Here is a 48,027-nt window from a genome sequence, read left to right as displayed (position 1 = left end):
GGCGCCCAATCCCATGCCGGCCCCCGCCGCGCCGCTTTCGTTGCGGGCCGCCTCGCGCATGGCATCCAGTTGCTGCACTTTGGCGTAATCCAAGCCCACCGCTTGGGCGGCCTGCGCCTCGGCGGTCAAATCCGCGATGCGGTTGATGCGGCGCAGGGTATCATCGTCGAAATCCGTGCCTTCGATGCGAAAATCGCCGATGGTAAAACCCAGCTTGCGGAACACGATGGCCAGCTTGATGGCAATGCCGCGGGCAATTTCTTCGCGGTTGGCGTCGATATCGGCATAACTGTAGCCGCATTCGGCCAGATAATCGCTAATCGGCTGAATCACCCGAGCCGAAATGATTTTGCGGAACTCGTCTATGCCGACCTGGTTATGGCTGCCGACGATATTCACGAAAAAAGCCTGGGCGTCTTCGATTTGATAACTGTAATTGCCGTAGGCTTTTAGGCCGATGGGGAATTGGTATTTCGGGTCCTGATACTTGATCAGCGAAGTGGTGCCCCATTTCTGATCGAGGATTTTGGTCTTGCGGTAAAAATAAATCCCCACCTTATGTTCGCTGACGAAAAACTGCATGAACTTTTTAATGGTGGTCCAGAACGGCACGTTATCGGTCTGCAAATTGACCATGCATTGCTGTTCTATGACCGCCTTGACCTGGCCTTCGTAAACGAAAATACAGCCCTGGCCGGGACCGACGATCAGCTTGGAGGCGTTTTTGATCTCGTCGCCGTTTTCCGTCCATTGCATGAACAATACGTCCGGATCGGGATTTTGCCATTCGATGACCGAACGCAGTTGGCGTTTAATGCCATCCATCATTGCCATGATAACCTCATAATTTTGTGGTGAACCCAAACGCAATTGCGTAACATCTAGCGATCAATTATGGCAAATATCAGGAGTTTTTGTGGCGCTTAGAACGTTTAAAGACAAACAACCGCAGCTGGGCGACAGGGTCTACATCGACCCGACCGCCGTCGTCATCGGCGATGTCACCCTGGGCGACGACGTATCGGTCTGGCCGACGGTAGTGATCAGAGGCGATGTGGAATCCATCCGCATCGGCGCCGGCAGCAACGTGCAGGACGGCTCGGTGCTGCATGTTTCGCACGCCGGCGATTATTCGCCCAGCGGCCACCGCCTGTTGATCGGCAAGGGCGTTACCATCGGCCACCGGGCCGTGGTGCACGGCTGCACAGTCGGCAATTATTGTTTAATCGGCATCGGCGCCATCATTATGGACGGCGCGGTGCTGGAAGATTATGTAATGTTGGCGGCCGGGGCTTTGGTGTCGCCCGGCAAGACCCTGGAAAGCGGCTATCTGTACGTCGGCGCGCCGGCCAAACCGGTGCGGGCCTTGAATGACACCGAAAAAGCTTTCCTGGAATATTCTTACCAGCATTACATCCGACTGAAAGACCGCTATTTGGCCGAGGAATAATCGTCCAAGCGCTAAGCGGGTAACCGATGAGGAAAGATCAAAAGCTCAAATTGTCCAGCGGGCTGATAACGCCCTGATGCTCGCCATGGTATAAACCATGGCGGTTTTCGGATCCTTATGGCTCATGCTTGATGGTGCGAATATCCGTGCCGCGTTGTAAAAGATACGTGTCGAAACTATGCCAAAAAGTATACGCGGAAACCCGTTTGACAATTGATCATCTGGAACTAAAAAGCCCAGCCATTTCGTACAGTGTTTTTTTAGACAACAAAAGCATACCCAATATATAAAAAACAGCACCGGATAGAATCATAACCCCTATCGTAACCCAATGATTTACAATAATTACATTAGTCATATAAAACATTAATAACCCTACAAGCATAACCGATGACACAAATATAGGCGCGAACACTGCTTTAACCACATGAAAAATCTTTAAGTTTATTCTTCTAATTGAATTCACAAGGTTTATCAAAACTATAACAGGATAAACTATAGCCCAAGTTAAAGCCAACCCTAACGCACCATAATTTATTGCAAAAATAAAACTCGGCACCATTAGCAGCACACCCAAAACCACTAATTGAAGCTGAACCTTTGGTTTTCCAATCGCATTGGTCATAGGAGCACACAAGGTACTTATCCCTCGAAGCGGGAAAACCAAACCCAAGACAAAAAATAATGGAATAACATCATTCCATTTATCACCCAGTAACGCAGGGATTAAATAATGAGATATACCCACTAATCCAAATGATACTGGAAATAATATCAGACTGGTTAACCTTATGGATTTGAGAAAATATTTTGCGATTTGCAAGGGATTATCTTGCAGCTTTGCATACGCTGGAAACGCAACCTGATTAAGTACCGGCATGATTTTGTCAATTGGTAGAGAAGCCAAATGCAAAGCAACGGCATAAACACCAACATCTTTTGCGCTTAATACTCCCCCAGCAATAAAAACATCCGCTTTAGAGAATACTATCCATAAAAAAGAAGTTAAAAGCACCGTTCCACCGAACGATACAACATCGAACATTCCATGCATAGAAAAATCCGGCTTTTTAAGACATGGTTTGTAGATATTCAAAATAATTACGCTGAGCGCACTGCTTAATAACGGCCCAGCAATGAGCGACCAAACACCGTATCCCATAACGGCCATTATTAATGTACAAACACCTCCAATCACATTAGTTGTAAATGATATAGATGATACTTCTTTGTATTCCATATCACGACTGAACAGTGCAGATGGCATTATATTGAGCGGCACTAAGAGAAATCCGACGGACATCACCTGAATCAATGAAATTATTTTCGGCTCGTTATAATACTTTGCTATAGGATATGCACCGAGGAAGATGAAAACGAATAAGATTAAATTTATTATTATAAGAATACCAAAAATCTTCTTTAGCTTCTCTTCCGTGAGCTCCTTGGTTTGTATTATTGCGCTTTGCAATCCACCCGAACTAAAAATCATAACTACGGCCATAAATATATCAGCCATGGATTTTAGACCATACTCCTCCGGCTTAATATAACGTATTACAACTATGCTTATGGCCCAACTTATAACCTGCCCTAAAACTCGAATGAAAGCTTTCCATTTAAGACCAGATAAAACCTTGTGCGCAATTTCTGCTTCATTCATATTGACCAACCCAAAAACTTCGTGCCAAAATTTTATACATTATGGCATGCCCCCTTTCTACAGCCAACTTTTAAAATAGATTCAAAGTATTAGACCGATATTTACGAATCTCCATAAAAGTCTCTAAAACAGAAGATTGACTCCCCATTTAAAAGATAATCAAACGAATATTGACTTAAACACGAAAAAAAGTTTCGACTCGTTCCTTGCCAAGGTAAAAGCCAATCATCTAATTCTAACGTGATCAAGTTTGTTTTACTCACCCATTCCGTATTATTTTGAAATAAATTTTTTTGAGAGCCCTCTATATCGATTTTAACTATGAATGGATTTTTAATATCAACCTTTTCGCATATCTCATTAATAGTGTAGCAACGAATGCTATCATCAGATTCTTCATCAAGAAACTCCACCCTATAGGCTGCCGAACCAGCCTCCGGATTAACTATCTTTAAAAACCCTTTTCTATTCCATACCCCACCTTTCAAAATAACAACTCTGCCGCTAAAAGGTTCTAGGTTAAGTGTTAGTATATCTAGGTTTGCTTGATCCGGTTCAATAACGACTATTTTGGCATCTGGAAAGCGGTTGGCATACCAAAAGGATGACAACCCAATATTACCGCCACAATCAATAATTAACGGCGTTTGTCCTGAATTAACCAACTCATCATAAACAGACATTAATCGCTTGCTTTGCGGAAAACGATTAAAACTGTATTGATTTTTAACAAGACATTGCCAAAATATTGATCTATCTGCAACGCAGTGCCTTAAGTAAATATTTTTCTTATAATTCGGCAAATAATATTTCGATATTTTTTCCGATTTTAGCAAGACATTAAAACCAACTTCAACTCTAAAAAATAATTGAATACCGTAATAATAGCCAAAGACCCTTATATACCCTGGAAACCTTGAAATAACGCTATATATTTTTTTCATATCGCTCGTTATAGCCCGTAAAACTCAAAAAGCACTTGTCTTTAGCATTTCAATCTGTCTTTTAGCTAGACGCGCATATCCCCCATCGGAAAACCTTAGCGAACCAACAAAATGTAAAAAATGAAACTGCCCCCAATCAATCCCTGGTTTATAATAATGATATTTTGTTACAGGTAAAACTAATGGATTATCAGAATTAGCAATTGCAATATTAGATGCCACTTGCTCGCTCCCCCACTCCTTCCATTTATTTTCGCCTATTATGAGCTCTATAGACCGGGCTATATTTTTAATTTGTTCCCTTGATGCTTCTTTTCTAGCAAATCCGGCGAAGGCAGCACAGCCTCGAATATATTTTAAATTATCTTCTTCATCTATTTTTTCTAATGAAAGTTCAGCGAGAATTTGCACGTGCTGATTCGCAGCATTTTGATTCTTTAAAAACCTCGATGCCTCCCGAAATGAAGTAATATTTTGCCCCATATCCGTGCCAAGAGTAAAACTTTTATTTTCGGAGATACATTTAATTACTTCCTCCGGCATTGATAAAGTTATGGTATCCGCATCCAGCTGAATAGTATAATAATCCTGACAAACATCTAGGATTGTTAATAACCGCTCCCAACACCCTCCTTTCGGAAAAGAGTCCGTATCAACATCTAAAATATTAATAATTTCAAGATTAGTTATATTATTATTCAAAGTCGCTATGTCTCCCCCACTCAATCTATCGCCTACTATAATTAATTTAATAGGCGATATAAAACGAGTAAACGATTTTATTGCGACCAAATACATAATCAAGTCACGGCTACATAATTGACTTACAACAACCACGGACCCGCCATTACCACAATTAACTGCAGGTAAATTCAAAATCTCTCTTGCCGAATAATTAAATAACTTAGTATTTATTATTCGTTTTAAATTAAAAAACATTCTCATGCCCTCGCGGATTTTTTACTAAAAAATACTCTTCTGTAAGTGTTTTGCATATGTAGTTCAGTATTATTTTTCATAACCCGATTTGATTTGATCGGTTTTGCCTTCAAGGGTTGCTGCTCGGCGCAAATGCGATCAAGTATGACCACAAAGCTCACTACATGCCAAGGCAAGTCGAAATAAGATAGACTCAGAAATGCTCCGCCTACGAGATAAGCTATTAAACTTATTTGTAGCATTTTAGCCAATAAATATTGTTCTTTTAAATCTGGGTTGCGCTCTGTATTTTTTATGATTGCGGTTAGCGTTTTCCAACTCATAAAAAATATTGCGACAAACATAAACAGACCAATCCATCCATGATCCGCTAAGACACTAAAATAAATACTATGCGCAGCATGAACATCTAGCGGGTTGGGCGCATAAAGCAGAAATGTCTCCTTAGACCAACTATTAAGGCCAACCCCTAATAAATTATCATTTGCCGCGTTATAAGCATATTCCCATGCATTTAACCGCCCCAATGCCGAATCGTCTTCTTCATAATTTTCAATGGTATTCATGCGCTTATACCAAGATTCAGGCGCAAACATAAGCAATAAAACTGTAAGTGCCAGCACAACAAGCGTTGTTATTAATTTACGGTCACTTTTTAACCAATAAAGCAAACCTACTGCAGCAATAGCCAAAAAAGCACCGCGCGACTGACTGCCAATTATCGTAAACAGACTCAAGATAGCAGCACTGAATAATCCGTATTTGACCCATTTTCTTTCGGAGATTTGGTACAGATAAATCATAAAAGGAATAGCCATCAATATACCAACCGCCAAACTATTATTATCAGCTATAAAACTATCATTAGGCCCCCAAACTCTATGATGCCCAGCCGTTAATATCGTAAACACTCCACCTTTCACACTAAAATAACCAATTGATAATGATATTACCCATAGCAATTGATTCAATTTCCTCATATCGGTTATCAACATCATTGTTAAAAATACAATAAACTGTATTTTTATTACCCTTTCATAATATTTTAGCGCTATTTCAGGAAAAAACGCAAAAACCGATGTTATACCCATAAATAGCACAAATACGAACCACACAACTGTAATGCTGTTAATAGGCGGCTTTCTCGTCTCTTTTGAGAATAACATAGACCCTAATAGAACCAACGCAGTGATTTGAGCAAAAGGGGCACTATATGCGAAACCAAATGCCAAACGGTGCGGATTCATATAGCTAAGCCACGACCATAACAACACTCCAATATAGGGTCTTTTCAGAGTATAACCGCAACCTATTAAAACTATTAACGTGATTACTATGTCGCGCATGTTTATTTATTTTTAATCGCTAACACAGGCAAACCGGAAGTGCAAATATGACCAAACAGTCTCAATAATGATGAATTTCTTACAATTTTTATGGCCGCTTTCTTAAAATCAGATTTGTTATCGATGTCCATAATATCGAAACGATCAAAGGCTTTCATGCCCAGCTTGCTAAATTCTTTTCGTAACTGATAGAAGCTAAACCAATTGACGGCAGGATATTTCGCATAACCGGCTAATTGAGGATGGGTCGTCCGAGCGAGTTCCTCGCAATAATGTTTAATATAGCTCGGATACCAACTATAAAATGGCAGATTAAATTCCTGCTGTATGGGGCACAATTTATTAGCAGTGCTAATAAACAATATACCATTTGGCTTTAGAATTCTAACGAATTCTTTAAGACATGCTTCCCATTCTACAACATGCTCTAAAAGCTCTGGCGCAATACAAACATCCATAGATTGATCGGCCCAAGGTAACTGCGTTGCTGATCCTAGGCTAAACTCTATTGCCAATCCCTCCTCCATGGCACGCTGTCCCGCAATCTCCAACAATGCTTCATTTACATCCAAACCATAAACCGTATGCCCCTGTCGCGCCCACATCACACTCATAATACCTGTACCGCAACCGATATCAGCAATGTCCAGCTTTTGATTTAAACGACTTGACTCTATATTTCGAAGCACACAATTAATAATACCTTGCATACGGTTTATAGTGGAATCGCTTAAACTTTCGTTGGCGTAATATTCCACAAATTCCTGATGAGTGCTATGATCAAACGAATCAGTATTTGATGCTTTAATGTTTTCTTTCATTAACGACTACACAAAAAAATGTTAATTGAACGGAGTTAAAGATGCGTTATATTTACCCCGACGAAGAGATCAAAAGTTATTTTATCCGCATAAATATTAAGAATCGCCACATATCCATCAAAGCTTGCAAAAATAGAAAAAACATTAAAATTTATAATAGTCATGACACAGACTATTAGCTATAATATTATAAATATCATCAACTTCCTGACGGGTTAATTCTTCCTTCCATTTATTCATTGCTATTCTTGGATTTTTATAGACACTATAATAATTATAACTATCTTCGCTAATACTATTATTAATAAAAGTCTCCACCTGCGAATGCCACACTAACTCAGAAAAATCAAAAATATCCTTCAACATATCCAGCGGCTTTTCACATACATCTTCATAGCGAACAACAAATGAACGATCGGCATATTTTTTTAAACTATTTAATGCATGTTCATTATAGAGCAACCAACGATAAGCTAGCCGTTGAATAGGTGTACAAGACTTCAATTGATCCAGGGTTAGATTTCGTTGCTTGGCCGCATCCGTATCTAATAACCTTTCAAAAACCCCAAAATCATCCGCTGTTTGAATAGCACTTGAAAAATAACGACTTTTTTCTCCATTAAGCACTGATGCAATTTGACCGCATGGATGGCGAATAATATAAATCATTTTGCATTCAGGCATACCCGCCATAATCGTTTCTATACGCCCAACCGACTCTATCGACTTCCATAACAGACATAAATCTTTATCCGAAGCAAGATGCTCGATAATCTTGATAGAAACATTCGCTCTTTTGGCAAGCTTTGCCAAATAAACACTACCAACCAACAACGATGCAGTAAACGGATTAAAATATGATTTATTAAAAAAAGGAGCTTTACCACATGTTTTTATCGTACGCAGATTCAATATCCCTCTGCCATATTCGCCAACAATTTCATCATACCGCTCATTACTTTGAGTAATGAGCGGTATAGGTATTTTTTTTTCACTGTCAGGCTCATGCCTATAGATTACATCAGGGTGACTATCTATCATTTTAGCTAGCCATGTTGTTCCCGATCTAGGCATACCAAAAAGCAATAATGTATTATTTGGACTTTGCATGTTTCCGATTCTTAAAAATAAGCCAAGAAAATAATTTAATTTATATCGACATTCTAATGTGATTTTTTCATACCAACATGAGCCTTACTTTCACCAAACCACGCGCAACTCTATTTAACGGGCACTTTCAATTGAATACTTTCAAACACTTCTAACAAAAAACCATGTCATTAAGTTAAGTATTAAATATTTGTTCAGAACATATCGAATACATGAGCAGTTATACGCCGACCTGACTTTACAAACTTACAACCCCGCCTTAATAACTCTGCGCCAGTTAAATAGCAGTAGTTTACGGTATATAGTCATGTGGTATTTTATTTATATTCCTGATTATCCAGAGTTTCATTACCATTCGTACCCAATTCGTCTTGAGTTAGTTATATTTTGAAAATATTCGGATCATGAACTTCAATGGTGTTTTATCCCATGGGGTAAATCTAGGCAATTGCAATTGGTCAGTGCTTTTGGTAGCTACTCCCCAATGAGTAGATACTGCCGCTTGATAACCGTTTTCCCTGACCATTTGCTTATGTTGCCGCAGGAAATCGCTATCAGGCTTGCCATTTGGATATGCGAAAAATCGTAGCGAAATGCTTAATAATTGCTCTAAAAACAGCTTGTTTTGCAAAATTTCCTGATTGGCAATTTCATCGTCCAGCTTTGCTAAAATCGGATGATTGACGGTATGTCCGCCAATTTCCATTCCGCTTTGATATAATTTTTTCAACTGCTCACTGGTCATCATCAAGTCATCCGGCAGATTTTGCGATTGGGCGGCAATATAGGCAGTGTATTGATTACGCGTCTCAATTGGAAGATGTTTTATTTGCCCAATGATTTTATTGGCGGCCTGACCTTTTTGGTTTTCAGATATCATATCGAATTGCCCCAGACCAATTTCGGTTAAATCCAATACTGAACCTGGAAAATTCCGTATCGCTTCAATTACCGTATCGTTCCACATTCTGCCGCCATTCAAAAAACCATTGGCGATAAAGAAAGTAGCGGTCAGATTAAATTGTTGCAGAATCGGCAATGCGTTGTTGTAATTGTCCGCATAACCATCATCGAAAGTAATGCAAACCGCGCGGGACGGCAACGTGTCGTTTTGCATTCGATCCAGCGCATCCGCCAGCGGCAATACGTTAAAGTGCTTAGCCAAAAGTTGCATGTGCCACGTAAAGGCAACCTTATCCACTTCGCCTGGCCGCATGAAATCAGGCTTATCCAGAACTCTATGGTAAATCATGATCAAAAGTTTCTTACGCTTGCCAAGCCCGCTTGCAAAGGTTGCTAAAGGCTGTAACAGTCTGATTGAAAAAGGGATCTTCATAGTGTTTGATATTTGCACATGGCTTTAGCGGAAATCCGGACTCCTACCTGTCACCACATCAGATAGTTGGTTTGAGACAATACTTCTTGTGTTATTTTTAATATCGACCGGTCACAAGGTATAAATTGAACCTAAGTGTACAGCCCTTTTAGCAAATCGCCGAACACAAGTTTAGCGCAAAATTATTTGGAGACTCGCCAAGCGAGTCTATTGGACTATAGTTCAACAAATAAAGACATAATCCGCCTTCCTTTGTTATGAAACTATCAACGAATGTTTTAATTATCTATCTTTCATTTTTTCTTGGTGGTGTAGTTAACGCTTCACAACACTTTAATGATACAAATGAAGTTCAGGTTTTGATCGACGTCTCCGGCAGCATGAAACAAAACGACCCGCAAAATCTGCGCGTGGCGGCCACTCAATTGTTAATTCGCCTGCTGCCGGACAATGCCAACGTGTCTTTATGGCTGTTTGCGGAAAAGACCTCCTTGCTTAGCCACGCAGATGCCGTCGATGAAAATTGGCGGCAGGATGCGCTTAAAGCCAGCCAAAAAATCCATTCGCATGGCATTTACACCCACATAGAAGACGCCATTCAAACCACCCTTGAAAAAGGCTTTTCAGGTAATGGTAGCAAAAACCTGATTATCCTGACCGATGGCATGGTAGACATCTCCAAGGACATTATGGTCAGTGCCGATTCGCGGGAACGCATTTTAAGCGACTTGATTCCCAAATTGCAGTTGGGAAAAGTTAAAGTTCAAACCATAGCCTTGTCCGATCAAGTGGACAAGGAGCTATTGGATAAATTGGCATTTCAATCCGGGGGCTGGGCTGAATCCGCCGAGTCCGCGGATCAGCTTCAGCGCTTGTTTTTGAAAACCGCGCGGAAAGTAGCGCCTAAAGATAGCCTGCCGCTTAACAATAACGCCTTCACTGTAGACAGCAGTATTCAAGAGTTCTCCCTATTGATATTCAAACAACCGAACGCAACACCGAGTCAAATAATCCGCCCAGACCAAGAAACGCTAACTAAAATCAGTGTTTCCGAATCCGTGTTCTGGTTGAGCGCCGACGGTTATGATCTGGTTACGGTAAAAAGCCCCATGCCCGGCGAATGGCATATAGAAGCGGCTATCGATCCGGATAATCAAGTCATGATCCTCACCGACCTGAAAATGCATTTAAACGAACTTGCCAGCTTCCTGGGGGAAAAACAGCCCCTGCCCTTGAAACTGCATTTTACCGAACAGGGCAACTTGATCGGCCGCGCCGATTTTATCGATTTGATGGCTATCACCGTCTCTCTCGACGGACAGACTCCCATTAAAATAGAAGCGGACAAAACCGAGCCTGGCTTTTTTTTCCACGTACTGGACGGCTTGGCAAAGGGCAAACATTCACTGGCGATAGTCGCCGACGGCAAGACCTTTAAACGCGAAATTAGCCAGGACTTTGCCGTAGTGCCGGCACTTATTACAATCGACAAATTGATCGATCATGCCAACCGCGCCATTACCCTTAAGTTTACCCCCGATATTGCCGTCCTCGACGCTTCAACGCTGTCGATAACCGCCACCCTACATCGACCCGGCCGGGAACCTGAGTCGCAAATCATTCAGGAACAAAACGGCGAATGGCAATTGAAACTGGATAAGTTGCCGGCTGGAGAATCGCTGTCGGTCAACTTCGATGTCCTGGCCAAAAGCCTGGATGGAACGGTTGTTACGCCTCAACTGCCCCCTGTCAAAATTGATGATAGTTCGTTTGCACCCCCGGAGCCTGCGGTTTTATTGGAACAAGAACAAACGCAATCGCCATCGCCTACGGAAACCGCTAACAGCGAAGCGGTACCCGAAGCCACGGATCAAACGCCGCCAACCAATTCACAGATTGAGAATGAGTGGGGCATTATCATCGGCATCGTCTTGGCTATTAATTTGCTTTTTTGCGGTATTGGCTTTTTTGTTTACAAGGCGCTCAAAAAAGCTATTGAGAAACAACAACAACAATTACTGGAGAGATTGGCATGATGACAGTGGATACCGCGCTGGTAATATTATTGGCGGAAGCGCTGGGAGTATTGATATTGCTGTCGGCCGGCTTGATATTTATTTCCAGACGGAAAAGGAAGCGGGAAATGCGGGCAATCGACAGCTTTATCAACCAATTTAACGACCAAGCGTCTTTTAAGAATCAACCATTGCATGAGCTGCTTTCCGATACATGCGGCCTGGATCAGCAGACGGTTGAGCAAACCTTGAAAGATGTCAGCGATTCCGAGCGCGCGCTGATGCAAATCGTCATCAAACTTTTTCTGCAGCGCGAAATGTCCTTGTTAAACCAGATCGACAAACGCATTAACGATTTATCCCTTCCCTATTGCCAGCTGCTGACCCATTTGCATACAACTGAAAAAGGCGTATCCTCCCACGCCACTCCCCCCTCGCAAGGACTGGAACGCATTAATCAGCAATTGGTACAGCAACTGGATACCGCGATGCAAACCATAGACGAAATCACGGCCGAATATACCCGTGTTTTCAGCGGCAATCAAACTGCGCTGGAGTTGGAAAATAGCCGGAAAAAAATGCTGCAGATTTTTCAAGAAACCGAACATAACATCTTACATCCCAAGTCAACATGATTGAAATGAGAATGCTGCTGCTCATGGGGGTTTTGGTAACGACCCTTGTTTTACTGGCAATAATCGGCTTTTTAAGCGTAAGTTGGTTCAAAAAGCGCAAACAGCATCGGCAACTGGAGCAACTGCTGGATGAAATTAAAGAGAGACAGGATACCCGCAAAAACAAGTTGGCAAGAAAATTCGCGCGCCATTTCGATAAGGGGGAAAACGATGCCCAAGGCATTAGCGAGCGGTTAATCGGCGCGGAAAGACGGTTTTTGCAACAGTATATCGATCAACTGTTAAAACAAAAACCCAGCGATATTGTTTACGATCAACTTTGCGATCTATTGGATTATTACTTGAATAGCCTGGTTCCCCGCGGCAAGGACGCATCGCAACCGGCCGAGACAGCGGATACTGCCACACCTGCCGGCGAGATGACGGCGAACGAACAAGCCGCCGGCGAAACGCAAAATACACCGGAGCCCGACTGGGGCGATGTATTCGACTAATATCCCCCCTGGAAATTGGCCAACAATTACCGCGTCAAATTTCCGATTTAAATTCGGGCACCAATTGTTTTAACAGTAACAAAATATCTTGCCGTCCCGGCTGCCGGCAGGCCAAGGTCAAGGCCTGGACAGTACCGAACCAGCCATCGTCTTCATAAACCCTGGCTTTGGCTAAACGCAATTTGCTATAGCCGGTTTCCATCAGCTGTTCGTCATTGTGAAATAGCTCTTCATACAATTTTTCACCCGGCCGCAACCCGACAAATTCAATATGAATATCCTTGCCGGGCACTTTCCCGCTCAGCCGAATCATTTGCTCGGCAAGGTAAACGATCTTGACCGGCTCCCCCATATCCAGCACGAATACCTCTCCGCCCTTGCCCACGGTTTCGGCCAGCATAATCAGTTGACATGCCTCGGGAATGGTCATGAAATAACGGGTAATGTCGGGATGCGTCACGGTAACCGGCCCACCCGCGCGAATCTGCTCCCGAAACAAAGGCACCACGCTGCCCGCGGAGTCCAACACATTCCCGAAGCGCACGGTCGTAAACCGGGTGTTGCTGGTTTTATCCAGATTTTGGCATAAAATTTCCGCCGCCCGCTTGGTAGCGCCCATCACATTGGTGGGGTTGACGGCCTTGTCTGTCGAGATGAGCACAAACCGCTCCACGCCGGCGGCAATAGAGGCCTCGGCAACAATTTTGGTGCCGATCAAATTATTATGCACCGCCTCTCGCGCTTGACTTTCCAATAACGGCACGTGCTTGTAAGCGGCGGCATGAAAAATCACTTGAGGTTTTTGCCCTTCAACGACTTGCCGCACGGCTAATGCATCGGTGACATCGCCCAATATGGCCGAATGTTGCAACTGCGGATAATGTTGCGATAATTCAGCGTCAATCTTGTATAAATTAAATTCGCACTGATCGAAAATAATCAATTTACGCGGCTGAATCTTGGCCAGTTGCTTGCACAATTCGGAACCGATCGAGCCGCCGCCGCCGGTCACCAGTATGGTTTTATCGTGCAAACCGGCTTGAATACCTTGCCAATCCAGCCACACCGGATCGCGGCCCAAAATGTCCGTTATAGACACATTTCTGAGGCTGGCTTTCGTTACCGCGCCGCTGAGCAATTCTTTGACCGATGGGAGAGTTTGGAACTGAACTTTACAACCTTCGCAAATTTCCACGATACGGCGCATCTGTGTGTCGGTGGCCGAAGGTATGGCGATCAATACCACATCGATTTCCCACTGCTCAATTAAAGCGGGAATTTGCTCTATCCTTCCCGCTACCCGAACCCCGCGGATTTCCCGGTTTATTTTACCGGATTGATCATCGGCGAATATGATAGGTATATAGCCGCTATTGGGATTGGACAATAAGTCCCTGACCAGCATATCCCCCGCCGAACCGGCGCCCACAATCAATGCCCGCATTCCCATCCGTTCGACGATAGCCCGCTCTTTCCAAAATCGGTACACAAATCGCGGAATACAAAGTAATGCCAATAAAATCAGCATATAGAGCGGCATTACGGAACGTGGTAAACCTTCTAAGCGGTTGTAAAGAAATAGAGAGCCGGCAATAAAAAAGATGCCGGCGAAGACCGATTTTGCGATACGCGCCAGATCGGGCATCGAGGAAAAGCGCCAGACCCCGCGATACAGGCCAAATACCCAAAAAGCGGATACTTGTATGACGATAACCACCGGCAAAAACAATAACGCCGAGTAAAAATATTCGTCGGGAATTTCGTCCAGGTTGAAGCGCAGCCAATAGGCGCCGAACCAAGCCAGCGGCACCATCAATAAATCGTGCAGGAAGATCGAGGTACGAGAGCGAAATTTGAAGTTCATGAATGAGCCCAATCCGTCTGCCCGGCCTTGAATCGATGAGCCACACATACCAACGGTAAATAAGCTACGGCAACGCCTGCTAACCCGTGGCTGGGATGAACGAACACCCAGAATGACACCGGCAATAACCAGCCCAAGTTAATCAGCCAGCAAGCCAGCAAAACCCGTAAATGCCCATGTTGCTTAGCGGCACGTTGATAGGCATGGGAACAATGGGCGTCATACCATTTCTGTCCGGACATAAAACGCACGCCTAACGTGTAGGTGGCATCAACTAAAAAAATACCGAACAAAATCAGACCGCAATACAGCAAGACAGCCGCTTGCTGAGCAGCCATCAATATCAACACGCCTATCCATAAGCCTAAAAATCCGCTGCCGACATCGCCCATGAAAATCTTGGCCTTGGGCCAGTTCCAGAACAAAAATCCCAACGATGCGGCCGACAAACTCAAACAAATATAAAACAAGGAACCATCCAGATAATAAGCATAGCCGGCCAAGGTCATGGACATAAACAAGGATTCGGACGCCGCGATTCCGTCCGTCCCATCCATAAAATTGAATAAATTCAAAAACCAAACCAGCCATAAGGTTCCAAACAGATAACCCGGCCAGCTCAAATCGATCAGCCCGCGCCGCAAGATGCCGTCCAACGGACTGGCCAATAACACTAACGGAAACCCACCCATTACGATCAATATCAATAGCGCCGCTACCGAATGCGTCAAAAACCGCCATCGCGCGGGGACGTGGGTATGGTCATCGCAGAAACCAATACCGGCCACCAGCAAAGTGGCCCCCATCAAGGCCGCAACAGAACTATCGATCAGTTGCGCGGACTTAAGTAAAGCCAAGGCGCAACCAAAAGCCAACACAATGCCCAAGCCTCCGCCTCGCGGCGTTGGTTTGGTATGCGAGCTGCGGTGGTTGGGTATATCCATGACGGACTTGGCTATTGCATAACGTCGCAAAATACCGGTAATACTAAAAGCAGCCAAACCGGTCAGTAAAAATAACCCAACATTATTCATTTCACGTGCAAAAAAATGGAATATGGAAAAAACTGATTACGGCTAGCGAAGAATATGCAAAAGATCCTCGGTCGCCCCTATCACGGCATCCAAAGTCAAACGCTTATCAAAACAGCTGCCGCCAGCGCATCATCTTCAATATCGATAGTCGTACGCATGAGCAATCTCCACTTTGGTGCGTTAGCATGCATAAGAAAGTTAAGAAATACGCCGCGACAATGAAGGCAGGCAAACCCCAAATACCAACAAATTGTTTCGATCAAGCTTTCATTTGCAGAAAACGCATTATATCCGGCAATGAGGATTGAAGAGTATGTTGAGGGCTAAAACCCAGTTCGTGCCGGATTTTAGCAGAGGAATACCACGCAGAACCTGTTAATTTGTCCAATGCATCGCTATCGAACGGAAAGCGGCGGCCAATCAAGCGGCCGATGGTATCGCCCGTTTTGGCAAAAATAGTTAGCAAACGCATCGGAATGTACCAATTTGACGGTGGTTTTCCTAACGCCGCTATGATCCAATCGTGAATTTGCCGGGTAGTGTAGGCGTCGTCATCGGTAACGATATAGACTTGGCCGGCCGCCTCCGGCATTTCCGCGACCAGCAGCGCCGCTTGCACCACATCATCCACATGCACCATCGATCGCCGGTTATGCGTTTCAGGCAACGGCGGAAACACGCCTCGCCGAATGGCCTGAATCATGCGCGGCAAATTGCCTTTGCCGGTATTGCCGTACACCATGCAGGGTCGGATAACCACCGGATGCGGGACATAGCCTCCATGCAACACCAATTGTTCGGCGGCGTATTTGGATTGGCCGTAAGGGGTATCCGCGGCTGCTTGCACAGACTCATCCATGGGCTGGCGCTCACCATCCCCCACCGCTTTGACGCTGCTGAAATAGATGAACTTTTGCACACCGGCTTGTTTGGCGGCTTCTAATAGTTTGCGGGTACCTTCGGTGTTGATTTGAAAATATTCGTTTTCATCTTGCCGGGTTTCGGCTAGGGCGTGAGCCTTGCCGGCAAGATGGAAGACTGCGTGGACATCCTGAAGTAAACCGGGCGGACAAGGATCTTTAGCTAAATCCATCTCAAATGTATGTTTATCCTTGTGCAACCGACTATGCGTTAGCTGCCTGACTCTGTAACCGCCGCTCTGCAAAGCAACGCATAAAGAGCCGCCTATGAAGCCGCCGGCACCGCTTACCAAAACCAAATTATTCATACATCAGCCGGAATAAAAATCATCATGGGATTACAGCGAGTTTATACCACGCCCATTTAAAAAATCAGGCGCGGAAAAAGGTAAACAAACCTTGCCAAGCCATAACATGAGAAGGTTTCATATTGTTTTCTTTAAAAACAGGAATAACAAGCCCAATAACGGCACAAGGCAAATCTCTTTTCTGCTAAAACTGCGTTTCATCAACTTCATCTTCACTATCTATTGCAATCAGCGCGAAGTACGCGGTAAGCACCAGCAGTGTTTTAATAAATACCTTGCCATGCTTTCGATATGCCAAATAACATACCGAAGGTCATGCCGACTGGTACGGCGCGCATCGTGAGTAACCGATATACTAGGATTCGCCATTACCTGCCGCCCTTTTTTCCAAAGACGCGTGCAAATATCCACGTCTTCATAATAGAGAAAGAAAGCCTCGTCAAAACCGTTTACCAACTTATAGTCTTCCGTCCGGAACAACATAAACATGCCTCCTACCCAATCCGCCGCATAAGGTTTCCCGTCATGTGGAACCGAATATCGGCCATCATTAATCCGGAATAATTTAGCCATTAAACTTAGCGGCGTGGGAAACCGCCTCACGCTGTCTTCCAATACACCGTTAGGATCAACAACCTGCGGAGCAACGATCCCGACATTCTCGTTTGTTAACGTCGATAGCAATCTCGGAAAAGGATCCTCGGCTATCCTGATATCCGGATTCATAACGCAAAAATACTCGCCCAATGCACTCATAAATGCTTGATTATGATTGGCGCCAAACCCTTTGGGCGATTTGTTTTCTATCACTCTAATTGAAAACGGATATCCATCGATAGCAAATGGTAATTGCTCGGGAATATTCTTGGTCAAAACAACTTCAAAACCGGTCTCGTAGCTAATTTGGGCTAGATCGGACAAAAGCTGACAGACAAGCCCGCCTTGCCCGTGACTAACAACCGATATCGAAATCATAAAGAGCCTTCCTTTACGGTTTCCGCCACTACCGCGCGAATAAGCGACTCCCAGTTTGGCGCAAAAGGAGAAGAAATAACTGGTTGAGAATGCGGATTGAACTTTAGCTCGCCTTGCAAATAAGCCAACATAATCGCCGCCAATTGCTTGAAATCGAGCGGATTAAAGAATGCCGCCCTAGCATAGTTTCCGACCGCCTCATGGGCGTAGGGTAAATCTGAAACGATAATGGGTTTGCCAAACGCCTGGGCTTCGGAAATTGGCAAACCCCAGGTTTCCAATCGAGAAGGAAATACCACAACATCGGCCTCTTGGTACTGCAACGCCATTTGTTGAGAATTTTGCCGCCCGATAAACTTAACGGCGGAAATATCGCCGTAATGCGATTTAATAAAGGCCGCATATTTCGATTCGTCGCCATTTAAAGTCAGTCGAACTTCAAAAATATCCCCAACCTGTTGCCGAACAAGCCGGGCCGCTTCGCAAAGCACTTCGAAATTTTTAAACACCCTCGGCAAGGCCGGGTAAAGAAAAACACCTGGTTTTTTAACGGAATCACCCGATTTTTGTGCCGTTTGATGGACTAAAACAGGATGCGCAACCAGCACATTTTTAACATTAAACATCCGCTTAAATTCTTGCCGAATCCAATCCTGCTGGACTACAACCAAATCGTTCGCATGGATATTAAAACGGTACAAATAACGGTAAAAAAGTGTAAATAATAAGAACCTTGGCTCCCACCATAAATCGGCTAACCGCGGTTTATAAAAAGGTGCCGGATTATGGCAATATACCACCTGCCGCGGCACGCTGACCCTTGGAGAAATATCGTGAAGCGACAACCAAACATCCGGTTTTAATTCCAGCGATAACGCATGGAAACGCCAAAACTCGTGGAACAACCGGCTAGACCAAGAGAGTTTGGAGTGGGGAAACTCAATAAATATCACCCGGGGAATATCGAATAATCGGCTGTCATGCACAAGAGCAACGATTTCCCAATTATCCGACAGAACAGAGTCCGCCGCGGATAGACAATCCCGTAAAGCGGTCAGCGGGCCGCCTTCGGTAAAATTCACCGCGGAGACAACCAACCGTTTCTTTAAACTCTTTGCCAAGCGCCACTCTCCGCATTGAAAACCCGAATGATTCTAGCGGGATTCCCGGCCACAATACTATTAGCCGGCACATCGCGGGTTACTACTGAACCCGCCCCTACAATCGCCCCCTCGCCTATTATGACGCCCGGCAGAATACAAACCTGTTCACCAATCCACACCCGGTCACCGATGCACACCGGCTTGGCAACCAATGGCCGGCGTAGCGGCGGCACAAAAGGCTCGCTCTCGGCAATGAAATCACTATAACCGCCGTGGTTGTGGTCGCTAATAAACACCTTGCTGGCAATCAGCACATCATTACCAATCTCGACGCGTTCGATGACACCAATATGTACGTAATCGTTAAGTTGAACATCGTCGCCGAAAAAAAGCCGTTGTTCGGCATCGCTGCAAAACACATCGAGCCGTACGCCGACACCGGTGGTTAAGCGTTTACCCCAACGGATATTGGCTTTCCCCCGCACATAAACAGGGCGGCGCACCATGCGGGCATCAGAGAATAGTAATCGGGTATGGAGATAATCCAACATCAACCTGAGAAGGCCACAATAACCATAAGTCCACACCAATTTCTTTAAAGCCGTCATTTATATTAATATAGGTGCAATCAAACGCCGATTAAATACCGGCGCAGACGCCATTTAATTTCGGACCATTTTGCATATACTTCCCCGGCAATTGGATTTGTCAAGTCATGTTTGAGTTTAGCGCGCAAAGTTTCTTGAAAAACGGCCGCATTTCCATTACTTACTCCCCCCATTTGCATATGTGCCACAACGTTATTTTGAAAACCTACTTTTAGCGAACTTCCAGCCCTAAGCAACATTTCATAATCGCCTGTAATCCTGAATGAAGTATCAAACTCGCCATAACGTTTAAAGTAAGACGCGTTATGCAATGCACAGGGATGAGTGGCCGCAAAATAACGTTTAAATTTAGACCATAGCCAAGGCTCACCGATGGTTCTTAATAACTTGCCATTTTCATACAATTCAACTCGTCCATAAATAAAATCAAGGCTTTCGCTATACTTTTTCTGACACGACAGCAAATTAGAAATAGAGTCCGGCATAATTAAATCGTCGGCACCTAAAAAACAAATCCAGTCTCCCTTAGCCACACGCAATCCTTTGTTCCATGCATGATAAATACCTTTATCCGGCTCGCTAAGCCAATAACTGACAATATCCTCATGTTGCCGTATTAAATTTACGGTTCCATCGCTGGAGCCTCCATCAATTATAATCCATTCAAAATTATCGTACGATATATCTTGAATTGATTTTATAGCTGCCGGCAAATACAGTGCCGCATTAAAAGTTGATGTGATAATGGAAACTAAAGGCTTGCTAGCATCGGCTGTCGTATCAGAAGACATTGGACGAATATCCCTGTAAAAAGACAATCATAAAAAAATACATATTATGATAAATGAAAAATCCAGCCATAAAATTCTATAAGAATTCACCGACCGAAGTAGAGAATAATGACCTTAATTGACGAAGCGGTGTTTTTATTTTAGCCTTAATAACCGATAATTTCGAAAACTCTTTTTGGGATTTGAAAGGAATTTGAAAATCCTTAAGCGCTTCAACCGCACTCTTTAAATCCAGGAGATACATTTTATAAACATGCTCTAATGTATATTTAGGCAACAAATAAGGCCCAAACTCAACATATATAGCTTGATTTTTAGCTATAAGCACCCTTAAAGCGTGAAAATGCCATGCCACCGAGTTTCCGTACGGAAATCTAGTCGCATTCCAGGGAGCCAGCAACAATTCCTTATTCTGTAACACGTGAACTTGTAGAGGAAACCGTTCGGTCCAATCGTCCAGATACTTTTGATCGCCAAACTTGCCTTCTTCAAATCGGGCGAAACACCATTCCACGCATTTTTGCTCCCACCATTGTCTTACCAACTCGCCACCCGTCCTGGTAAACGTCATGAACTGAACGCAATATTGGCCCGAAGTAGCGGATTGATCATGTTCCGCTGCGTATGCGTGATCGGTAATCAGTACATGTTTTCTCGACGCATCGAATTCCGCAAATATCGGCGCGGGATTTTTTCGAAACCATAAATCGGCATCGAGATAGGTCACCCGTTCGACGGTAGAATCGGCTTCAAAAACAAATTTCGGCGTAAACGGGGTTAAGGTCCAGCAATATTCACCCTTGGTTCGCTTGGGCTTGACCGCAAGCAAGGCCTCCGTTTCCAGCTTGCTCAATTCCAACAGGCGAACATTCGGCGGATTCAATTTGCTTAATGCTTGGTGAGTTTCGTCATCCATGCAAAGCACCCACAAACAGTAATCCTTGATATGTCTTTGCATGGACCTGTGCAGCGCCAATCCTTGCGGCAGGAATAAGCTGTCAAACAACGTAACGAAATGCTCCATCGTTTAACCCTTAAATGCATTCACTGCATCGATTACTTGCTTAATATCGTAATCGCTCATCTGCGGGTGGCACGGCAGCGAAAGGCAATGGGCCGCGTGTTGCTCGCTATTCGGCAAACCTAATGGATCGCGCTTGACGGCCAGACACGGTTCCTGGCCATGAACCGGGATGGGGTAATGGATTAACGATTGCACGTCATGTTGGTTTAAGTGGCTTTGCAGAGCTTCGCGGCGCTCGCAGACGATCACAACAAGGTGATAAACATGCGCGGACGCTTGCTCCGGCTCAGCCAGATGCTTGACTAAACGGTTGTCGATACCTTGTCGATAAGCATCTGCTATCTGACGCCGCCGCTCGGTAAACTCGGGTAACCATTTCAAGCGTTCGGCAAGCATGGCGGCCTGAATTTCATCCAGGCGGCTGTTCATGCCGATTTCAGGATGGGAATAACGAACGCTTTGCCCGTAATTACGAATTCGACCGGCTTTTTGCGCAAGACTTTGGTCCTGTGTTACCAGCATCCCGGCATCGCCAATCGCACCGAGATTCTTGGTGGGATAAAAACTAAAAGCGCCGGCCGAGCCGAAACTACCGGCAACTTGTCCGTGCCACGTCGCCAGATGCGCTTGCGCGCAATCCTCCAGCAAACTAATTCCGTGTTCCCGGCAAAGCGCTTGCCAAGCATGCATGGCTCTGACCTGGCCGTATAGATGCACTAGCAACACCGCTTTAGTCTGTTTTGAAATACAGCGACGCACGCTTTCAATAGACAAGAGAGCCGTATCCGGCTCAATATCGGCCAAAACAGGCGTCGCACCCGCGCGTAAAATAGCCAGCACCGTGGCAAATGCGGTCATTGGCGTGGTGATGACTTCATCTCCGGGACCGATATCCAACGCGCGCAGGCTGATTTCAATCGCATCCATGCCGTTGCCGACACCTACTCCATGAGCAAGACCGCAGACGCCGGCCCACTGTTTTTCAAAAGCTTCGACTTCTTTGCCCAGCACATACCAACCCGACTCTAGTACGCGCCGCGCGGCCTGAGCCATGGCCTCGCGCAGTGCAAGCGGTTCGGCTTTAAAATCATTCATCAAAATCATGCGCATTCCTAAAGGCTTGGTAAATGGTCAGCGGAAACGTAATTCGGATTAATCCCAATAGTGCGCATGATGAGCCAAATAATAGGCCATTGTCTTTTGCAAGCCTTCCCGCAAACCGACCTTGGGCGTCCAACCCAATTCGTTTGAAATCAGGGAAAAATCGCTATAGTAGTCGCCGATATCGATAGCCTTGCGCTCGGGTGGAAAGGGAACCAACTCAAAACGCCCGCCATGGCCAAGGCTGACCATCATGTCAGCCAAATCCTTGAGTCCTATTACTTCGCTGCTGCCGAGATTATAAACCTTACCGTTGGCTTCGTTACTGGCGCCCGCAAGCAGCAGCGCTTCCACGCAATCATCGACATAGTTGAAATCCCGCAGTTGCAAACCATCGCCAAAAACCTTAATCGGCTGATTTTCGATCAGAAGCCGCACCCAAATGCCTAAAAACGTCTGGCGGGCATCTTTCACACGCATACCGGGCCCGTATGTATTCGTCAGCCGCAAGGCGCAAGCGCGAATACCGTAAACATTGTTATACAGCAGGTGATACCATTCTCCGGCAAGCTTGTTTATGCCGTTGACATCCACCGGCCGAATGGGATGTTTCTCGTCCACAGGCAAATAATCGGGTTTACCGTACAGCTGGCGGGTGCTGGCAAACACTATCTTGATGCCGGGATTGGACTCACGGCAGGCTTCCAATATAGAAAGTTGCGCATTTGCATTGATGTCCAGATCGGTTTTCGGGTCGGTCATCGAATCCATATGGCTGGTTTGCCCGGCCAAGTTGAATAAATAATCCTTGCCTTGAAGCAAATAGGCCATGGCGAACGGATCGCGCACATCGCAGACATTAACCGTAAGCCGATCCGCAAAGCCGTCAATATTAAATGGATTTCCGCCATATTGCGGAATCAGGCTGTCGACTAAAGTAACATGGGCGCCCTGCCCAACCAAGGCCCTGGCTAGATTGGATCCGATAAAGCCAAGCCCGCCGGTAATCAGTATCTGTTTTCCGTGATAGGTCTTCATTTACTAAAACCAGCCATCAACCCTACAAGCTTATCAAATGCTCGCACAGCAAGCTTGAAATAGCCGCCTGTCAAAGCTTTTTTCGAAATCACTTCCATTTCATCAAATAATGGTTCATTAAATTTTGCCTTTCCTTCTTTTGCCAAATGCAACGCAAAACCGTACTCTTGGTAAATGGATGAAAATACCCAACCGAGTAAATACTCGCGTAACCCCATGGTGCCGGCATCAAATTTATTAAAATACGATATCTCGCACCATCCCGGGGCCGTCTTTAGAAACGCGCCGATGTATCGCCGTTGCAAACCGTTAAGCTCAGCCAAATCCTCCTGATCGATTCGTTGCGTCCCTTTGATCTGCATCTGACTTATCCAAAACGATTCGGAATCCATATGGGCCATAAGCTGATGCAATTTATCCTCGCCTAAATAGGCATCAATGATTCCCGGTTCGAATTCCGCTGCTATCACCTTCGATAGGGTACTGGCCGGTAACGCCTTAAAAATACGCAGATCCGTTCCCTGCGAGTCCGATTTATACCAATCCAAATAGTCAATCCCAATCGCTCCCAATGCCTCAACCAGATCAACCGCCGGCATGGCGACCACCCTGTCAACCTCGAACAAGCCGCTAAAAGCCCACGGTTTAAGCGCGGCGTTGTCGGGGTGCAACGAACTTGAACAATAGGGAGAGCGTGTTAAATAAAAAGGGACCTCATCGGCGGATTTTTCAGCAACCAACCGGTTCAGCGAATAAAGCTTTTTGTAGCCACCCGCATCGGATTCAGTGACATTGAAATCCCTTGTATCGGCGTCAAATGCCACGCAAATCGAGTACGGTGCAATCAGCTTCCACTGCTCAGGAAGTGCTCCCGAGGCCCCGACATCAATTAAAACGGGCGGTTTGTTTTGAAGCGCGGGATGTTCAAAAACTTCGGATAAAATTGATTTCACTCATTAACCTTGGTAAACAGAAAACCTTTAAACATTGAATCAATTTTTTCCAAAGCGGGAAAACTTAGACTAGGAAAAGACGACTCTAGCTGGTATTCGGGATAGAAATATTCAATCAATTTGGATTCCGCAAGCGAACGACAAGGATAGCTTGCGGAATAAATGCTAGCAGGCACAGTTTGAATGTAATTTTTATGTTCGGCCGATTGATTCACAATCGTTCTATCTAAAATGACGACGGATGGATTTACGGCCTTAAGTTCCTTAATTATCGTTGCCGGGTCCTCCAGGTACTGCAAAACACTTGAAAGCAAAACTGCATTCGGACGATTTTCCGTAAGACATTCCGCAATAGTAAAGTAAAACCTGAGCCGCTCATCTTGGATATGCGATTTACCTGTCTGAACAAAGTGCGGCTGTTCAATGACATTCCAGTTAAAATCGAGCAATTTATCCAGAAATCTGCGATTCTGGAAATAACTGCTGCCCAATGCCCCGCCAAAATCCAAAACATTCAAGCTACCGGCGTTCCGCGCGGCCGCCCACATCAATCCGGCGATAACCGGCCATGCGTACTCGAATTCATCAAAGACCACCGAGTCGCGTTCGAAGGCCGCTTCGCCACGCTTTACCCTACGCGTGGCGTCCAAAACCTTGTCCAGTATTATATCTTTATCGTAACCGGAGCATTGCGCGGCGGCACTTTCCCAATCCGGGTAGTCACCTTTAAAAACGATGCCACCTCCACGCAATTGCCTTAAGCCACGCAATAAAACGGGAGGCAGGCAGTCTTTGGCCCAGTCACGCAAACCACTCATGTTTTCATTCACTTAAAAAGTATTTGAATGTATCGTTTCATTTTTGCGCGCCAACCGCCTTGCGTTTGACGAAAGAAATCTTCAAAAGCCTTACACCCCAAAGAAGAAGGCATTATCTCGATATTCCCAAGGTCTATCGGCGTAGCGCTTAAATTCGTATTGAATACATTCGTTTCATCGCAATGCGTGCCGCTGGCGTCATTGCCTATATTATGAATCAGGCTCCTGCCGGGGTATAAGGTTAATTTTTCCGCCAAAAAGGCCGATGCGTACCAACGGATAGCCCAAGAATCGTTAGTGCCGTTAATCTGCCCTTCCAGCATTTTTGAGTAGGGATACGCACCGTTGAAATCAAAGGCAGCCAGCAAGTTACGGCGCTTCAATTCATCCAATAAATATTGACCATCGGGATTAAAACACGCCCAGCCTCGGCTCCAGGTTGCCCATCCCCAACAATCGGCCCCCACCAGAAAAAACGCTTCCGGCATGGGGCGGCTGACAGGATAGGTATAGCCGTGTATGCTGATAACCCTGTCATCCGCCTCATATACCTCCAGCGCCTCGTTCATATAAGTTAAAAAATGTTCGGAGGTCAGCATGTCGTCCTCGAGCACGATGATGTGGCCGTATTTTGCGACGACAGCCGTAACGCCATCAATGATGGATCGCGCCAAGCCCAAATTGGTTGCGCGTTCGATAACAGTAACCGATTTAAAACCGTCAAGCTGCCGAATATATTCCCGAACCTCGCGCACGTTTTCAGCTTGTGCCGAATGCTTGGGCGCGTCGGAAAATATAAACAGTTCGCTCTGTTCCACCAGACTGTTTTGTTGCAATGCTTTAACAGTACGCCGGGTATGCTCGAGCCGGTTGTATACGAACAATGCAATCGGGGCACAATTCATGCCTTTGGCCCCGCGTCACCATTGTCTTCTTGAAAAATTAGAGTATTTAATGTTTTGCCGAATAATTTATAGCCCTGGGTTTTCATAAAAGCATAGACCTCCCCCTGCAACGCGTCTTCTAACGACGTTTCCAGAGACTCGGCTAAAACATAGCGCGGCCTGTACAGACTCCAATTGTTCGACCTGAGAACGGCCATATCCAGCCCCTCAACATCAATCGACAAGAAGTCGATCTTGACGCCGCTCGGCACGTGTTGTTCCAGAATACGTTCCAATCTTTCAACAGAAATTTCCTGTGTGCCTAATAGTTTATAGGAGGTATTCACAAGCCTTGCTTCAGTTAATTCCCTGTCGAATGAGTTAAGGGCAGGATCATTGAATTGATAATAGGTCAGCGTCCCTCTGCAATCGGACACGCCCAGCTGAAGATTGATATCTCGCTTTCTTTCCCGCATAAAATCGGCCGCAAAGTCCGGATTGGGTTCAACGTTTATCCCTCGCCACCCTTGACGATAGAAGAGATAGGTATTCGAGAATCGCCGAGGGTGATGCGCACCTACATCCACATAAAAACCATCCGTCTTGCCGGCAAATATCCGTTGCATGACTAGATCCTCACCTTCTTGAGAATAGGCTTTCACAACGTATATATCGAACAGTTTAGCGCGTACCCATCTCAGAAACGCTCTGAAGCTCGGCGGAAGAAACTTTAATATTATTAATTTTATATTCATGGGTAAGTAAACATCAAAGCAATATATTGTTTTATTAAAACGATATATTGCAATTCTTTAACCGCACTTAAGTTTTGCAAGAAAAATGCAGCGGAAATATATTTCAATAGGCATTCTTTAAAACCAAAATTAATATATTACAACTCACATTCTTACGAAAAATAACAAACGATACTCGAGCGCCAAATCCCTATAAATGCTGGCACGTAACTATGTGCGGCATATTCACCTTACGCGCTAATCACCGTTTATGAACGCCTGCATTTTCGCCTGCAAAGAGCCGGGCAAAGGCTGAGTTTTTCCCGGGTATAATACCGCAAAAATCCTGCCGAATTCATGCCTAAGCGCCGCCGTTTCCTGATCAAGCGAGGACTCGCTTAAAACTTCAGGACGCACTTCAACAACACTCGATTTTCCGCTTTTTAGAAAGTCGCTGATTAATTTAGCATCCTTCAGACTTTCTGCCCGGCACCTGGCATCTTTTCGCTGCTCAAATAACGGAATCAAGTTTCTGGTCATTTTATTTATTGCCCGTTGCATGAGATTAAGGCTACGTCCCAGTTCTTTTCCGTAACTTTCTGAGATATCAAATACAGCGTGACAATATTGAAACACCCCCCATCTAAACGCCATCCTAGCGAACTCGATATCCCAACCATGGGTTAAGGCCCGGTCAATCTGCAGAAAATAGTCTTCCAGCGTATCCGCCGTATAATTTAAATCAGGCGGATACGAATAAAGCTGGTCGGGCGAATAGACGACCACCGGCAGGCCGAGCATGCTCATTTCCAGACCGGTAGTGGAACGGGAATTTAGAAACACGCCGGCAATGTCCGCCAAGTCATACAGAGAAATATCGTCGCCAGGCCAGTTTACTTTGACATTCTCCGGCAGGTCGACCAACAAGTTTTGTAATTTGCTCGCATACTCGGAGGTGACCGACTCCCTTTTGTTTGGAAATTCCCGCGGATGCACCCGTATAAGCAAAAACAAATCTTGTCTACCGGCAACGAACGATGTAAGCGCTCTGATCCAGTCGATTTGCTCGGGAAAAACCAATGTTCCGTCCTTGGGCATCACACCGATGGTGACTGCCGCAAACCGCTCGTCGTGACTGCTCATCGTCGCGACTATAACTTTCTGTTGCGGACTAATCCCAAACTTTTGCCTCAAGTCCACTTTTTCTTGGCTTTTAGGGGCGGAATAGACGAACACACTGGTCGCTTTAAACAAAGCCAACATGTGATCCGTCACGACAGCGAACTTCTCGATAGAACGCGGTTGCGCCCTGTAAACATCCCAAACCGGATTGCGAGTGATGTAGTTGTACGCGTACCCCTTGGATAACGTCAACGTCTCCATCCGGTGCGCCATATTGGCGCCGGCATGCAGCAGATAATGCGGAACAGAGTGATTGTCCGCGGCAATGCAGCAAACATGATTCACGGAATAAAAAGAATTGTAGGTGATGACGGCGTCCGGTTTCTCCCGCTGGATAATTTTCATGCTCGCCAGCGCGGAACACAGACTATTCCACAACGCCGCTTTATAGGCCGGCCACTCGCCTGGGGTGATTTCGAGATTGTTCTTCTTATGATTTAGCAGAAACTCATACAGAGCCAACCTGCCGACATCTATCCCAGAATAGGTCAAACTCAAATAGTTTTCCGGCGTGGCTGTTTCCAGTACCTGCTCGAGGTGTTGAGTATCTTCCGCAGACAATTCACCGGCAATATCGGGGCCGTTCAGTCCGAACTCCGACCGCAAAAAAGCTTTGTTTTTTTCGCAATTACGGCAAATATTTTCTTTTTCATGTACCGGCGAGTCGTAGGTCAGCCCAAAGGCGCTCATTGCCACACAATAGCGACTAAACTGCCTGCCGCAGCCGACATACACAATGTCGTTCCCCTGTTGAACCAGAGCCTCGGCCACCAACGCTTCCGGAAAGGCGTGCACCCAAATAGCGGAATGAGGTGCATAGATCAGTACTTTCATGGTGTTATATTGTAGTTATTCTTATCCGGCGGGCTGTATTGGCGCACACCCGGAACCGCACCCAATACGGCCGGCAATGGCTTAAAAGTAAGTTGAAATAAGGTCTAGGCAAATTTCCCAGCACTGGCGAACGGTTGCAGATTGAATCAAGCGTATCCCCACGCCGAATTCAGTTCGTTGAATTTTTTCAATTCGCCGACATCCACATCATTTAAAAAATCGTACCGTTTGCCGGATAGCGGATTTTCGGCCATCGGCCTGACCGACAACGTACTCAGTTTGGTCAGGTCCGTGGTAGTTGTCGACAGGAATTTTGCGATTTGTTCCATCATCCCCGTCGGATCCAGTCGCAACGCCTCATACGAAAGCATATACAGCCTATCTCCCAACCCTCTCTTCTTTGCCTCAAGCGCAAACTCCGCATCCCGTCGCCATAAGTAACAAGCTCTGGTTGCTTCGTTCATCGTCGCCCATTGGCCGACCATCGAATCCTCGACCAGATGCGTGGTACTGACGCCATCGACCACTTTATAAGGCCAATAATTATCTTTCATGCCTTCGTCACTGAACCATCGCTTCTGAAGGATGGATTTTACTACATCCCGCCCATCCCGCATGATGATAATAAACTTGCATTCGGGCAGCGCCGACTCGAAAAACGGGATCGCATCGATCACGCTCGGGGTTTTGAACGCCAGCCTCAGTTGCCGTTCCGAAACGTAACGGATCGCATCATCGCGGTTGCGAATAGTTTGCCAGCGCGACAGCAATTCGGGCCAGTGCATGGAATTAAGCACCAAACTATCGTCTCCAGGGCGAAGATTGGCTTTTCTGCCGTGCGCGGACTCGAGCAGCAAGTCCTCGTGCAAATGCAGTCTCAATAAAACCGAAGCCACGTCCGGCGATAATGCTTTCATGGACAACAAGGAAGCCAAAACCCAAACCATGGGCGGCTCGAAGTGGTAGTCGATACCATCCAGAGTGCTGATCAATTTACCCAGTAAACTGGTGCCTGATCTGGGCGCGCCGGTTATCACGAGTGTGTTTTTTATATTCTGCTGCTGACTATCAGCTATCCGTACATCGGTATTCACGCCCCGATTTCTCCCATTTTTAGACAAAGTTCATCGAACAATTCAGACATCGTCACTGTATGTTTACCATACGCCCCAGCCGCCATCCACGGACAGATTCTGCCCGGTTACATACTGCGATAAATCGCTAGCCAGAAATGCAATAACGCCTCTAAAATCGTCCTCGGTTGCCATTCTCCCCAAAGGGGTTCGTGCCGCGTAACGCTCGACAAAAACCTCGGGCTGGTTTCTATGAATGCCCCCCGGAGAGATCGCATTGACCCGCACATGCGGCGCTAAAGTCGTCGCCAGCCAGCGTGTGAACTGAATCAACCCGCCTTTGGAAGCCGCATAGGCTGCCGGGTTACTCATACTGGTGCCGGCGTACAAACTCCAATCGGGACCGTATTGACCGTAGATCGAAGCAATATTAACGATACTTGCCCCTTCCGCGGCCTTTAAAAGGGGGGACAGCCCCTGGCAAAGCTCAAATGCAGCCGTTAAATTGACTTCCACCGCCCGCCGCCAAGTCTCAACGGTTTGTTGTTCGAAAGGCACCCCCCAACCCTGTAATTCCGAAGTGCCTACAAAGGCCGCATTATTGATCAGGACATTCAAACCTTCGCCGCTATTTTTCAGCCAAGCTATCAACTCGGCGCGCTGCGTCTGCTGTTCCAGATCGCAAAAACGATGTTCGACGCGAACACCCCATTGCCTGCTTAATCTTTGAGCAAGCGTTTCGAAATCGGAACCCGGCCGGTCAACCAAAACTAACTCAGCGCCGAGTTCTGCCAATGTATCGGCCATCACTCTCCCCAAACAACCGGTCGCACCGGTTATTAGAGCCCGGCGACCTTTAAGATCGGCCAATTGTTTAATAGTGGTCATGCTTGCTTATTTCCGAAGTTCAAGAGGCACTCGGCAATCTGAAAGTCCAACAGCGTATCGATATCGATAGCCCGCTCGACCGGCACATGCACTGCCCGTACCCGCCCATCAAAGACAGCGTTGCGGGTCATCACAAAGGCCGGGTCGGCAACATAGGCCACGGTAGTCATATCGTAAACCGCAGGCGCATCCTGGCGGCGCGTAATATTGGATTGCGGCGGAATCACCAAGCCGACGCTGCCATCGCTGTTAGTTTTCACCATATTGAAGTACGGACTGCGATGGGCTTCGGAAACGGTGATCACCATATCGGCTTGGCCTTTTTGAAATTCGTCCAGGCAGTTCTCGATATCCTGCGGTATTCGCAATGGGGCCGTAGCCGGTAACGACACCATGGCCTCCGGCAAACCGCCTGCCGTATCCGACAGGTAGTTGAGCGCATGCCGCCAAGCCAGCCATTCAGGGCTATCGTCTCGGGCTAATTCGGCGGGCCGCATAAACGGCACTTCCGCACCGTGCTGGCGAGCCACCGCAGCGATCTCATCCGAATCCGTGGAGACAATTACCCGCCCGATACGCTCGACCGCCAGTGCCTGCTCGATCGACCAGGCGATCAAGGGCTTGCCGCCCAATAGCCGGACATTTTTTCCGGGTAATCCCTTAGAGCCGCCGCGAGCGAAAATGAAGGCTACGGTTTTCATTCGCCCTCCCAGCTTCCAACGTGAGTGCGGCAACCGGTCTCAGATGCCTGTCTAGCCGCTTCAATAATCCGCAACACCTTCAATCCATCCTCGCCGCTGATCAGCGCTGTATTTTGTCCAGCCACGCACGCCAGAAAATGCCGCCATTCCGCCAAATAACTGTCGTCGCGCTGGTGTTGATAGTGGAAAAGTGTGCGCCATTCATTCGCGCCGACCTCAAACTGCTCGACCATGCCGGTCAAGCCATTCCAACGCAGACTGCCGTACTCGCCGATTGCAGTGCACAGGCGAGTGGTATCGCGACGAATAAAATCCAGGCTGACCGAGCCGATAAGCCGATGGCCGTCAGACAAAGGCTGAAAACCCAACAGCAAATGAACAGTGTCTTCGACATCGATCTCCAAACTGCTTTGCCGGCTCAGCGTTGCATTGACCCAGTCGACTTCGCCGAATATCCAGCGCAGATAATCCAGTTCATGACTAAGTTCCAATAACGCTCCGCCGCCCAGTTCGCGCCGGGCCGACACGGATTGCCGATAATCGCTGTCCGGCCGCCAAGCGGGTAAATACTGACCGATCTCACAGCGCACCGACAAAACTTTACCGATCACGGCCTGTTCCAGCAAATTCCGAAACTGCTGCAACGAGGGTAAAAATCGTAAATTGTAACCGGTTAACAGGACGGTTTTTTGTTTATGGCATGTGGTAAGCAATTGACCGACATTTTCCGGAGTGGCCGACAACGGTTTTTCTACCAGCAAATGCGCGCCCGCATTCGCCAGAGGCAGGGCGGCCTGCAGGTGTAGCGAGGACGGATTGGCGATAACGGCAATCTGCGGCGCGAAATCGATTGCCGCAGCCAGGCTTTGCATACAACCGTTGGCATATGCCGGTACCGAATCGCACGGTTGGCGGCGTAACACCCGGATATCGGCATCGGGAAGTAATTGTCTGGCCAATCGCAAATGGCGCGTCCCTATGCTGCCGAGACCGACGATAAGAATACGGTTAATCACTGACCGGGCTGCCTCGTGTCAACTGGTCGCAAATGCTGTTCGAGTAACTGGATATCCCAGATAGGCAAATCGACGCCGCCCTTGATCAGGGACAGGCGTGCCTGCTTCAGGCCATCGCCCACAAAGTTAAACAGGTGCGCGGTCGCCACGGCATCAACCCGCCGGTCGGCCAGCCCTTCGGCCAGATGCGCCGCGTTTCCGACTCCGCCCGCCAATATAACCGGCTTGGGCATGTCGGTAGGCAGCAGATCGAGTACTTGCATATCGTAACCCTGCCCGGTACCGTCGCGATCGATTGAATTGAGATAAAGTTCACCCACGGCACTTTGCGCCACCTGCTCAATCCAAGCCGTCGCCGTCCCTTCCAGACAACGGCTGCCGGATTCCACCCAGGTGCTATATGAACCGTCCGGCATACGTTTGACATCCATTGCCGCCACCACGCATTGTTGACCGAACTCGCTGGCCAACTCACCGATAAAAGCCCTGCTATCATAAACCGGCGTGTTAACCACCACCTTATCGGCGCCCGAACGCAGTAAGACCCGAGCCTGCTCAAGCGTCCGGACACCGCCTCCGGCGGCGACGGGCACAAAACAGCCCTCGGCCAATGTTTTCAGTGCCGTACAAAAAGCTTCGGCATTCCGTTCTCCTCGCGAGACGTCCAATACGATCAATTCGTCTATGGAAAAAGAAATTTGCGAAAAATTGTAATGGGTTTGCAACCAATCCAGATTACCAACTTTCTGCAAGCGAAAGTTCCGGCTCAACATGAACTGTCCCTGGTTATATAGCAGCGTAAATATCAGCCGTTTTTTAAGCATAACAATTATTGAGCCAAGAAGTTTTTCAAAAGCATCAAGCCATTGGTCTGGCTTTTCTCCGGGTGAAACTGGGTCGCGAAAATGTTCTCCTGTTCATAGGCGGCCAAAAATTCGATACCGTAATTGCAGAGCGCGGCTTTTCCGGCCAACCCGGCCGGCAACATCCGATACGAGTGCACAAAATAAAAATCGGCTGCCTCCGGCAGACCTTGAAAAAGCCGGGCATCCGACTGGCCGCGCACCAAATCAAAACCGATGTGGGGAATTTTATTAGTACCTGTTTCTTCCGGAGTGAATAGATCGACCGGATTAGCGATCAAGCCTAGTCCCTCGGTCTCGCCATCCTCGGAACCGCGACTGCCCATCAACTGCATGCCCAAACAAATACCGAGAATTTTACGCTGTTTGACTTGCACGGCTTCCAGAATGGCCTGATCCAGCCCGGATTGTTTTAGGGTTAACATGGCTTTCCGAAAAGAACCCACCCCCGGCAATAACAGCGCATCAGCGTTTGCAACAACATCCGGCTGGCCGCTGACGGTCGGGTTGCAGCCCAGATAACGCAAGGCGCTGAGCACCGACCACATGTTGCCCATGCCGTAATCGATAACAGTGATGCCGGAATTCATCATGCGACAGCAAACATCGGCTTCCACCGGCCGTTAACCTTCTCGAACAAATCGCGATTGGCATATCTGTCGAGCACGGCATCGAATTCATCCTGGTTCATCCGGTAATAATTCAGATACTGTTGCATAAATTCTTCCGGATAATGCCCATCGTACAGACGCACCAAATTGACGGCTTGTTGTCTATCCATAGCCCCGCGGCGTACCTCTATGCAGGCATCCTGATTGGCTCGCCCGAAGCCGAATTTCAAATACATCAAATAGGTATGCAAGGCGTAAATAGCTTGGTCATTCTGCGAAAAATTGGTGAAAGTGCCGGCATTTGAATCCTCCGCCTCTTTCAGACCGCAATGTTCCTTGGCCACCAGATAATTTCTGTAAGGATCCCAATTTTCGAAATAGGACCAATGCGTCAGCTGTAGCGCGTGTTGATTCAGCTCTTCATCGCTCGGATAACGAAAGAAATTCAGCTCGCCGGCGGTTAAGCCTGAAGCAGCCAAGACTTTTTCATAGCCGCCTTCCAGATAGACCTTTTTCTGATAATGCACATCGTAAATCGGATTTTTGGATGTTTCCGTGGAGCCGCCGTACTCGACTTCTCCATCCTCGCCATAAAAAATCAGATCGATACCGAACGCCGTTGCCATGCGGATCACGGCCGTGTGGATGGCAATCAGCCAACCATAGTATGGAAAACCCATTTCAATGAAACCGGTCTTGTTCAACACCCGCATGGCCTCATGGTCCGGGTTGATCGAGACATGGTTATAGCCGCTTTCGACAAAAGCACGCAGGTTTTGGTCGCCCAAGGGCAGCGGCAGCGCCGGCGTGACCGTCACGCAAAGCGGATTCATGCCGTATTTATGCTTTAGATTATAGGCAACATACGAACCGTCCTTGCCGCCGCTTAACGGCACCACGCAATCGAAATGGCCGTCATTGCGTCTGTGCGTATCCAACAGGTTTTGCAATTCCAGCTGTCTTGCTTCCCAATTGATGGTTTTTTTCTTTTCCGTCCACACGCAGGCGTTACACCAGCCCCTCTCATCAAAGGTGATACGCGGCCGGGTTGACATGGTTAAGCAATTCGAGCACCAGTGCAAATTCTCAATATTCACTGTCTTTTCCAAAAGTCCAAAAAATTAAATTGTGTTCGCGGCGAGCAAATCGTCAGGCCGGCCAACGTCCAGCCACGGTTCGTGCATGGGATAGGCAACCGTCCGCCGCTCGACGGACTGCAGGCGTTCGAACAAAACAGGCATGTCGCAATGCTCGCCGGAATTCAAAACACTTAACGCCGCCGGTTCAAGCGCATAAACACCGGCATTGATGTGGCTACGGGCAATGGGCTTTTCTTCAAAACCGACAATTTCGATACCGTTTGTTTGTACCACGCCAAAGGGATGCTGCCATTCGTGCACACGCACGGCCATGGTTGCGGTCGCCGCGTGCCGAATGTGGAAATCCAGCAATTCGCCATAGTGGATATCGGTAATCACGTCGCCATTGGTGACCACAAACGCCGCTTCCGGCAACGGATTGAGCAAACTCAGCGCGCCGGCGGTACCCAAAGGCGTCTGCTCGCGCAAGTAATCGATCCGCACGCCCAGGCGTTCGCCGTTGCCGAAGTACTCTTCAATCATGTGACCAAGATAGTGAATGGCGAGTAAAAAATGCGTGAAACCTTCGAGCTTGGCACGCTCGATGATATGTTCCAGCATCGGTTTACCGGCCACGGGCAATAAAGGCTTGGGGTAGTTTTCCGTATGCGGGCGCAGCCGCGTACCCTTGCCGCCCGCCATAATAATCATCAGATTGGATCGCGCGGGCGGCGTGGTAATCTCGTCCCACAAATGCAGGCCGACCACATGATTATGCTCATTCACAACCGGTATCTGTTGAACTTTGTTGGCTACCATCAACCTCATGACCAGTTCCCGGGCCAAATCCGGCGGTACCACCAGCGCGTTGCGATGAATGACGCTGTCGATGGGGCTATTCAGATCCAAACCATTCAACAAGCCGCGCCGAATATCGCCATCGGAAATAGTGCCTTCCAATTCGCCCGCCTCGTTAGTCACCAAAACGATCTTGATCGAGACCTCATTAAGGTTGCGTATGGCTTGCCCAATGGTGGCATTAACTGGCAGCATGGCTTGGCGCCAAAGTTGTTCGGATGGGTTCACTCGGTTCGGTCCGTTATCGCTACTGATTCACAAGTCATTAAAGGTTTTTTTAACAATACCGCTAAGATCATAGCGCTTCAGCGTTTCTATCACTTTTTCGCTGGCGCCGCCTTCGCCGTAAGGATTGACGACATCGTGCAAACTTTCCTGGAATTCGGCGGAATACAGGTGTTCCAGTGCGGCGGCAATACTTTCCCGCGTCGGTTCGCAGCCGATCACACTGCCGGCCAGCAAACGGCCTTTCTGCCGATCGCCGATATTGACGCTGCCCTTCCTGAAGCTGGGCGCTTCGAGCAGACCGCTAGACGAATTTCCGACGACCCCATCGACCTGAGCAATACACGAGAGATAGCGCAGTTGGCCCAAAGACGCATACGCTCTCGCATTGCCGTGTTCGGCAACGAATTGCTCCACCATTTCAATTAATACCCGCCCGTCTGTATCCGCATTAGGTAAGGTGAAGATAAGCCGAGTATCCGGTAAATCCGCCAAGGCGGCCAGCAATTCCGCCATTTGACAACTGGCGGTAGCTGTCTCCAGCGTGACCGGGTGAAAAGTCACCAACAGATTTTTGGCGCCGAATTGAAAATCGAGCGCCTCCTCCAACGAAGTTCTGTCCAATAGCCGCAGGCGTTTAATATTGTCTATGCCCAAGCCACCCACCAAAAACACCCGCTCGGATTGTTCACCCAGCTGAATCACCCGTTGCCGATAGGCTTCGGCAGCCACAAAATGCAAATGCGACATTTTGGTGATCGAATGCCGGAATGCTTCATCAATCGCTCCTTCGGTGCTCTCGCCGCCATGTAAATGGGCCACAGGAATTCGGGCCACCAATGCAGCAGACACCGCCGAAAATATCTCAAACCGGTCCCCCAGCACGACCAGCAAATCGGGCTGTAAGTCGTTCAGCGCATCCGCGAAACCGATCAAGCCCAGCCCCATGGATTTGGCGATACCGACAGGGGTATCCGAACTCAGCATCATTTCGACCTTACGATCGATTACAAAGCCGTCTTGCTCTATCGCTCGATAGGTCAAACCGAACTCCGGCGACAAATGCATGCCGGTGGCAATGATTTGTAACGAGAGTTCGGGATCGTCCTTAATGCCTTGCATAATCCAGCGCAGCAAGCCGTATTCGGCCCGGGTGCCGGTAATCACACAAATTTTGCGGTTCATAACTCGATCAGCTCATCTTCGGCAAAATCCCGCCGGGCCTGCTTGCCTGATATTGTATCCCAATACATGGGCGACAATCCTGTCCCCGGCCGTTTGGCGGTCAGATTATCGGCACTGAAGACCTCGCCGGTTTTTATCGCCCGGCTGGCTACAATCGATTTGCGGGCTACCGGTTTATTTTTGGCTTCACTTGGGGTTAGACGTTTTATGCCATCGCCCAACGCAATTTCTATATTGCGTATAGCCGCCACCATGGCAGCCAGCTCAGCCGGTTCCAGACTGGCCTGATGGTCTGGGCCGGGCAAGTTGCGATCCAGCGTGAAATGTTTTTCGATGACCGCGGCACCCATTGCCACCGCGGCAATGGCTACTTCTATCCCTTGCGTATGATCGGAATAGCCGACTGCAACCTTAAAGGCGTTTTGAATGCTTTGCATGGCGCGCAGGTTTACTTCGCTCATGGGCGTGGGATATTCGGTGGTGCAATGCAACACGGTAATCGCCGGGCGCGGCGTACCTGCTTGCTCGAGTACCTCGATAGCCGCCTCGATTTCGCCCAGACTCGCCATCCCGGACGACAAGATGACGGTTTTGCCGAGCCGGCCGATATGGCGCAGATAGGGCAGATTGGTAATTTCGCCCGACGGTATCTTGAAATGATCCTGGCCCAGCTTTACCAGCAAATCGACACTCTCGATATCGAAACCGGTGGAAAAGAAACCGATATGCCGAATGGCGCAGTGCTCGATCAGCTCGCGGTGCATGGCCTCGCTCAGTTCCAGGCGGCGCAGCATCTCTTGTTGCGACTCGGTGTTACCGGTAGCCTGTAGTTGATAATCGGCCTTTGCGGCAAGCTTGGTTACCTGACGGTTGGCGCTGAAGGTTTGAAACTTAACCAGATCCGCTCCCGCCTCGGCAGCGGCATCGATCAGCCGCTTGGCCAAGTCAAGGTCGCCGTTATGATTGACACCTGCTTCGGCAATAATCAGCGTTCGATTTATCATGCTTTATCGTGCCCCATAAAGTGTGCGAAATCGCTCAAATCGTGCCGCACGGTAACGCCCATACCGACCAAGCATCTTGCGCCAATCTTGACGCCTTGCTTAATCGCGCTGCCGCTGCCTATAAAGCTGCCGGCACCCAGTGAAACATCGCCATTCAGAATGGCGCCGGTGGCAATATGGCAGTGATCCTCAACTATTGTGTCATGCTCTATCAGCGCCCGGCTGTTGACGATGCAATTACTGCCGACCTTGGCGCCCGCGTTGACGATCGCGCCGTGCATGACAATAGTCCCCGAATCAATACTGGCATGGCGTGAAACATGGGCGGTGGGCGAAATGATAACCGGCAAACTAAACCCAAGCTGCCGGACTTTCTGAAAAAGGCGCATACGCTGATCGGCCGACTTAATCTGCCCGACGGTAATCAAGGCGTAGGAATAAGTATTAACAAGGCTTGGCAATTCGTCGTCGCTGGCTATTACGGAATAACCCAGCTGGGTGGCATGCTTTTGCTCGACCAAGCCCACCAGACCGGCTATATGAAATTGGCCTTGTTGCTCAATCACATCGATACAAGAACGGGCATGGCCTCCGGCACCGATAAGAATCAAACTCGGTTTGCTCATATTGCGTCAGGCACCAAGCTCGCACTGCTGGGAATGTTGATCAATCTGCGAGACAGCGACAGCGCCATGCTCAAATCCATGCGAGGACATTCTTCGAACGGCGCCAATTGGTGCATCAAAGCCCAAGCCGGGCGCGTCATGAATCCGGCGTCGTTACTGGCCTGCAAAACCCGATCGCGTTGATCCGCCCGCTCGGCATCCAATAACAAGGTCTGCAGCCAATAATTGCTCAGACACTGATCCGGTTCGGCTATCAACTTAACGCCTGCTATCTGCATAAAAGCGGCCTGATAACGGCAAAACAGCTCTCTTTTAGCCGCGAGCATCCTGGGTAACTGTTCCAATTGCGCGCATCCCAGAGCCGCATTCAAATTCGGTAAGCGATAGTTGTAACCGATTTCATCGTGCCGGTATTCCCAGCGATGCGGAAGCTTGGCGGTAGTCGTCAAATGCTTGGCATGCCTAGCGAGTTCTACATCATTGGTTAGAATGGCGCCGCCGCCGCCGGTGGTAATCGTCTTGTTGCCGTTGAAACTCAAGGTTCCCATCAAACCGAAGGTGCCAGTGTGTCGGCCGTGGTAGTAGCTACCCAAGGATTCCGCCGCGTCCTCGACCAATGCCAGATTAAAATCGCGGGCAATCGCCAATAATTCATCCAGATTTACCGGATGGCCGAAGGCGTGCATGGGTACCATCGCCCGGATGATACGTCCGCTAGCACGATTCACGCACTGGTTGGCGCGTTGTTCGGTGTGGCTGAGCAAATAGTCGCGTAACTTAGCCGCATCGATACCCAATGTCGCTACGTCGCTATCGACAAAATGCGGTATGGCGCCGCAATACGTCACGGCATTGGCGGTAGCGACAAAAGTCAGCGCGGGCACCAAAACTTCATCGCCGGCCGTCACCCCTGCAAGTTTCAACGCGATATGCAAGGCCGCAGTGCCGTTAACCACCGCCACGGCATGCTTGGCGCCGGTGAACTCGGCCAGCTCGAGCTCAAAACGGTCGACGAACTTGCCCACCGATGAGACAAACGTAGAATCCAGACATTCTTTAAGATACAGCCACTCGTTGCCGTTGAAACTGGGTTCGTGCAGCATCGCCGGTCCGGCGCCAACCACCTCGCGGATCGCCGAAACAATTTGGCCGGCCAGGGTGTTCTGGGCTTGCATGGCCGTCATAGATTGTAAATGTCGGCCTTGTAACCGCGCAGATTCTCGGGTTGCGCAAACCACTCGGCCGTCTCGGCCAAGCCGCGCTTGAAGCCCTCCCGTCCGCCATAAGCCGGCTGCCAGCCGAACAATTGCCTGGCTTTAGCGTTATCGGCCCACAAGCGCTCCACTTCGGAATTTTCCGGGCGCAAGCGGGCTTCGTCGGTGACGATTTCAATTTCAGCGTTCATGGCTTCGGCAATCAAGCGGGCGGTATCGCCCACGGATATTTCGAAATTACTGCCGAAATTAACGACTTCACCCAAGCCCTGTTCGGAATGCAGGGCCGCCATGAAACCGGCGACCGTGTCCTGAACATAGTTAAAATCGCGAGTTGGCGAAACCGCGCCCAATTTGATTTGACGCCGGCCGTTGGCAATCTGGGTAATAATGGTCGGAATCACGGCCCGGGCGGATTGGCGCGGGCCATAGGTGTTGAAGGGCCGCGCTATCACCACAGGCAGACCGAAAGAGGCAAAAAAAGAATAGGCCAATTGGTCGGCGCCTATCTTGGAGGCCGAGTAAGGGGATTGCCCCTGCAAAGGGTGCTCTTCGGTAATCGGTACGAAACGCGCCGTCCCGTAGACTTCGCTGGTCGAGGTATGAATCAGCCGCTTGACGCCAAGCTCTCTTGCCGCCTGCAGCACATTCAGCGTGCCTTTTACATTGGTGTCGACATAAGTATCCGGCGAGTGATACGAGTACGGAATGGCGATCAGCGCGGCCAAATGTAAAACCGCATCGCACCCCTTCATGGCTTCTTTCACGCCATGAGGATCGCGGATGTCGCCTGAAAATACTTCAAATTGACCTTTTACGTCCGGACCGCAATGCTCCAACCAGCCCCAGATATTGAAAGAGTTGTATAACACGAAGGCGCGAACTAAGTGCCCCTGGCGCACCAGCGCTTCGGTAAGATGCGAACCGATGAAACCGTCGGCGCCCGTAATTAGGATTTTCATTGCGAATTTGTGAGTCAAGGAAGATTAATTAACCGTCTCTGCCAATTTTGCCTGCTCGAGCGGCAATTGGGCAAGCAACATGCCGTTCAAAACACCGCCGGATTTTACGCTTAAAGTCGAAAATGAGCCTTCTTCAATGACTCGACCTTGGCGTAACACGTAAACCTGATCGGCTTTGACGATAGTCGACAAGCGATGAGCCACGACGAGTATTGTAGTGCCGTGCGCAACCTGCTCGATGGATTGCTGAATCAGCCGCTCGGATTCCGAATCCAGCGCGCTGGTAGCCTCGTCGAGAATCAATAATTCCGGCTTGCGCAACAAGGCCCGCGCCAAGGCGATACGCTGCCGCTGACCGCCGGATAGCCGAATACCTCGATCACCCACCACCGTATCGATGCCTTGCGGCAATTCCTTAACGAAGGCCCCCGCATTCGCGAGTTGTAAGGCCTCCCAAAGATCGCTTTCGGAAGCCTGATCGAACGACCATAACAGGTTGTCGCGGATGGAGGCGTGAAATAACTGCGGATCCTGCGGCACATAACCTATCCGTTCGCGAAAAGTGTTTTGCTGCAATTCGCCAAGCGGAACGTCGTCAATCAATACTTGGCCTTTTTCGGGAATTTGCAGCCCCAGAATAAGATCGGTGATGGTCGATTTGCCAGAACCGGACTCGCCCACCAATGCGGTCATTCGTCCCTTCCGAATCGATAAATTGACATCGGTCAGTGTCTGAGTGCGGCCGGGGTAAGTAAAGCTCAAGTCTTTAAGTTCGATGCTTCGTTCCAACCGGCTAAAAACACCTTCCCCCTGAATTTCTTCGAATTCAGCGGCTCTCTCCCGTAACGCGACCAGCTGTTCATAGCTGGGTAAAAAATTACTGATACTGATATTACCTTGTAGCAACGCAATTAGAATAGGCATGGCCCCCAACAGGCTCCACATCACTGCCGCCAACTCCGAAATACGCACCTGTTGTTGCACTGCGATACCTATCGCTATCACAATTGCCAGCATAGCCATAGGATGAAACAGCCTAGGCACCGCCACCGCCAATGTCTGGGATCGCAAGGTCACATGCGTATGCTGATTAAAGGCGTCGATAAATCGCTGTCTGGCTTGGTTTTGCCTGCCATACCCCAAGATCAAGCGGGCGGCGCCTATCACTTCGCTCAAAATGCCTAGAGCGACGTTCGCGGTCTCGGTATTGCGCTGTCCCAGGCGATAACTGATACGGTGCAACAGCATGAACGGCAAACCGAACAGTACCGCCAATCCCAGAGCTGTCAGCGTCAATTGCGGATTCAGCCATATCGGCACAGCCAGATAAATCAATATCTGCACCATTTGTGCAAGCAATGTTGCCAAACCGCCCAGGGTATCGCCGATTGTATTCAACTCTCTATTCAGCGTGTTTAACAAAGTGCCTTGATCCGAACCGCTGAAGAACTGCCAACGGGCCTTGAAAAAAGTCCGCAGGGCATCGCCGAACAAGCCGCGTACTACAATATATTTGATATATAAAATCGTATAGCGTATGACAACGTCCAGCAGCCCTTTTAGGAAGGATGAAAACACAAAAAGCAAACCCAGCGCCCAAAACGTGGGGGACAAGCCCATCGCCGCAAGTACCTCGACCACAACCTGAGTAATGCGGCTGGCCTTAGTCAGCGAGGGGTCCAGCATAAAGTCCGCTACCGGCACCAATGCCATTACCGAAATAGCCGCCACCGTACCCTCGACGATCAACAGCAGGAACAACAAACCGAATTGACGCGGATAGCGAGTCAAAAATTCGCTAAAAATCGCCACAATGCTGGATTTTTTACTCATTGCAACCACTCCGGGTGTTGGCGTAGAAACAGGGTGCCGTATCGGGCCCGAATCTCGCCGTGCAGTTTGCCATTATTATTCCTCCCCTCAGACGGGAAAACCTCCCAGAAACGTTGTTGCAAGGCTTCATCGCCGGGTTGCGTTTGCCAAGTGCCGTTCAGCCTCTCGGCCATCTCAACTACCAAGTCTCTGATTTCCTCGGGGGTGTTTTCAAGCAGATTCACCCCTTTTGCCCGATAGTCGGAAGTACGCAAGCAAAATCCCGCTTCGCTGGCGAAAATGTCGGCCAAGGATAATTCCCGGTTACTCGCCATATCTACGTGATGCTTAAAAAGCCCCAGGAATAGCGGACTAAAGGTAAATAAATAAGCGGCCGGAACCATATTCACATAGGCAATGGGCCGCCGGAATATTAGGGGAACGGCATCAAAACCGGAGCCGACGGAGATGCAAAAGGCGCACGTCGCCCCAAGATATATATCCATAAAATCGCTGCGCATGCCGCTTGTAGCATACTCGATTACCTTGGGGTGGTTACTGCGAATAGGGGAATGTACTTTGCTGCCCATGCGGATGACGAAGAAACCCCGGCCGGCAAGCTCCTCCGCCGCCAATACGTATTTTTGTATATCGCTATCCCGGTAATTATCGTTGTCATCCTGATGATAAGCACTGTCGCGCACATTCAAACAAACGAAACTCTCTCCGAGCGGAATGCCCATGGCGCGCAGAGCGGCTTCCCCAAGCTGCTCTTCATCCGCAGTAAATTGCAAATGTAAAGGAAATCGATCTAAAAGATTATGTACGTCACGGTCAGCTTGCGTATTGGAACCGATTTCATGCATTGCGCCTCCGGGAATAAAGCTGTTAACCCTGAAAACAGGCTCTAAAATCCACCGGGGCCAGATACGCAAAACGCGTTTCCACATGATGGCCAGCTGTTGATTGCAAACCACCGGAAAGCCGTAAAAAAACACATCGAAATACCGGCCCTTCGGCTTATTGATACCCGCTTCCATTTCGCAGAGATATAACTCCGTGTTAGCGGCAAAATGCCCCAACTTTAAGCTGTGCATATCGCCCAACCGAATCAATATCCAAGGCTTAATCAAGCGGATTGCCAGCACAATTGGCGCGGCGAGAATTAAGGATGGCGGCCGAACGAAAATCATCCGTAATAATCGCTTAGTCTTCCTGCCCAGTACCGGCCAAAAACCTTCCTGTTGTATCTGAGCGGTTTGCCGTTTAATAAATTGTGAAATACCCATTCCGTTCATTCAATCGTTTGCTTTCGCATAGCTTTCCGGCGTACCCACATCCAAAAACAGCTCGGCGGTTTCATAGCTGTATATCCGACCTACCAGCCGATTTAATACTTCGGTACTGAAATCCTGTGCCGTACGCCACTCCGTATTCATTTTTTCCAATAATTCGGCCGTCAGAATATAAACCGCGCCATTCGCCAGATTCCCCGGCGGGTTGGCGACCTTTTCGTGAAAGCCGACCACCACGCCGCGATCGTCCAATTCGACTATACCGCAGGCCGACGGATTCTCGGTGCGGAAAGTCATCATGGTGATCAGGCACTCAGCGGGACGATTGGCATGCGCGCGTAGGAAGCCCGCCAAATCGGCCAGGCAATAATTATCGGCGTGAATCAACATCCCATCCCGACCGTGAAAAAACGGCAGGTTAGCTATCAAGGTTCCGGCGGTTCCTCGCAAAATTGTTTCATTTACCAGCTCCACCCGCTCGCGATAAGGGCTGCTTTCTATAAAGCTATCGACCTGTTCCGCCAGATAATGCGTATTGATCATAAACGGTCCGATACCCGCCTGAGTCAACCGCTCCAGCCAAATCCCCAACAGCGGCTGTCCCTTAACTGGAACCAAACATTTAGGCGTAAAATCGGTAAGCGGCCTTAAGCGGGAACCGAAACCGGCGGCCAGCAGCAACGCACGCATCAACTTAACTCCCGCAGCAATTCTTCGGTCTTTAACGGCGTATTGCCAACCCTACCCACTTGCACCGCGGCAGCCAACGAACCAAGACAGGCTGCTTCCCAAATAGTGCCGCCGCAAGCCATAGCCATTGCGCTGGCAATCAACAATGAATCCCCCGCGCCCGCCACATCTTTTGCCGCGCTATTTAAAGCGTCCACCCTATCGGTAAGCCATTCCGCCTGTTTACCATTGCCTGCATGAATTAACAGACCTTCTTCGCCTAGCTTGAGCAACACGTTTTGTGCGTCGGCCTGCTGACGAAGTTGCTCCGCCAGCACTACCAGGCCATCTTCTCTATTTCTAGTGCTGATACGCGCCTCATGTTCCGTTGGCGTCAGCAGATCCATACCCTTGAAGCGGCCGATATCGCCTACCTGAGAAGAAGACTGACTATCGGCGGCTAACAGCACACCCCGGTCCTTGGCCATGCCGATTACTTGATCGACCACCGGTTGCGGCAAGCAACCGTAATTGAAATCCGAAAACACCAACAAATCGGCATTGGCGAGCGCCTGTTCGACTAAGCTTAATAACCGTGCCTGGATCGACGCCGAAATAGCGCCTTGATGAAGATGACTGACACGCAACAAGCTTTTACCCTTACTTCGATAACGCTGCTTCAATGTGGTCGGACGGCTTTCATCGACTAACAAATGGGCATCAACACCCGCCTTCGCTAAACCGCTTAACGCAAAATCTCTCGCGGCGTCATTACCCGTCACCGAAATGAACTGCACCGAAGCACCTAAACCGGCCGCATGCGCGGCAACGATACCGGCCCCACCCACAAAACGCGTGGCATCGATCGGGGTAACCACAATGGTCGGATCTTCCTGCGACATGCCCAAGGGTTCACAGGTAATGTATTCATCAATAATCAAGTCTCCCACAACGCATAGTTTGAGTCCTGAAAATTGCCGTAGCAAATCCGCTAATCGTGCGGAACTAATCTGATGGCGCACCAGATAGTCGTTCGGTAGACTGATTGAATTGAAATCCATTACCTGGAATTCGTTTCGAATCAAATTGAGCGAAGAAAAAATAGTCTCGCCGGAACTGAAAACCAAGGTGCCGCCATATTGCTCCAATACTTCCAGTTCGGCATTAAATCGCAGCTCGTGCTCTTTACCTTTAACGACGACATCCGGACGTAAACGCGCAATAAGAGAAGTAAGCGGCTCGTCGAAAATAAACGCTTCATCCACCCAGGAAATGCTTTGCAGCCCTTCAAGCCTAAGATGCTCATGCACATGCGCGGAGTTACCGGCAAGGCGGTCTGATTGAACAGCAACGATCAAGCGATCACCGCACTCTCTGGCAAATCGGAGTAACCGCAAATGCCCTGGGTGTAGGACATTAAACGACCCTGAAACAAAAACTATTTTCAATTAATATCTCTTATAAATTCCGCAGTCATTATCCATTTTAAACAATGACAACAACCGACGAGCTGCACAAGTGAAGCAAGCAATTGCTTCAATAAAAATATCAACTTTAATATCTAAAATCAAATCATGTAAAAAATTAATAACTCAAAAAGCGCAAACAGCTAAGTTTAAATATTTATTTAATAGCGATATAATTCAAATTAAATTTTCCTAATCACAATTATGCCTTGCGTTAAAATAATTGGCCAATTAATTTCTTCCGACTCAATAATTCCAAACGCACGAACCGCCTCACGAACCTCACTCATTTTTAAAGGTATTTCATCATAAAATATCCACAGACCGATTAATTCCGATAGCTTTCTGGTTATTTTATAAAGAAAAGTAGGCGTGGGAAAGGTAATAATAACTATTCCATTGCTTTTAGCTAACGCAAAATGTGACTCAATAACTTTAGTAAAATTAGCGCCGCTAAAATGCTCAACAAGACCGACACTGAGAACGATGTCAGCTTGGTCGGAAAGCATTTTTACTAGCTCCTGTTGATTGAGAATGTCACAATTAATCAACTTCGTTAAAGTATTTGAAGGCGATTCATCAACAGATGAAAACTTTTGCAAACTTAACTCATTATTATCGACTATAGTATAGCGTTTTATACGAAACGTTTCACAGATCATCCGATAAAAACAACTATTTCCACCGCCCAATTCCACGACATCACCACCCTCACCTCCTAAATATCTAGAGATAATCCGTTTTAATTTCATGGCACTTATTTCTCTTGTGATTCGCGAGAAAAAGTATGGGTTTTTATAATAACTATCCCAATCAGTCTGTTTTTGCATTATATTTTCACTTTAAAACCAACTTGTTAACGGGAGATAAGCATTCACACCGAAAACTCACCGTAATTAACACACTACACCACGCCAAACCTAAATGATGCCTGCTCTCAATCCGAATACGCATCCAATCGCTTGTTTTTAAAAATAAAGTCGCGCTGTATAACAAAATTAACTATAAACAGCATTGCCTCTACAATAATCTTAGAAGGCACTACCGCCAAGTTCAGTGACGTACTAAACATATCAATTAATATATAAGCCAAACACCCACTCACTAAAACATTTAAATAATATAGAGTTAATACGTGAGTTGTCTTCGATGTGTTATGAAACACAATTTTTTTATTGAGGGCAAAATTTAAAAATGACGCGCATAACCTTGCAATGACAATACTTGCCGGCAATGAACTCGAAACATTATAAATAGCAACAAATATAATCAAGTCAAAAATACTCGTCAATATTGCGGACAGCAAAAATCGAAACAACAAAAAATATATTCTCATTGAGTCAAGCAACGGATTAAAATGCGACGATTTATTATTTTGTATATATACCGTCTCAATCCCGACCTCTAAAATTTCAACTCCAATACTTTTTGTCAATATTAACTGATTAATTTCATATTCATATCTTTCGCCATTAAGAGAAATCAAGGTAGGAATCAACTCTCTGCCCACCCCTCTCAACCCCGACTGGGTATCAGAAACCTTTTTGCCTATTAAA

At 47.7% G+C, this 48,027-nt stretch carries 46 protein-coding genes; 4 read left to right on the top strand and 42 right to left on the bottom strand.

Features of this window, described 5'->3' with window-relative positions; translation table 11 throughout:
* Positions 1-834, bottom strand: an 834-nt coding sequence (locus NP596_RS05695) for an SPFH domain-containing protein (protein WP_256614313.1), incomplete at its 3' end; no start/stop codon positions are given.
* Positions 835-916: 82 nt separating this feature from the next.
* Here NP596_RS05695 and NP596_RS05690 point away from each other — a divergent pair.
* Complete coding sequence (locus NP596_RS05690) at positions 917-1,450, top strand: gamma carbonic anhydrase family protein (RefSeq protein ID WP_256614312.1); 534 nt, start codon at positions 917-919, stop codon at positions 1,448-1,450.
* 217 nt (positions 1,451-1,667) lie between these two features.
* Here NP596_RS05690 and NP596_RS05685 read toward each other — a convergent pair whose 3' ends face one another.
* The 7 genes from NP596_RS05685 to NP596_RS05655 form a co-directional block, all read right to left on the bottom strand.
* Positions 1,668-3,113 (bottom strand): lipopolysaccharide biosynthesis protein, encoded by a 1,446-nt coding sequence (locus NP596_RS05685; RefSeq protein ID WP_256614311.1) that lies wholly within the window; start codon positions 3,111-3,113, stop codon positions 1,668-1,670.
* A 101-nt stretch (positions 3,114-3,214) separates the two neighbouring features.
* On the bottom strand, positions 3,215-4,057 hold the full coding sequence (locus NP596_RS05680) for an FkbM family methyltransferase (RefSeq protein WP_256614310.1): 843 nt from the start codon (positions 4,055-4,057) through the stop codon (positions 3,215-3,217).
* Positions 4,058-4,081: 24 nt separating this feature from the next.
* On the bottom strand, positions 4,082-4,996 hold the full coding sequence (locus NP596_RS05675) for a hypothetical protein (RefSeq protein WP_256614309.1): 915 nt from the start codon (positions 4,994-4,996) through the stop codon (positions 4,082-4,084).
* 2 nt (positions 4,997-4,998) lie between these two features.
* A complete protein-coding gene (locus tag NP596_RS05670; RefSeq protein ID WP_256614308.1) occupies positions 4,999-6,342 on the bottom strand; it encodes a putative O-glycosylation ligase, exosortase A system-associated in 1,344 nt (447 codons plus the stop codon).
* Between the two features lie 2 nt (positions 6,343-6,344).
* A complete protein-coding gene (locus NP596_RS05665) occupies positions 6,345-7,163 on the bottom strand; it encodes a class I SAM-dependent methyltransferase (RefSeq protein ID WP_256614307.1) in 819 nt (272 codons plus the stop codon).
* 144 nt (positions 7,164-7,307) lie between these two features.
* The gene (locus NP596_RS05660) at positions 7,308-8,273 is read right to left on the bottom strand and encodes a sulfotransferase (RefSeq protein WP_256614306.1); all 966 of its coding nucleotides are present in this window, start codon (positions 8,271-8,273) and stop codon (positions 7,308-7,310) included.
* Positions 8,274-8,649: 376 nt separating this feature from the next.
* A complete protein-coding gene (locus NP596_RS05655; protein ID WP_256614305.1) occupies positions 8,650-9,609 on the bottom strand; it encodes a polysaccharide deacetylase family protein in 960 nt (319 codons plus the stop codon).
* 257 nt (positions 9,610-9,866) lie between these two features.
* Between NP596_RS05655 and NP596_RS05650 the strand changes: the two genes are divergently transcribed.
* The 3 genes from NP596_RS05650 to NP596_RS05640 are packed head-to-tail and all read left to right on the top strand — an operon-like array spanning position 9,867 to position 12,753.
* Positions 9,867-11,645 carry a vWA domain-containing protein gene (locus NP596_RS05650; protein WP_256614303.1) on the top strand — a complete coding sequence of 593 codons (1,779 nt, stop codon included), beginning with the start codon at positions 9,867-9,869 and terminating at the stop codon, positions 11,643-11,645.
* Positions 11,642-12,259, top strand: a complete 618-nt coding sequence (locus NP596_RS05645; RefSeq protein ID WP_256614302.1) for a hypothetical protein — start codon at positions 11,642-11,644, stop codon at positions 12,257-12,259. The genes NP596_RS05650 and NP596_RS05645 overlap by 4 nt, the downstream gene beginning before the upstream one ends.
* Positions 12,256-12,753 carry a Z-ring associated ZapG family protein gene (locus NP596_RS05640; RefSeq protein WP_256614301.1) on the top strand — a complete coding sequence of 166 codons (498 nt, stop codon included), beginning with the start codon at positions 12,256-12,258 and terminating at the stop codon, positions 12,751-12,753. Before NP596_RS05645 ends, NP596_RS05640 begins: the two co-directional genes overlap by 4 nt.
* A gap of 34 nt (positions 12,754-12,787) precedes the next feature.
* Here NP596_RS05640 and NP596_RS05635 read toward each other — a convergent pair whose 3' ends face one another.
* The 34 genes from NP596_RS05635 to NP596_RS05470 form a co-directional block, all read right to left on the bottom strand.
* Positions 12,788-14,617 carry a polysaccharide biosynthesis protein gene (locus tag NP596_RS05635; protein WP_256614300.1) on the bottom strand — a complete coding sequence of 610 codons (1,830 nt, stop codon included), beginning with the start codon at positions 14,615-14,617 and terminating at the stop codon, positions 12,788-12,790.
* Positions 14,614-15,651 (bottom strand): MraY family glycosyltransferase, encoded by a 1,038-nt coding sequence (locus NP596_RS05630; protein WP_256614299.1) that lies wholly within the window; start codon positions 15,649-15,651, stop codon positions 14,614-14,616. The genes NP596_RS05635 and NP596_RS05630 overlap by 4 nt, the downstream gene beginning before the upstream one ends.
* A 259-nt stretch (positions 15,652-15,910) precedes the next feature.
* Positions 15,911-16,879 (bottom strand): NAD-dependent epimerase/dehydratase family protein, encoded by a 969-nt coding sequence (locus tag NP596_RS05625; protein WP_256614298.1) that lies wholly within the window; start codon positions 16,877-16,879, stop codon positions 15,911-15,913.
* Between the two features lie 228 nt (positions 16,880-17,107).
* A complete protein-coding gene (locus NP596_RS05620) occupies positions 17,108-17,854 on the bottom strand; it encodes a glycosyltransferase (RefSeq protein ID WP_256614296.1) in 747 nt (248 codons plus the stop codon).
* A complete protein-coding gene (locus tag NP596_RS05615; protein WP_256614295.1) occupies positions 17,851-18,975 on the bottom strand; it encodes a glycosyltransferase in 1,125 nt (374 codons plus the stop codon). Before NP596_RS05615 ends, NP596_RS05620 begins: the two co-directional genes overlap by 4 nt.
* Entirely contained in the window at positions 18,960-19,565 is a 606-nt protein-coding gene (locus tag NP596_RS05610; protein ID WP_256614294.1) for a DapH/DapD/GlmU-related protein, read from the bottom strand. Before NP596_RS05610 ends, NP596_RS05615 begins: the two co-directional genes overlap by 16 nt.
* Before the next feature lie 20 nt (positions 19,566-19,585).
* The gene (locus NP596_RS05605) at positions 19,586-20,356 is read right to left on the bottom strand and encodes a glycosyltransferase family 2 protein (RefSeq protein WP_256614293.1); all 771 of its coding nucleotides are present in this window, start codon (positions 20,354-20,356) and stop codon (positions 19,586-19,588) included.
* Positions 20,357-20,432: 76 nt separating this feature from the next.
* Positions 20,433-21,272 (bottom strand): hypothetical protein, encoded by an 840-nt coding sequence (locus tag NP596_RS05600; protein WP_256614291.1) that lies wholly within the window; start codon positions 21,270-21,272, stop codon positions 20,433-20,435.
* 111 nt (positions 21,273-21,383) lie between these two features.
* On the bottom strand, positions 21,384-22,484 hold the full coding sequence (locus tag NP596_RS05595; protein WP_256614290.1) for a DegT/DnrJ/EryC1/StrS family aminotransferase: 1,101 nt from the start codon (positions 22,482-22,484) through the stop codon (positions 21,384-21,386).
* Between the two features lie 48 nt (positions 22,485-22,532).
* Positions 22,533-23,519 carry an NAD-dependent epimerase/dehydratase family protein gene (locus tag NP596_RS05590; RefSeq protein ID WP_256614289.1) on the bottom strand — a complete coding sequence of 329 codons (987 nt, stop codon included), beginning with the start codon at positions 23,517-23,519 and terminating at the stop codon, positions 22,533-22,535.
* The gene (locus NP596_RS05585; RefSeq protein WP_256614288.1) at positions 23,516-24,472 is read right to left on the bottom strand and encodes a hypothetical protein; all 957 of its coding nucleotides are present in this window, start codon (positions 24,470-24,472) and stop codon (positions 23,516-23,518) included. Before NP596_RS05585 ends, NP596_RS05590 begins: the two co-directional genes overlap by 4 nt.
* A complete protein-coding gene (locus tag NP596_RS05580; protein WP_256614287.1) occupies positions 24,469-25,302 on the bottom strand; it encodes a methyltransferase, TIGR04325 family in 834 nt (277 codons plus the stop codon). Before NP596_RS05580 ends, NP596_RS05585 begins: the two co-directional genes overlap by 4 nt.
* A complete protein-coding gene (locus NP596_RS05575) occupies positions 25,299-26,195 on the bottom strand; it encodes a glycosyltransferase (RefSeq protein ID WP_256614286.1) in 897 nt (298 codons plus the stop codon). The genes NP596_RS05580 and NP596_RS05575 overlap by 4 nt, the downstream gene beginning before the upstream one ends.
* On the bottom strand, positions 26,192-26,836 hold the full coding sequence (locus tag NP596_RS05570) for an FkbM family methyltransferase (protein WP_256614285.1): 645 nt from the start codon (positions 26,834-26,836) through the stop codon (positions 26,192-26,194). The genes NP596_RS05575 and NP596_RS05570 overlap by 4 nt, the downstream gene beginning before the upstream one ends.
* Positions 26,837-27,166: 330 nt before the next feature.
* Positions 27,167-28,924: a glycosyltransferase family protein gene (locus NP596_RS05565; RefSeq protein ID WP_256614284.1), complete on the bottom strand. Its 1,758-nt coding sequence runs from the start codon at positions 28,922-28,924 to the stop codon at positions 27,167-27,169.
* 146 nt (positions 28,925-29,070) lie between these two features.
* Positions 29,071-30,018 (bottom strand): sulfotransferase family protein, encoded by a 948-nt coding sequence (locus NP596_RS05560; protein ID WP_256614283.1) that lies wholly within the window; start codon positions 30,016-30,018, stop codon positions 29,071-29,073.
* Between the two features lie 63 nt (positions 30,019-30,081).
* Complete coding sequence (locus NP596_RS05555; protein ID WP_256614282.1) at positions 30,082-30,885, bottom strand: SDR family oxidoreductase; 804 nt, start codon at positions 30,883-30,885, stop codon at positions 30,082-30,084.
* On the bottom strand, positions 30,882-31,586 hold the full coding sequence (locus NP596_RS05550) for an acylneuraminate cytidylyltransferase family protein (RefSeq protein WP_256614281.1): 705 nt from the start codon (positions 31,584-31,586) through the stop codon (positions 30,882-30,884). The genes NP596_RS05555 and NP596_RS05550 overlap by 4 nt, the downstream gene beginning before the upstream one ends.
* The gene (locus tag NP596_RS21985; RefSeq protein ID WP_256614280.1) at positions 31,583-32,602 is read right to left on the bottom strand and encodes a Gfo/Idh/MocA family protein; all 1,020 of its coding nucleotides are present in this window, start codon (positions 32,600-32,602) and stop codon (positions 31,583-31,585) included. The genes NP596_RS05550 and NP596_RS21985 overlap by 4 nt, the downstream gene beginning before the upstream one ends.
* Positions 32,599-33,375, bottom strand: coding sequence for a HisA/HisF-related TIM barrel protein (locus tag NP596_RS05540; protein WP_256614279.1), 777 nt, complete (start codon positions 33,373-33,375; stop codon positions 32,599-32,601). Before NP596_RS05540 ends, NP596_RS21985 begins: the two co-directional genes overlap by 4 nt.
* Before the next feature lie 56 nt (positions 33,376-33,431).
* Entirely contained in the window at positions 33,432-34,058 is a 627-nt protein-coding gene (gene hisH, locus NP596_RS05535; protein ID WP_256614278.1) for an imidazole glycerol phosphate synthase subunit HisH, read from the bottom strand.
* Positions 34,055-35,173, bottom strand: coding sequence for an N-acetyl sugar amidotransferase (locus tag NP596_RS05530; RefSeq protein WP_256614277.1), 1,119 nt, complete (start codon positions 35,171-35,173; stop codon positions 34,055-34,057). Before NP596_RS05530 ends, hisH begins: the two co-directional genes overlap by 4 nt.
* Positions 35,174-35,197: 24 nt before the next feature.
* Positions 35,198-36,241, bottom strand: a complete 1,044-nt coding sequence (locus NP596_RS05525) for a nucleotidyltransferase family protein (RefSeq protein ID WP_256614276.1) — start codon at positions 36,239-36,241, stop codon at positions 35,198-35,200.
* A gap of 27 nt (positions 36,242-36,268) precedes the next feature.
* Entirely contained in the window at positions 36,269-37,423 is a 1,155-nt protein-coding gene (neuC, locus tag NP596_RS05520; protein WP_256614275.1) for a UDP-N-acetylglucosamine 2-epimerase, read from the bottom strand.
* Positions 37,420-38,427: an N-acetylneuraminate synthase gene (gene neuB / locus NP596_RS05515; RefSeq protein ID WP_305891684.1), complete on the bottom strand. Its 1,008-nt coding sequence runs from the start codon at positions 38,425-38,427 to the stop codon at positions 37,420-37,422. The genes neuC and neuB overlap by 4 nt, the downstream gene beginning before the upstream one ends.
* Positions 38,424-39,053, bottom strand: a complete 630-nt coding sequence (locus NP596_RS05510) for an acetyltransferase (protein WP_256614274.1) — start codon at positions 39,051-39,053, stop codon at positions 38,424-38,426. Before NP596_RS05510 ends, neuB begins: the two co-directional genes overlap by 4 nt.
* Positions 39,050-40,237: a LegC family aminotransferase gene (locus NP596_RS05505; RefSeq protein ID WP_256614273.1), complete on the bottom strand. Its 1,188-nt coding sequence runs from the start codon at positions 40,235-40,237 to the stop codon at positions 39,050-39,052. Before NP596_RS05505 ends, NP596_RS05510 begins: the two co-directional genes overlap by 4 nt.
* Positions 40,234-41,229 (bottom strand): NAD-dependent 4,6-dehydratase LegB, encoded by a 996-nt coding sequence (locus NP596_RS05500; RefSeq protein WP_256614272.1) that lies wholly within the window; start codon positions 41,227-41,229, stop codon positions 40,234-40,236. Before NP596_RS05500 ends, NP596_RS05505 begins: the two co-directional genes overlap by 4 nt.
* Positions 41,230-41,253: 24 nt before the next feature.
* Positions 41,254-43,062: an ABC transporter ATP-binding protein gene (locus NP596_RS05495; protein ID WP_256614271.1), complete on the bottom strand. Its 1,809-nt coding sequence runs from the start codon at positions 43,060-43,062 to the stop codon at positions 41,254-41,256.
* On the bottom strand, positions 43,059-44,138 hold the full coding sequence (locus NP596_RS05490; protein ID WP_256614270.1) for a TIGR04372 family glycosyltransferase: 1,080 nt from the start codon (positions 44,136-44,138) through the stop codon (positions 43,059-43,061). The genes NP596_RS05495 and NP596_RS05490 overlap by 4 nt, the downstream gene beginning before the upstream one ends.
* A 201-nt stretch (positions 44,139-44,339) precedes the next feature.
* Positions 44,340-45,026 (bottom strand): nucleotidyltransferase family protein, encoded by a 687-nt coding sequence (locus NP596_RS05485; protein ID WP_256614269.1) that lies wholly within the window; start codon positions 45,024-45,026, stop codon positions 44,340-44,342.
* On the bottom strand, positions 45,026-46,453 hold the full coding sequence (locus NP596_RS05480; protein WP_256614268.1) for a PfkB family carbohydrate kinase: 1,428 nt from the start codon (positions 46,451-46,453) through the stop codon (positions 45,026-45,028). Before NP596_RS05480 ends, NP596_RS05485 begins: the two co-directional genes overlap by 1 nt.
* A 200-nt stretch (positions 46,454-46,653) precedes the next feature.
* On the bottom strand, positions 46,654-47,223 hold the full coding sequence (locus tag NP596_RS05475; RefSeq protein ID WP_256614267.1) for a class I SAM-dependent methyltransferase: 570 nt from the start codon (positions 47,221-47,223) through the stop codon (positions 46,654-46,656).
* A gap of 185 nt (positions 47,224-47,408) precedes the next feature.
* On the bottom strand, positions 47,409-48,027 hold a 619-nt coding region (locus tag NP596_RS05470), incomplete at its 5' end, for a GtrA family protein (protein WP_256614266.1).

The sequence above is a fragment of the Methylomonas rivi genome (assembly GCF_024505165.1).
Lineage (GTDB): Bacteria > Pseudomonadota > Gammaproteobacteria > Methylococcales > Methylomonadaceae > Methylomonas > Methylomonas rivi.
This window is presented reverse-complemented; position numbering and strand designations above follow the sequence as displayed.

What these genes read in the sequence shown, in the direction of transcription:
- neuB (WP_305891684.1), bottom strand. Translation starts at nt 38,427, where the DNA reads ATGATAAATCGAACGCTGATTATTGCCGAAGCAGGTGTCAATCATAAC.
- NP596_RS05630 (WP_256614299.1), bottom strand. Translation starts at nt 15,651, where the DNA reads ATGAATAATGTTGGGTTATTTTTACTGACCGGTTTGGCTGCTTTTAGT.
- NP596_RS05495 (WP_256614271.1), bottom strand. Translation starts at nt 43,062, where the DNA reads ATGAGTAAAAAATCCAGCATTGTGGCGATTTTTAGCGAATTTTTGACT.
- NP596_RS05670 (WP_256614308.1), bottom strand. Translation starts at nt 6,342, where the DNA reads ATGCGCGACATAGTAATCACGTTAATAGTTTTAATAGGTTGCGGTTAT.
- NP596_RS05635 (WP_256614300.1), bottom strand. Translation starts at nt 14,617, where the DNA reads ATGAACTTCAAATTTCGCTCTCGTACCTCGATCTTCCTGCACGATTTA.
- NP596_RS05655 (WP_256614305.1), bottom strand. Translation starts at nt 9,609, where the DNA reads ATGAAGATCCCTTTTTCAATCAGACTGTTACAGCCTTTAGCAACCTTT.
- NP596_RS05680 (WP_256614310.1), bottom strand. Translation starts at nt 4,057, where the DNA reads ATGAAAAAAATATATAGCGTTATTTCAAGGTTTCCAGGGTATATAAGG.
- NP596_RS05500 (WP_256614272.1), bottom strand. Translation starts at nt 41,229, where the DNA reads ATGAAAATCCTAATTACGGGCGCCGACGGTTTCATCGGTTCGCATCTT.
- NP596_RS05620 (WP_256614296.1), bottom strand. Translation starts at nt 17,854, where the DNA reads ATGATTTCGATATCGGTTGTTAGTCACGGGCAAGGCGGGCTTGTCTGT.
- neuC (WP_256614275.1), bottom strand. Translation starts at nt 37,423, where the DNA reads ATGAACCGCAAAATTTGTGTGATTACCGGCACCCGGGCCGAATACGGC.
- NP596_RS05685 (WP_256614311.1), bottom strand. Translation starts at nt 3,113, where the DNA reads ATGAATGAAGCAGAAATTGCGCACAAGGTTTTATCTGGTCTTAAATGG.
- NP596_RS05590 (WP_256614289.1), bottom strand. Translation starts at nt 23,519, where the DNA reads ATGAAGACCTATCACGGAAAACAGATACTGATTACCGGCGGGCTTGGC.
- NP596_RS05625 (WP_256614298.1), bottom strand. Translation starts at nt 16,879, where the DNA reads ATGAATAATTTGGTTTTGGTAAGCGGTGCCGGCGGCTTCATAGGCGGC.
- NP596_RS05505 (WP_256614273.1), bottom strand. Translation starts at nt 40,237, where the DNA reads ATGACGGCCATGCAAGCCCAGAACACCCTGGCCGGCCAAATTGTTTCG.
- NP596_RS05610 (WP_256614294.1), bottom strand. Translation starts at nt 19,565, where the DNA reads ATGACGGCTTTAAAGAAATTGGTGTGGACTTATGGTTATTGTGGCCTT.
- hisH (WP_256614278.1), bottom strand. Translation starts at nt 34,058, where the DNA reads ATGATGAATTCCGGCATCACTGTTATCGATTACGGCATGGGCAACATG.
- NP596_RS05645 (WP_256614302.1), top strand. Translation starts at nt 11,642, where the DNA reads ATGATGACAGTGGATACCGCGCTGGTAATATTATTGGCGGAAGCGCTG.
- NP596_RS05660 (WP_256614306.1), bottom strand. Translation starts at nt 8,273, where the DNA reads ATGCAAAGTCCAAATAATACATTATTGCTTTTTGGTATGCCTAGATCG.
- NP596_RS05665 (WP_256614307.1), bottom strand. Translation starts at nt 7,163, where the DNA reads ATGAAAGAAAACATTAAAGCATCAAATACTGATTCGTTTGATCATAGC.
- NP596_RS05475 (WP_256614267.1), bottom strand. Translation starts at nt 47,223, where the DNA reads ATGAAATTAAAACGGATTATCTCTAGATATTTAGGAGGTGAGGGTGGT.
- NP596_RS05600 (WP_256614291.1), bottom strand. Translation starts at nt 21,272, where the DNA reads ATGGATGACGAAACTCACCAAGCATTAAGCAAATTGAATCCGCCGAAT.
- NP596_RS05650 (WP_256614303.1), top strand. Translation starts at nt 9,867, where the DNA reads ATGAAACTATCAACGAATGTTTTAATTATCTATCTTTCATTTTTTCTT.
- NP596_RS05640 (WP_256614301.1), top strand. Translation starts at nt 12,256, where the DNA reads ATGATTGAAATGAGAATGCTGCTGCTCATGGGGGTTTTGGTAACGACC.
- NP596_RS05540 (WP_256614279.1), bottom strand. Translation starts at nt 33,375, where the DNA reads ATGTTGAGCCGGAACTTTCGCTTGCAGAAAGTTGGTAATCTGGATTGG.
- NP596_RS05575 (WP_256614286.1), bottom strand. Translation starts at nt 26,195, where the DNA reads ATGAATTGTGCCCCGATTGCATTGTTCGTATACAACCGGCTCGAGCAT.
- NP596_RS05485 (WP_256614269.1), bottom strand. Translation starts at nt 45,026, where the DNA reads ATGCGTGCGTTGCTGCTGGCCGCCGGTTTCGGTTCCCGCTTAAGGCCG.
- NP596_RS05555 (WP_256614282.1), bottom strand. Translation starts at nt 30,885, where the DNA reads ATGACCACTATTAAACAATTGGCCGATCTTAAAGGTCGCCGGGCTCTA.
- NP596_RS05675 (WP_256614309.1), bottom strand. Translation starts at nt 4,996, where the DNA reads ATGTTTTTTAATTTAAAACGAATAATAAATACTAAGTTATTTAATTAT.
- NP596_RS05565 (WP_256614284.1), bottom strand. Translation starts at nt 28,924, where the DNA reads ATGAAAGTACTGATCTATGCACCTCATTCCGCTATTTGGGTGCACGCC.
- NP596_RS05550 (WP_256614281.1), bottom strand. Translation starts at nt 31,586, where the DNA reads ATGAAAACCGTAGCCTTCATTTTCGCTCGCGGCGGCTCTAAGGGATTA.
- NP596_RS05595 (WP_256614290.1), bottom strand. Translation starts at nt 22,484, where the DNA reads ATGATTTTGATGAATGATTTTAAAGCCGAACCGCTTGCACTGCGCGAG.
- NP596_RS05510 (WP_256614274.1), bottom strand. Translation starts at nt 39,053, where the DNA reads ATGAGCAAACCGAGTTTGATTCTTATCGGTGCCGGAGGCCATGCCCGT.
- NP596_RS05490 (WP_256614270.1), bottom strand. Translation starts at nt 44,138, where the DNA reads ATGCACAGCTTAAAGTTGGGGCATTTTGCCGCTAACACGGAGTTATAT.
- NP596_RS05605 (WP_256614293.1), bottom strand. Translation starts at nt 20,356, where the DNA reads ATGTCTTCTGATACGACAGCCGATGCTAGCAAGCCTTTAGTTTCCATT.